50 protein-coding genes (1 of these 50 only partly in view) are annotated in these 56616 nt (G+C 66.3%); 13 read left to right on the forward strand and 37 right to left on the reverse strand.

The features are described 5' to 3' along the window. The 5 genes from GGR36_RS21030 to GGR36_RS21050 form a co-directional block, all read right to left on the reverse strand. The coding region (locus tag GGR36_RS21030) for a retention module-containing protein (RefSeq protein ID WP_183638332.1) at positions 1-4112 on the reverse strand (4112 nt) is incomplete at its 3' end. Positions 4113-4236: 124 nt separating this feature from the next. Further along, entirely contained in the window at positions 4237-4848 is a 612-nt protein-coding gene (locus GGR36_RS21035; protein WP_183638335.1) for a response regulator transcription factor, read from the reverse strand. Continuing rightward, on the reverse strand, positions 4845-6254 hold the full coding sequence (locus GGR36_RS21040; protein WP_183638339.1) for an HlyD family type I secretion periplasmic adaptor subunit: 1410 nt from the start codon (positions 6252-6254) through the stop codon (positions 4845-4847). Before GGR36_RS21040 ends, GGR36_RS21035 begins: the two co-directional genes overlap by 4 nt. Then, positions 6254-8419 carry a type I secretion system permease/ATPase gene (locus GGR36_RS21045; protein WP_183638342.1) on the reverse strand — a complete coding sequence of 722 codons (2166 nt, stop codon included), beginning with the start codon at positions 8417-8419 and terminating at the stop codon, positions 6254-6256. Before GGR36_RS21045 ends, GGR36_RS21040 begins: the two co-directional genes overlap by 1 nt. A 37-nt stretch (positions 8420-8456) precedes the next feature. Beyond that, positions 8457-8777, reverse strand: a complete 321-nt coding sequence (locus GGR36_RS21050; RefSeq protein WP_183638344.1) for a hypothetical protein — start codon at positions 8775-8777, stop codon at positions 8457-8459. 116 nt (positions 8778-8893) lie between these two features. Between GGR36_RS21050 and GGR36_RS22190 the strand changes: the two genes are divergently transcribed. Together GGR36_RS22190 and GGR36_RS21060 are read left to right on the forward strand one after the other, a co-directional pair. Then, positions 8894-9250 (forward strand): TfoX/Sxy family protein, encoded by a 357-nt coding sequence (locus GGR36_RS22190; RefSeq protein WP_207064572.1) that lies wholly within the window; start codon positions 8894-8896, stop codon positions 9248-9250. Positions 9251-9310: 60 nt separating this feature from the next. Then, entirely contained in the window at positions 9311-9706 is a 396-nt protein-coding gene (locus tag GGR36_RS21060) for a group II truncated hemoglobin (RefSeq protein ID WP_183638351.1), read from the forward strand. Positions 9707-9739: 33 nt separating this feature from the next. Here GGR36_RS21060 and GGR36_RS22195 read toward each other — a convergent pair whose 3' ends face one another. The 14 genes from GGR36_RS22195 to GGR36_RS21125 all read right to left on the reverse strand — a co-directional run bounded on the left by GGR36_RS22195 (position 9740) and on the right by GGR36_RS21125 (position 26129). After that, a complete protein-coding gene (locus GGR36_RS22195) occupies positions 9740-9862 on the reverse strand; it encodes a hypothetical protein (RefSeq protein WP_276510063.1) in 123 nt (40 codons plus the stop codon). A gap of 172 nt (positions 9863-10034) precedes the next feature. Further along, a complete protein-coding gene (ispH, locus tag GGR36_RS21065; protein ID WP_183638354.1) occupies positions 10035-10964 on the reverse strand; it encodes a 4-hydroxy-3-methylbut-2-enyl diphosphate reductase in 930 nt (309 codons plus the stop codon). Between the two features lie 47 nt (positions 10965-11011). Further along, entirely contained in the window at positions 11012-11440 is a 429-nt protein-coding gene (locus tag GGR36_RS21070; protein WP_183638357.1) for an FKBP-type peptidyl-prolyl cis-trans isomerase, read from the reverse strand. Further along, on the reverse strand, positions 11437-11928 hold the full coding sequence (gene lspA, locus GGR36_RS21075; protein ID WP_183638360.1) for a signal peptidase II: 492 nt from the start codon (positions 11926-11928) through the stop codon (positions 11437-11439). Before lspA ends, GGR36_RS21070 begins: the two co-directional genes overlap by 4 nt. Further along, on the reverse strand, positions 11921-14728 hold the full coding sequence (gene ileS / locus GGR36_RS21080; RefSeq protein WP_183638363.1) for an isoleucine--tRNA ligase: 2808 nt from the start codon (positions 14726-14728) through the stop codon (positions 11921-11923). Before ileS ends, lspA begins: the two co-directional genes overlap by 8 nt. Positions 14729-14839: 111 nt before the next feature. Next, positions 14840-15787: a bifunctional riboflavin kinase/FAD synthetase gene (locus GGR36_RS21085; RefSeq protein WP_183638366.1), complete on the reverse strand. Its 948-nt coding sequence runs from the start codon at positions 15785-15787 to the stop codon at positions 14840-14842. A 228-nt stretch (positions 15788-16015) separates the two neighbouring features. Then, a complete protein-coding gene (gene rpsD / locus GGR36_RS21090; protein ID WP_183638379.1) occupies positions 16016-16627 on the reverse strand; it encodes a 30S ribosomal protein S4 in 612 nt (203 codons plus the stop codon). A gap of 24 nt (positions 16628-16651) precedes the next feature. Beyond that, positions 16652-17503 carry a ChaN family lipoprotein gene (locus tag GGR36_RS21095; protein WP_183638382.1) on the reverse strand — a complete coding sequence of 284 codons (852 nt, stop codon included), beginning with the start codon at positions 17501-17503 and terminating at the stop codon, positions 16652-16654. 2 nt (positions 17504-17505) lie between these two features. Continuing rightward, positions 17506-17772 carry a hypothetical protein gene (locus tag GGR36_RS21100; protein ID WP_183638384.1) on the reverse strand — a complete coding sequence of 89 codons (267 nt, stop codon included), beginning with the start codon at positions 17770-17772 and terminating at the stop codon, positions 17506-17508. Then, complete coding sequence (locus tag GGR36_RS21105) at positions 17769-18086, reverse strand: DUF2149 domain-containing protein (RefSeq protein ID WP_183638386.1); 318 nt, start codon at positions 18084-18086, stop codon at positions 17769-17771. The genes GGR36_RS21100 and GGR36_RS21105 overlap by 4 nt, the downstream gene beginning before the upstream one ends. Then, positions 18083-18625 carry a MotA/TolQ/ExbB proton channel family protein gene (locus GGR36_RS21110; RefSeq protein ID WP_207064573.1) on the reverse strand — a complete coding sequence of 181 codons (543 nt, stop codon included), beginning with the start codon at positions 18623-18625 and terminating at the stop codon, positions 18083-18085. Before GGR36_RS21110 ends, GGR36_RS21105 begins: the two co-directional genes overlap by 4 nt. 800 nt (positions 18626-19425) lie before the next feature. Continuing rightward, positions 19426-23484: a cobaltochelatase subunit CobN gene (gene cobN, locus GGR36_RS21115; protein WP_207064574.1), complete on the reverse strand. Its 4059-nt coding sequence runs from the start codon at positions 23482-23484 to the stop codon at positions 19426-19428. After that, positions 23484-25742 carry a TonB-dependent hemoglobin/transferrin/lactoferrin family receptor gene (locus GGR36_RS21120; protein WP_183638389.1) on the reverse strand — a complete coding sequence of 753 codons (2259 nt, stop codon included), beginning with the start codon at positions 25740-25742 and terminating at the stop codon, positions 23484-23486. Before GGR36_RS21120 ends, cobN begins: the two co-directional genes overlap by 1 nt. A 171-nt stretch (positions 25743-25913) precedes the next feature. Further along, positions 25914-26129, reverse strand: coding sequence for a VF530 family protein (locus tag GGR36_RS21125; protein WP_183638393.1), 216 nt, complete (start codon positions 26127-26129; stop codon positions 25914-25916). 214 nt (positions 26130-26343) lie between these two features. Between GGR36_RS21125 and GGR36_RS21130 the strand changes: the two genes are divergently transcribed. Next, positions 26344-26574 (forward strand): hypothetical protein, encoded by a 231-nt coding sequence (locus GGR36_RS21130; protein WP_183638396.1) that lies wholly within the window; start codon positions 26344-26346, stop codon positions 26572-26574. 75 nt (positions 26575-26649) lie between these two features. On the opposite strand, the gene GGR36_RS21135 is transcribed toward GGR36_RS21130, so the two are convergent. After that, positions 26650-29115: a glycoside hydrolase family 94 protein gene (locus tag GGR36_RS21135; protein ID WP_183638399.1), complete on the reverse strand. Its 2466-nt coding sequence runs from the start codon at positions 29113-29115 to the stop codon at positions 26650-26652. A 271-nt stretch (positions 29116-29386) separates the two neighbouring features. Between GGR36_RS21135 and GGR36_RS21140 the strand changes: the two genes are divergently transcribed. After that, positions 29387-30241: a hypothetical protein gene (locus GGR36_RS21140; protein WP_183638402.1), complete on the forward strand. Its 855-nt coding sequence runs from the start codon at positions 29387-29389 to the stop codon at positions 30239-30241. Between the two features lie 77 nt (positions 30242-30318). Here the strand turns inward: GGR36_RS21140 and GGR36_RS21145 are convergent, their stop codons facing one another. From GGR36_RS21145 to tsaE, 3 genes are all read right to left on the reverse strand, one after another. Then, positions 30319-31092, reverse strand: coding sequence for a substrate-binding periplasmic protein (locus tag GGR36_RS21145; protein WP_183638405.1), 774 nt, complete (start codon positions 31090-31092; stop codon positions 30319-30321). Positions 31093-31310: 218 nt separating this feature from the next. Next, complete coding sequence (locus GGR36_RS21150; RefSeq protein ID WP_183638408.1) at positions 31311-32714, reverse strand: N-acetylmuramoyl-L-alanine amidase; 1404 nt, start codon at positions 32712-32714, stop codon at positions 31311-31313. Beyond that, positions 32681-33187, reverse strand: a complete 507-nt coding sequence (gene tsaE / locus GGR36_RS21155) for a tRNA (adenosine(37)-N6)-threonylcarbamoyltransferase complex ATPase subunit type 1 TsaE (RefSeq protein WP_338086734.1) — start codon at positions 33185-33187, stop codon at positions 32681-32683. The genes GGR36_RS21150 and tsaE overlap by 34 nt, the downstream gene beginning before the upstream one ends. Between tsaE and queG the strand changes: the two genes are divergently transcribed. Both queG and GGR36_RS21165 read left to right on the forward strand, forming a co-directional pair. Beyond that, the gene (gene queG, locus GGR36_RS21160; RefSeq protein WP_183638411.1) at positions 33170-34288 is read left to right on the forward strand and encodes a tRNA epoxyqueuosine(34) reductase QueG; all 1119 of its coding nucleotides are present in this window, start codon (positions 33170-33172) and stop codon (positions 34286-34288) included. The two genes, tsaE and queG, sit on opposite strands and share 18 nt — an antisense overlap. After that, positions 34288-34803: a hypothetical protein gene (locus GGR36_RS21165; protein ID WP_207064575.1), complete on the forward strand. Its 516-nt coding sequence runs from the start codon at positions 34288-34290 to the stop codon at positions 34801-34803. The genes queG and GGR36_RS21165 overlap by 1 nt, the downstream gene beginning before the upstream one ends. Before the next feature lie 37 nt (positions 34804-34840). Here GGR36_RS21165 and GGR36_RS21170 read toward each other — a convergent pair whose 3' ends face one another. Further along, the gene (locus GGR36_RS21170; RefSeq protein WP_338086735.1) at positions 34841-35740 is read right to left on the reverse strand and encodes an aldo/keto reductase; all 900 of its coding nucleotides are present in this window, start codon (positions 35738-35740) and stop codon (positions 34841-34843) included. Continuing rightward, entirely contained in the window at positions 35737-36165 is a 429-nt protein-coding gene (locus GGR36_RS21175) for a GlcG/HbpS family heme-binding protein (protein ID WP_183638414.1), read from the reverse strand. Before GGR36_RS21175 ends, GGR36_RS21170 begins: the two co-directional genes overlap by 4 nt. An 83-nt stretch (positions 36166-36248) precedes the next feature. On the opposite strand from GGR36_RS21175, the gene GGR36_RS21180 reads away from it, so the two are divergent. Together GGR36_RS21180 and murI are read left to right on the forward strand one after the other, a co-directional pair. Beyond that, a complete protein-coding gene (locus tag GGR36_RS21180) occupies positions 36249-36707 on the forward strand; it encodes a helix-turn-helix domain-containing protein (RefSeq protein ID WP_183638417.1) in 459 nt (152 codons plus the stop codon). A gap of 50 nt (positions 36708-36757) precedes the next feature. After that, entirely contained in the window at positions 36758-37591 is an 834-nt protein-coding gene (murI, locus tag GGR36_RS21185; protein ID WP_207064576.1) for a glutamate racemase, read from the forward strand. Here the strand turns inward: murI and GGR36_RS21190 are convergent. Beyond that, positions 37572-37865 (reverse strand): DUF2917 domain-containing protein, encoded by a 294-nt coding sequence (locus GGR36_RS21190; RefSeq protein WP_183638419.1) that lies wholly within the window; start codon positions 37863-37865, stop codon positions 37572-37574. The genes murI and GGR36_RS21190 overlap by 20 nt on opposite strands. 99 nt (positions 37866-37964) lie before the next feature. Between GGR36_RS21190 and gcvA the strand changes: the two genes are divergently transcribed. Then, the gene (gene gcvA / locus GGR36_RS21195) at positions 37965-38852 is read left to right on the forward strand and encodes a transcriptional regulator GcvA (RefSeq protein WP_183638422.1); all 888 of its coding nucleotides are present in this window, start codon (positions 37965-37967) and stop codon (positions 38850-38852) included. 58 nt (positions 38853-38910) lie between these two features. Here gcvA and GGR36_RS21200 read toward each other — a convergent pair whose 3' ends face one another. From GGR36_RS21200 to lysA, 3 genes are all read right to left on the reverse strand, one after another. Next, positions 38911-40626, reverse strand: a complete 1716-nt coding sequence (locus GGR36_RS21200; RefSeq protein ID WP_183638425.1) for an ABC transporter substrate-binding protein — start codon at positions 40624-40626, stop codon at positions 38911-38913. Positions 40627-40636: 10 nt separating this feature from the next. Continuing rightward, on the reverse strand, positions 40637-41413 hold the full coding sequence (locus GGR36_RS21205; RefSeq protein ID WP_183638428.1) for a transporter substrate-binding domain-containing protein: 777 nt from the start codon (positions 41411-41413) through the stop codon (positions 40637-40639). A gap of 85 nt (positions 41414-41498) precedes the next feature. Continuing rightward, positions 41499-42740, reverse strand: coding sequence for a diaminopimelate decarboxylase (lysA, locus tag GGR36_RS21210; RefSeq protein ID WP_183638431.1), 1242 nt, complete (start codon positions 42738-42740; stop codon positions 41499-41501). A 108-nt stretch (positions 42741-42848) separates the two neighbouring features. Here lysA and GGR36_RS21215 point away from each other — a divergent pair, with 108 nt between their 5' ends. After that, complete coding sequence (locus GGR36_RS21215) at positions 42849-43763, forward strand: LysR family transcriptional regulator (RefSeq protein ID WP_183638434.1); 915 nt, start codon at positions 42849-42851, stop codon at positions 43761-43763. Positions 43764-43839: 76 nt separating this feature from the next. Continuing rightward, a complete protein-coding gene (locus GGR36_RS21220) occupies positions 43840-44574 on the forward strand; it encodes a substrate-binding periplasmic protein (protein ID WP_207064577.1) in 735 nt (244 codons plus the stop codon). A 27-nt stretch (positions 44575-44601) separates the two neighbouring features. Here the strand turns inward: GGR36_RS21220 and GGR36_RS21225 are convergent, their stop codons facing one another. The 4 genes from GGR36_RS21225 to GGR36_RS21240 all read right to left on the reverse strand — a co-directional run bounded on the left by GGR36_RS21225 (position 44602) and on the right by GGR36_RS21240 (position 48387). Then, positions 44602-45522, reverse strand: coding sequence for a branched-chain amino acid transaminase (locus tag GGR36_RS21225; protein ID WP_183638437.1), 921 nt, complete (start codon positions 45520-45522; stop codon positions 44602-44604). A 263-nt stretch (positions 45523-45785) separates the two neighbouring features. Then, entirely contained in the window at positions 45786-47342 is a 1557-nt protein-coding gene (locus GGR36_RS21230; protein WP_183638440.1) for a peptidoglycan-binding domain-containing protein, read from the reverse strand. 27 nt (positions 47343-47369) lie between these two features. After that, positions 47370-47708 carry a hypothetical protein gene (locus GGR36_RS21235; protein WP_183638443.1) on the reverse strand — a complete coding sequence of 113 codons (339 nt, stop codon included), beginning with the start codon at positions 47706-47708 and terminating at the stop codon, positions 47370-47372. A gap of 205 nt (positions 47709-47913) precedes the next feature. Continuing rightward, positions 47914-48387 carry a single stranded DNA-binding domain-containing protein gene (locus GGR36_RS21240; RefSeq protein WP_183638446.1) on the reverse strand — a complete coding sequence of 158 codons (474 nt, stop codon included), beginning with the start codon at positions 48385-48387 and terminating at the stop codon, positions 47914-47916. Positions 48388-48654: 267 nt separating this feature from the next. On the opposite strand from GGR36_RS21240, the gene GGR36_RS21245 reads away from it, so the two are divergent. Continuing rightward, the gene (locus GGR36_RS21245) at positions 48655-49638 is read left to right on the forward strand and encodes a bile acid:sodium symporter family protein (protein ID WP_183638449.1); all 984 of its coding nucleotides are present in this window, start codon (positions 48655-48657) and stop codon (positions 49636-49638) included. Positions 49639-49784: 146 nt separating this feature from the next. Next, positions 49785-50036: a hypothetical protein gene (locus GGR36_RS21250; protein ID WP_183638454.1), complete on the forward strand. Its 252-nt coding sequence runs from the start codon at positions 49785-49787 to the stop codon at positions 50034-50036. 41 nt (positions 50037-50077) lie between these two features. Here GGR36_RS21250 and GGR36_RS21255 read toward each other — a convergent pair whose 3' ends face one another. The 4 genes in view from GGR36_RS21255 to gltA are tightly spaced (at most 13 nt apart) and all read right to left on the reverse strand, a layout consistent with a single transcriptional unit that may run on beyond the window. Beyond that, on the reverse strand, positions 50078-52246 hold the full coding sequence (locus GGR36_RS21255) for a ferredoxin (protein WP_183638457.1): 2169 nt from the start codon (positions 52244-52246) through the stop codon (positions 50078-50080). 13 nt (positions 52247-52259) lie between these two features. Next, positions 52260-53243, reverse strand: coding sequence for a thiamine pyrophosphate-dependent enzyme (locus GGR36_RS21260; protein ID WP_172205102.1), 984 nt, complete (start codon positions 53241-53243; stop codon positions 52260-52262). After that, positions 53240-55141, reverse strand: a complete 1902-nt coding sequence (locus GGR36_RS21265; protein WP_183638474.1) for a 2-oxoacid:acceptor oxidoreductase subunit alpha — start codon at positions 55139-55141, stop codon at positions 53240-53242. The genes GGR36_RS21260 and GGR36_RS21265 overlap by 4 nt, the downstream gene beginning before the upstream one ends. Further along, positions 55138-56616: the 3' portion of an NADPH-dependent glutamate synthase gene (gene gltA / locus GGR36_RS21270; protein WP_183638477.1), read on the reverse strand. The gene runs 39 nt beyond the window's last position; only the last 1479 of its 1518 coding nucleotides appear in the window; the start codon falls outside the window, past its right edge; its stop codon occupies positions 55138-55140. Before gltA ends, GGR36_RS21265 begins: the two co-directional genes overlap by 4 nt.

Consider the following 56616-nt stretch of genomic DNA (forward strand, 5'->3'; position numbering starts at 1 on the left):
GTCGCGGCGTTGAAGGTGAAGGTACCGTAGGTGCCGTTGAGCGAAGCGGGCGCGACGGCCTGGAAGCCGGACTGGCCTGCATCGGCATCCGACACTGTCACCGTGCCGGAGGCGTTCGGCGTACCGGCAATCGCATTCGCCACACCGCCGGCTTCCACCACTGTGCCGGTGGCGGTGCCACCGATGGTGGCGCCGTCGTTGGCGCCGTTGATGGTGACGCTGATGACTTGCGACGCGGTGCCGTCAGCGGACTTCACCGTGATCGAATCGGTCAGCGACTGACCTGCGCCCAGCGACTGGATGGCCGATTGGCTGTTGTTCGCGGCGTAGGTCCAGGCACCGGTGGTGGTGTTGAAGGTGAAGGTGCCGTAGGTGCCGGCGAGCGTCGCAGGCGTTGCGAAGACCGCTTCGCCCGAATCCACGTCGCTCACTGCCAAGCTGCCCGACGTCGTGAGGTTGCCACCGGAAACCGCGACATCCTCGGTCACCGTGCCGGTGGTGTTGCCGGTAATTGCGGCAGCATCGTTGGTACCGAGCACGGTGATGTCGACCGAGGTAGTGGTGCCGTCGGAGACGCCCACGGTGAAGTGCTCGGTCTGCGAGCTTCCGCCGGCGAGCGCCTGCACGGCCGCATCGCCGTTGTGCAGCGTGTAGGTCCACTTGCCGTCGGCGGCAACGACCAGATCGCCCCAGGTGCCGTTGAGGGTGGTGGGCACGAAGGTGTTCACGCCGGTGGTGGTCAGCGTGCCGGCGCTGGTCAGCACCAGGTCTTCCTGCACGGAGCCCGAACCAGCGGTGGTGGTCTCGTCGGTGCCATGCACGCTCACGACGATCGCGTGGGAGGTGCCGTCGGCGCTGGTGACAGTGATGGTGTCGGTGACGGTCTCACCGGTCTTGAGCTGCTGGACGTTGGCGGCTGCGTTGTCGAGCGCGTAGGTCCAGTTGCCGGCCGCATCAATGGTAAGCGAGCCGTAGGTGCCGGCATGGCTGCCGGCGACGAAGCTCGACTGGCCGGCATCGACGTCGGTGACGTCGAGCTTGCCCGCGGCGGTCAGCGTGGTGTCTTCGGTGACCGAGCCGGTGTCGGTGCCGGTGATGACCGCACCGTCGTTGGTGCCCAGCACGGTGATGTCGACCGAGGTAGTGGTGCCGTCGGAGACGCCCACGGTGAAATGCTCGGTCTGCGAGCTGCCGCCGGCGAGCGCCTGCACGGCCGCATCGCCGTTGTGCAGCGTGTAGGTCCACTTGCCGTCGGCGGCAACGACCAGATCGCCCCAGGTGCCGTTGAGGGTGGTGGGCACGAAGGTGTTCACGCCGGTGGTGGTCAGCGTGCCGGCGCTGGTCAGCACCAGATCTTCCTGCACGGTGCCCGAGCCGGTGGTGGTGGTCTCGTCGGTGCCATGCACGCTCACGACGATCGCGTGGGAGGTGCCGTCGGCGCTGGTGACAGTGATGGTGTCGGTGACGGTCTCACCGGTCTTGAGCTGCTGGACGTTGGCGGCTGCGTTGTCGAGCGCGTAGGTCCAGTTGCCGGCCGCATCAATGGTGAGCGAACCATAGGTGCCGGTGTGGCTGCCGGCGACGAAGCTCGACTGGCCGGCATCGACGTCGGTGACATCGAGCTTGCCCGCGGCGGTCAGCGTGGTGTCTTCGGTGACCGAGCCAGTGTCGGCACCGGTGATGATGGCCGGGTGATTCGGGGCCTGGATGCCGATGAAGACCGTGGCACTCGTCGTGCCGCCATGGCCGTCCGAGACGCTCACCTTGAAGCTGTCACTTCCGGTGTAGCTGGCCGACGGGGTGTACGTAAACGTGCCGTCGGCGTGCATGACCACCGAACCATGCGCCGGATTCGACGCCTTCGCGAAACTGAGTGCGTCACCATCAACGTCGGTCGCGATCACCTTGCCGTTGATTGGCGTGTTTTCCTGCGTCGTCAGGTTGAGGTTGTTTGCAACAGGTGCGTCATTGACCGGGGTGACGCCGACCGTCACGGTCGCGGTGGTGGTGCCACCATTGCCGTCGGAGACGGTGACCGTGAAGGTATCGGCGCCGTGGTAGTCCTTGCCCGGGGTGTAGGTGAAGGTGCCGTCGGCATTGACGACAACGGTGCCGTGGGCCGGATCCGAACCCTTGGTGTAGCTCAAGGTGTCGCCATCGACATCCGAGCCGGTGACCTGGCCGCTGACCGGGGTGTCTTCCGGCGTGGTGAGCGCCAGGTTGCTGGTGACTGGCGCGTCATTGACGGGCGTGACGCCGACCGTCACGGTCGCGGTAGTAGTGCCACCGTTGCCGTCGGAGACGGTGACCGTGAAGCTGTCGGCCCCGTGGTAGTCCTTGCCCGGCGTGTAGGTGAAGGTGCCGTCGGCATTGACGACAACGGTGCCGTGGGCCGGATCCGAACCCTTGGTGTAGCTCAAGGTGTCACCATCGACATCCGAGCCGGTGACCTGGCCGCTGACCGGGGTGTCCTCTGGCGTTGTGAGCGCCAGATCGGTGGTGACCGGTGCGTCATTGACGGGCGTGACGCCGACCGTCACGGTCGCGGTAGTAGCGCCACCGTTGCCGTCGGAGACGGTGACCGTGAAGGTATCGGCGCCGTGGTAGTCCTTGCCCGGGGTGTAGGTGAAGGTGCCGTCGGCATTGACGACAACGGTGCCGTGGGCCGGATCCGAACCCTTGGTGTAGCTCAAGGTGTCACCATCGACATCCGAGCCGGTGACCTGGCCGCTGACCGGGGTGTCTTCCGGCGTGGTGAGCGCCAGGTTGCTGGTGACTGGCGCGTCATTGACGGGCGTGACGCCGACCGTCACGGTCGCGGTGGTCGTGCCACCGTTGCCGTCGGAGACGGTGACGGTGAAGCTGTCGGCGCCGTGGTAGTCCTTGCCCGGGGTGTAGGTGAAGGTGCCGTCGGCATTGACGACAACGGTGCCGTGGGCCGGATCCGAACCCTTGGTGTAGCTCAAGGTGTCACCATCGACATCCGAGCCGGTGACCTGGCCGCTGACCGGGGTGTCCTCCGGCGTGGTGAGCGCCAGATCGGTGGTGACCGGCGCGTCATTGACCGGCGTAACGCCGACGTTCACGGTCGCGGTTGTCACCCCGCCATGGCCGTCGGATACCGTCACGGTGAAGCTGTCGGCGCCGTTGTAGTTCTTGCCGGGCGTGTAGACCCAGGTGCCGTCGGTGTTAACGGTAACCGTACCGTGCGCCGGGTCGGTGCCCTTGCTGAAGCTCAGCGGGTCACCATCAACGTCTGATCCCGGGGTGCGGCCAGCGACCGGGGTATCTTCCAGCGTCGTGACCGACACGTCGGTCGCCTTCGGGGCATCGTTGACCGGCGTGACCTCGACCGAGATCGTGCCGGTGGTGACGCCGCCGCGACCGTCGCTGACGGTGTAGGTGATCGTGGCGGGGCCGTTGAAGTCGGCCGGCGGGGTGTAGGTGAAAGTCCCGTCCGGGTTGCGCGTCACTACGCCGACGCTGGCGGTCGGTTCGCCGACCAGGGTGACCGTGTCACCGTTCGGGTCGCGGATCAGGCCGTCGAGCGTGAAGCCCGTACTGCCATCTTCGGGCAGGGTGAGCGTGGCGGGCGTGGTTTCCGGCGCTTGGTTCAGTATCGGGTCGCCGAGGCCGATGCGGGTGTCGTCGGACGTCGCGGCGGCTGTGTTGGTTGGCAGAGCGAGCGGGTCGACACCTTCGGTGATGCGCAGCAGGCGGACGAAACCATGACCTTCGCCCTGCGCGCCGGCGCCGAGGCCCGCAGCGGTTGCGTCGAGTTCTGCCAGCGGATCGGTTCCGGCGTTGAGCGATGCGATGACCTTGTCGATATCACCGTCGGCCGGCGCGACCGCCGCCTCTTGTGCCGGAGGCGCCTCCTGCGTCAGCAGCGTGGCGTCGGCGAGCACTTCGCGACCACCGCCCAGCGTTACCGGGTCGCCATGCACACCGCGCAGTTCCACCACCGCGCCGTTCTCGGTCACGATGACCTGACCTTCGGCGATGCGGTCGCCGACGTGAATCGCATGCTGACTGCCGTCTGCGTTGCGAATCCAGGCTTTGCCTTCGAGTCGGGCAACAAGACCTTCGGCGCGGATCGTGGTGGTGGCCATCAGAGTTCTCCGGAACGGATTGATTCAGAATGCCCCAGAAAATACGCCGCCTCGGTGGGGCGGCGCATCGTACTCAAGGACAGTCGCCGGCGGGCGAGTTGTGAAACGGTGTTACACGGCGGCGTTATTTGATGCCGTGCACCCGCAGCGCGAGCTGCAGGCGGTCGCTGACGCCGAGTTTCTCGAAGATCGACGACAGGTGCGCCTTGACCGTGCGCTCGGTGATCGACAGCGCGATGGCGATATCGGCATTGGCCTCGCCCAGCGCGGCGCGACGCGCGACTTCGATTTCGCGTTCGGTGAGTCCGGCCGCCCAGCCCGGCGCGGCGGTCGGCGCGGCGCGCGTGCCGACTGCCTTGAGCAGCCGGTTGAGGATGGATTTCCCGACCCAAAGCTCGCCGGCTTCGACGACGTCCAGCACCTGCGTCAGTTGTTCGAGCGACGCAAAGGCGTGGCAGTAACCGGTGCAACCGGCGTCGATTGCGCCCAGCCCCTCTGCATCGTTCGGCTGACTGCTTGCAAACACCATGCGCAGGCTGTGGGAAAGCTGCTGCCAGCGCGGGTCTTCGAAGGGTGGCAGGTCGGGCAGGGTGGCGTCGATCAGCGCCAGCCGGGCGCCCGCGGGTAGCGCATCGAAGCGGTTTGCGCGCACGATCGGCCAGCGCCCGCCCAGCGCGTGCCAGCGGCGGGCGAGGTGATCGTCATGGGTGGCGAGGACGAGCGTCGGTGCGGTCATCGTTCGGTGAGCGCCGCCGCCTTGGCGCGAATCACGGGCTTGAGCAGGTAAGTCAGGATCGACTTCTTGCCGGTCAGGATGTCGACCTCCGCCACCATGCCGGGAATGATCGGCAACTTCTTCGGCCCGATGGTGCTGGTGGTGGTGCGTACCCGCACCTCGTAGAAGGCGTTGCCCTTTTCGTCGACGACGGTGTCGGCGCCAATCTGCTCCAGCGTGCCTTCAAGGCCGCCATAGATCGAGAAGTCGTAGGCGGTGAACTTCACCTGCGCCTTCTGGCCCGGCCGCAGGAAGGCAATGTCGCGGGGCTGGACGCGGGCTTCGAGCAGCAGTGCGTCGTCGGTCGGAACGATCGCGATCACTTCCTTGCCGGGTTGCACCACGCCGCCCACGGTGTGGACGAACAACTGCTTGACGGTGCCGCGCATCGGCGCGCGTACCTCGGATTGCTTGACCCGGTCTGCGAGCGCGACGCTGCCTTCCGACAAGGTGCCCAGCTTGGCATTGGTGTCGGAAAGCTCGGAGCGCGCCTGGTTCTTCATCTGCAGTTCGACTTCCTGGATCTTGCGCTGCGCTTCACCGATCGCTGCCTGGATGCGCGGGATCTGCGCACTGGCCGCATCGCGCTCACCGCGGAAGCGGGCTACATCGCGTTCGAGCCGCAGCAACTCCACATCCGACACGGCGCCGGTCTTGGTCAGCGGGCGCGTCACCTCCAGCTCGCGTGCAGTCAGGTCGTAGCTTTGCGAGGCCTGCTCCCGACGCGCGCGCACCTCGTTGAGTTCCTGGGTGCGCTGCGTGAGCTGCTGGCGGGCAATACCGACCGTCGCTTCAACTTCCTGGCGCTTGGATTCGTAGGCCGCGCTCTCTTGCGCGACCACCTCGGGAACTTCCTGCAGCGCTTGCGGTGGCGGCACGAAGGGTTTGCCCTCGGCGATGGCTTCCAGGCGCGCGGCCTTGGCGAGCAGCGACAGGTACTGCGAGCGGTTCTCGCGCAGCGACGAGACGAAGCGGGTCGGGTCGATCTTCAGCAGCAACTGGCCCTTCTCTACCGTCTGGCCTTCGCGCACCAGGATCTGCTGCACGATGCCGCCGTCCAGGCTCTGGATGATCTGGTTCTCGGAGAAGGGCACGACCTTGCCATCGCCACGCGTGACTTCGTCGATCTTGGCAAACGCGGCCCACAGGATCAGCACCAGCACCGCGGCGAGCGAGATCCAAACTGCGAGGCGTGCGCCGCGCGGCGTCTGTTCGGCGATTGCCCAGTCGGCGTCGGCGAGGAAGTCCGCTTCGTCGTGCAGATCGCCGCGACTGGCAATGCGCAGCAGGTTGTCGAGCGCGCCGGTGGTCTTGCGGAAAGACCAGTCACCGATGCGCCGGATGAAGGCGGGCGGGTGCAGTGCCATCAGTGCGCCCTCCCGATTCGACCTTGCTGCAGGGCTTCGACCACTTGCGCCTTGGGCCCGTCAGCGACGATCTGACCGTTGTCGATGACGATCAGGCGCTCGACCAGGTCGAGCAGTGCGGTACGGTGGGTCACGACCAGCAGCGTCTTGGCCCTGGCGTATTCGCGCAACTGGCGTTTGAAGCGTTCCTCGCTCTGGTGGTCCATATTGCTGGTGGGTTCGTCGAGCAAGAGCATCGGTGGGTCGTTGAGCAGGGCGCGGGCGATTGCCACTGCCTGACGCTGGCCACCCGACAGCGATTCGCCGCGCTCGCCGATCGGCATGTCAAAACCGCGCGGATGGGCGTTGGCGAATTCGGTGACGCCGGCGACATCCGCCGCCGCCAGAATCGCCGCATCGTCAGCGAAGGGGGCGCCGAGCGCGATGTTCTGGCGCAGGCTGCCGTAGAAGAGGGTACCGTCCTGTGGCACGAAGCCGATCGAACGCCGCAATTCCGCAGGGTCGATCTGGCGCGCGTCGATGCCATCGATCAGCACCGCGCCATCGCTCGGCTGGTAGAGGCCAAGAATGAGTTTTTCTAGCGTCGTCTTGCCCGACCCCACGCGCCCGATGATGCCAACCTTTTCCCCCGGGCTGACGCGGAAGCTGGCGCGCCGCAGTGCGTATTGATCGCGTCCCGGGTAGTTGAAGCTGACGTCGCGGAATTCGATCTCGCCGCGGAAGGCCGCGCGGTGCAGGAAGGGCGCGTCGTCCGGTCGTTCCACCGGCAGCTTCATCTGTGACTCGACACCGGCCAGCGCCGTGCGCGCGTTGTGATACTGCAGCAACAGCCCGACCACCTGCCCGAGCGGCGCGAGCATCCGTCCGGTCAGCATGCTTGCAGCGATGATGCCGCCCATCGACAGCTTGGCGTCCAGCAGCAGGTAGACGCCGACGATGACGACGACGATCGACACGGCCTGCTGAACGGTCTGCGAGAAATTGACGATCAGCGACGAGAGCAGCTTCATCTTGCTGCCCACCTGCGCGAGGAACAGCGTCGTGCGTTCCCAGCGCCGCTGGATCCAGCCTTCGGCGCCCGAGGTCTTGATCGATTCGATGCCGACCAGGCTCTCGATCAGCGTGGCATTGCGCTGGGCGGTTGCGCGGTAGCTGGTCTCGGTCAGTTCGTGGATCTTGTCCTGCACCACGAAGGCGGTGAAGAGCACGATCACCGCGCCGAAGAAGGCGGGCAGCAGCAGCCAGGGCGACAGCCACGCCACGACGAAGGCAAACACGAATACGAAGGGCAGATCGACCAGTGCGGTGATGGTGGCCGACGCAATGAAGTCCCGCACGCTCTCGAAGGCGCGCAGGTTGGCCGAAAACGAACCGACCGATTCCGGGCGCGAGGCCATGCGCATGCCCAGCACCCGTTCCAGGATCTTCGACGACAGCGAAACGTCCACCCGCTTGGCCGCGGTATCGATGATGTAGGCACGCAAGGTGCGCAGCGCCAGATCGAATCCGAGTACCAGCAGCGCACCGAGCGCCAGCACCCAGAGCGTTTCCTCGGCGCGGTTCGGCACGACGCGGTCGTACACGTTCATCGAGAACAGCGGCAAGGCGAGCGCGAAGATGTTCACCAGGACTGACGCGAGCACCGCGTCGCGATAGAGCCGCCAGTTCGCGAAAATGGCGCCCCAGAACCAGTGCCGGGCGCGCACCTTGCCCACTTCCGGCACCCGCGCCTCGAAGCGGAAACGCGGCCGCACATACCCGACCACCCCGGCGTGCAGTGCAGCAAGTTCGTCCTGCGGCATCTCGACCGCGGTTTCTCCGGCTTCCGGGAAGCGGACGCGCGCCGTGCCGGTGTCCGTCAGTTCCAGCAACAGGCAGGCACGGCCGTCATTGAGCAGCAGGATCACCGGCAGCAGGGCTGCGCGAACGGCTGGCAGGGTTTGCCGTACAAGCCGGGCCGACAGGCCGGCGCGGGCAGCAGCACGTGCCAGCAGGGATGGCGTCAGGCGGTTGTCGACCAGCGGCAGACCTGCCGCCAGGGCCTCGTGCGTCCACGGGTTGCCATGGATGCGGGTGAGCGCAGCGAGGCTGTCGAGCAGCGGATCGTCATGCGCGCTGTGTTCGTTGACTTCCCAAGCCTTGGCCTGAGACTGGGCTTCGCTCATTCAGGTGTTCCGGTTGTGTCGGGTGACGATCGCGGGTTCAGATGACATCCTTGTCGCCGAGCAGATCCAGCGCGCCGATCACCTTGCGGCGGAAGCCCTTGCGCGCACTGAGCTTGCGCTGGGCGCCGTGGGGCAGGTCGGTGACGCGCAGCACGCCCTTGTCGATCAGGGCATCGATCAGGTCTTCCAGCACGCGGATGAAGTCGGCATCGAGTGTTGCAAAGCTCTCGGAAGGATCGCGGCCGATGAAGCTGAGTAGGTCCGGGTGATCGCCGGAAAGTTCCTCGTCGGCATCCGCCTCGCGGTCGCGCAGAACAGCGACGATGTCTCCCTGAGGATTGCGGCGAACGAACGGCATGTTAGCTCCCGGCCACGACCAAGCCTAGTAAAGTCTTGTCACCTGAGGCGCCGCGATGGCGCTCTATCATTGGATTTCGGCGAGATTGGCCGAAACTTGAGCGGAGGCGTGCCGTGGTGGCAAGACGCAATGAATACGTCGACTGGCTGTGCGAGCGCCTGGCACCGCTGGGTAGCATCCGCGCGCGGCGCATGTTCGGCGCCTGGGGGCTCTACAGCGGCGAGTTCTTCTTCGCCATCGTCAGCGACGATGTGTTCTATGTGAAGGCCGATGCGGTCAGCGAAGCGGACTTCCTGCGCGAAGGGCTGACGCCCTTTACCTACGCGATGAAGGACGGCACGCCGCAGTCGCTGCGCTACTACCCGCTACCTGAAAGTGCGATCGACGACGATGGCGAATTCTTGCGCTGGGCGAGGAAGGGCGTTGAGGCGGCATTGCGCGCGCCGCGCAAGTTGCGGCGGCCCGAAGCCTGAGAAGCTAAGGGCCTGAGAGCCTCGTGGCACAATCGGGCATCTCGGTACAAACGTTCAGCGATGCATCCAAGCCCCGAAAACACGCCCTATGACCTGCTCGGCGGCGATTCCGCCGTGCGCGCGCTGGTCGACCGCTTCTACGACCTGATGGATCTGGAGCCGGAATTCGCACACCTGCGAGCCTTGCACCCTGCAAGCCTCGACGAATCGCGCGACAAGCTCTACTGGTTCCTGTCAGGCTGGCTCGGCGGGCCGGACATGTTCGTGGAGCGCAAGGGCCACCCGATGCTGCGCGCACGCCACATGCCCTTCCCGATTGGCGTGCAGGAACGCGACCAGTGGCTCGCCTGCATGCACCGTGCAATGGATGCGCAGCCGATGTCGCCGGCCTTGCGGCAACATCTTGAAGGCGCGTTGTTCAAGACCGCTGACTGGATGCGTAACCAGCCTGGCTGACTGGCGGGGCGACCCGACGGCGGACTGAAAGGATCAGACGTAATAGTTCGGGCGGCGATGAACCGGCTGGTCGAACTTGCCGGCCTTGGCGTCCTGAAAGGCTTTCCAGGTCGGGTAGGCGGCGGCGACGGTCAACAGGGCGAGAATCGTGAACATGATGCGTCCTTGCGCTCCGGTGATTGGGGGACTGCCGGGGTGGAGCGCAGAAATCACTGTCAGATTAGATACTTGCCTGTCAGGGCCGCTTGCTTTGCCTCAAGCTTTGTCATCAAGGTGACAATGAAAACGCCCGGACTTGCCGGGCGTGAAGTCGGGTCTGTGCGCCAGCTCAGGCGACGGGGCGCAATTCCTGAGGAATCGGGAAATTCACGTTCTCTGCCGCGCCGTCGAGCGTTCGGACGCTGGCAGCGCCGAGTGCCTTAAGACGCTCGATCACTTCATTGACGAGGATTTCCGGCGCCGATGCACCGGCCGTCACACCGATGCGGCGCTTGCCCTCAAGGCTGGCGGGGTCGATGCCGGCCGCGTTGTCGATCAGGTAGGCCGGCACGCCGCGCAGCGCGGCCACTTCGCGCAGGCGGTTCGAGTTCGAACTGTTCTTCGAGCCGACGACGAACACCACATCGACCTGCGGCGTCATGAACTTCACCGCATCCTGCCGGTTTTGCGTGGCGTAGCAGATGTCGTCGCGCTTCGGCCCGACGATGGCCGGGAAGCGTGCGCGCAAGGCATCCACCACCGTCTGCGCATCATCGACCGAGAGGGTGGTCTGCGTGACGTAGGCCAGCAGGGTGGGGTCGGAGACCTGCAGCTGCGCGACATCCTCGACGGTTTCGACGAGGTACATGCCGCCCAGGCTCTGACCCATGGTGCCTTCGACTTCCGGGTGACCCTTGTGGCCGATCATGATGATTTCGCGGCCCTGGTCGCGCATTTTCTGCACTTCGACATGCACCTTGGTCACCAGCGGGCAGGTGGCGTCGAAGACCTTGAGGCCGCGCGATTCGGCTTCCGCCCGCACTGCCTGCGAGACACCGTGGGCCGAGAAAATCACCGTATTGCCGGCTGGCACGTCGGCGAGGTCTTCGATGAAGACCGCGCCCTTGTTGCGCAGGTCGTCGACGACGAACTTGTTGTGCACCACTTCGTGCCGTACGTAGATCGGCGCACCGTAGAGTTCGAGTGCGCGCTCGACGATGGTGATGGCGCGCTCCACGCCGGCGCAGAAGCCGCGGGGGTTGGCGAGAAGGACTTCCATGGCTCGGTCTCTGTGTTCGGGTCTTGGTTCTGGTTTGGGGGGGCGCGTCAGCTGACGCCGACGACTTCGACTTCGAAGGTCACCGCGCGCCCGGCGAGCGGGTGGTTGAAGTCGATCTGCACGGCGTCGTCATTGACATCGAGCACCTGGCCGGAGAACGCATTGCCATCCGGCGCGGTAAAGGTCAGCACTGCCCGCGGTTCGACGTCGACATCGGCCGGGAGTTCGTGCCGCGGAATCCATTCCACCAGTGCGTCGTGGAACTGGCCGAAGGCCTCGCCCTCGGCCAACTCGAACGTGCGGTGAGTGCCCACGGCGAGACCGATCAGGCATTCCTCGATCCGTGTGCCGAGTTCGCCGCGTCCGATCTGCAGCGTTGCCGGCGTCGATTCGAAGGTCGACAAGACCACGGTGCCGTCGCCCAGCGTGAAGCGGAAGTTGAGCGTGACAAGGCTCTGCGCGCCGATCAGATTCATGGCTTCGATGCTCCGGCCGCCTGACGGCCCGCAAAAAGTTGGGCCGAGACCATCAGCACCGCGCCGACGGTGATGGCCGAGTCGGCCACGTTGAAGGCCGGCCAGCCGTAACGGCCGACGTGGAAATACAGGAAGTCGACCACCGCGCCGTAGGCGAAGCGGTCGATCACGTTACCCAGCGCGCCACCGATGATCAGCGCGAAGGCCAGCGGCTGCAGGCGCTCCTCGGCATGTTTGCGCAGCAGCACCAGCAGCCAGCCCGAAATCACGAAGGCCAGCGAGACGAAGAACCACTTCTGCCATCCGGGCTGGTTGGCGAGAAAACTGAACGCCGCGCCCGGGTTGTAAACCAGCACGAGCTGGAAGAAGTCGGTGTAGGGAATCGCCTCGCCGAACTTCAGGTTGCGCAGCACCGCGAGCTTGGTGATCTGATCGAGCACGATCACCAGGCCCGAGAGTCCCAGCCAGGCCAAAAAGCGCTTAGGCATGCGTGCGCACCTCACCGTCGCCGTGCAGGTTGCTGTCGCAGCGGCCGCACAGCGTGGGGTGTTCGGCGTTCACGCCGACGTCCGCGCGCCAGTGCCAGCAGCGCTCGCATTTCTGCTGCGCGGTCGGCGTGACGACGATCGCCTCGTCGGCCTCAGTCGCCACCTTCACCAGGGTCGCGGCCGAGGTGATCAGCACGAACTTGAGGTCGTCGCCGAGTGAGGCCAGCGCATCGAACTTGTCGCTGCCTGCGCGGATCTCGACTTCGGCTTGCAGCGAGGCACCGATCTTGCCTTCGGTGCGCACCGCTTCAACCGCCTTGGAGACTTCGCCACGCACTGCGCGGATCGTCTCCCAACGGGCGATCAGCCCGGCTTCGCCTTCCTGCGCCGGCAGGGCGTGGAAGGTGTGCAGCATCACCGATTCGTCCGGGTTGTTGCCGTTCAGCACCGCCCAGATTTCCTCTGCCGTGAAGGAGAGGATCGGCGCCATCAGCTTCACCACCGTCTGCACGATGTGCCACAGCGCGGTCTGCGCGGCGCGGCGTGCCACGGAATCCGGCGCGGTGGTGTAGAGGCGGTCCTTGAGGATGTCGAGGTAGAAGGCGCCGAGGTCTTCCGAGCAGAAGATCTGCAGCGCCTGCACCACGCGGTGGAATTCGAACTTCGCGTAGTCGGCCTCGGCCTGCGTCGCGAGCTTGCGGGTGAAGGCCAGCGCGTAGCGGTCGATATCCAGCCACTGTTCGACCGGCACGGCGTTCTTCGTGATGTCGAAGTCGGCGGTGTTGGCGAGCAGGAAGCGCAGCGTGTTGCGGATGCGGCGGTAGGTTTCGACGACGCGGTCGAGGATCTCCTTCGACACCGCGAGTTCGCCCGAGTAGTCGGTGGCTGCGACCCACAGGCGCAGGATCTCCGCGCCCATCTTGTCGCTGATCTCCTGCGGCAGGATCACGTTGCCGAGCGACTTGCTCATCTTGCGACCCTGCTGGTCCACGGTGAAGCCGTGCGTCAGCAGCGCCTTGTAGGGCGCGTGGCCGTCGATCGCGGCGCCGGTCAGCAGCGAGGAATGGAACCAGCCGCGGTGCTGGTCCGAGCCTTCGAGGTACAGGTCGGCGCGCGGGCCGCTGGTGTGGCCATCGTTGTGCGAGCCGCGCAGCACATGCCAGTGCGTGGTGCCGGAGTCGAACCACACATCCAGCGTGTCGCTGATCTTGGTGTACTGCTCAGCCTCGGCGCCCAGCAGCTCGGCGGCGTCGAGCTTGGACCAGGCTTCGATGCCGGAGACTTCAACGCGCTTCGCGACTTCTTCCATCAGCTCGACGGTGCGCGGGTGCAGTTCGCCGGTTTCCTTGTGCAGGAAGAACGGGATCGGCACACCCCAGGTGCGCTGGCGCGAGATGCACCAGTCCGGGCGGTTGGCGATCATCGCGTGCAGGCGCGGCTTGCCCCAGGCGGGGTAGAAGGCGGTCGCCTCGACCGCGCCCAGTGCCTTGTCGCGCAGACTCTTTCCATCCTTCGGCAGCTTGTCCATGCCGACGAACCACTGAGCGGTAGCGCGGTAGATCACGGGCGTCTTATGGCGCCAGCAGTGCATGTAGCTGTGGCTGACGGTGCCGTGCGAGAGCAGGGCGCCGACTTCGGTGAGCTTCTCGACGATGACCGGGTTGGCCTTCCAGATCATCTGGCCACCGAAGAAGGGCAGGTCTTCAACGTAGACGCCGTTGCCCTTGACGATGGAGATGATCTCGTCGTTGCGGCGGCCGTAGGCGAGCCAGGAATTGAAGTCGTCCACGCCGTGTGCGGGTGCCGAGTGCACCACGCCGGTACCGGCATCCAGCCCCACGTAGTCGGCCAGATACACCGGCGAGACGCGGTCGAAGAAGGGGTGGCGGAACTCGATGCGATCGAGCGCCTGGCCCTTGGTGGTGGCGAGCACGGCGCCTTCGAGGCCGTAGCGCTTGAGCGAATCCTCGACCAGGTCCTTGGCCAGCACCAGCAGCTTCTCGCCGGTGTCGACCAGCGCGTACTCGAACTCCGGGTGCATGTTGAGCGCCTGGTTGGCGGGGATCGTCCAGGGCGTGGTGGTCCAGATCACCGCGTAGGCGGTCTTGGGCAGCGCAGCGAGGCCGAAGGCGGCGGCGAGCTTGCCGACGTCGGCATCCGACACCGCGAAGGCCACGTCGATCGTCGGCGACTTCTTGTCGGCGTATTCGACTTCCGCTTCAGCCAGTGCCGAGCCGCAGTCGAAGCACCAGTTCACGGGCTTGAGGCCCTTGAACACATAACCCTGCTTGACCATCTCGGCCAGCGCGCGGATCTCGCCCGCCTCGTTGGCGAAGGCCATCGTCAGGTAGGGCTTGTCCCAGTCGCCCAGCACGCCGAGGCGGATGAATTCCTTCTTCTGGATCTCGACCTGTTCGGCGGCGTAGGCGCGGCACAGCTCGCGCACCTTGTCGGCGGGCAGGTTCTTGCCGTGGGTGACTTCGATCTTGTGTTCGATCGGCAGGCCGTGGCAGTCCCAGCCCGGCACATAGGGGGCGTCGAAACCGGCCAGGGTCTTCGAGCGGACGATGATGTCCTTGAGGATCTTGTTCAGCGCGTGGCCCAGGTGCAGGTTGCCGTTCGCGTAGGGCGGGCCGTCGTGCAGGATGAACTTCGGGCGGCCGGCGCTGGCCTTGCGGATCTTCTGGTACAGCTGGCCCTTCTGCCAGCCCGCCACCCAACCCGGCTCGCGCTTGGGCAGGTCACCGCGCATCGGGAAGGCGGTGTCGGGCAGGTTCATCGTTTTCCGGTAATCAGCCATGGCTTGCTATCTCTTCAATCTTTGCGTGAATGCAGGGGATTCGGTTCAGGGCGGGCGCCGCGGGGGACTCACGCAGGGCTGCCGCCGACAAGGCGGGGCGCCGACGACCGCTCAGGTCGCCGGCACCGGAATTCGATGCTGCGCGAGCACTTCCTTCGCGATCTCGCAGTCGCGGTTGATCGCCGCGGTCAACTCTTCCAGTGAGCCGTACTTCTGCTCGTCGCGCTGCTTGTGCAGGAAGTGCACCTGCAGGTGCTTGCCGTACAGATCGCCGTCGAAACCGAACAGGAAGACTTCCAGCCGCGCTGCGCCGTTCTTGGTGATCGTCGGCCGGTTGCCAAGACTCGCAACGCCCGGCCAGGGGCTGTCGCCGATGCCATCCACGGTCACCGTGTAGATGCCATGCAACGCCGCGCGGTTGCGCTTGATCTGGATGTTCGCGGTCGGGAAGCCGATCGTGCGGCCGATCTTGTCGCCGTGCATGACGCGGCCGCTCATCGTGTAGGGCCGGCCGATCAGGCGCTCGGCGCGTTCGATGTCGCCGGAGACCAGCGCATCGCGCACCGCCGAACTCGACACGCGTTCGCCGTCGAAGTCGAGCGTCGGCATCGATTCGACGCGGAAGCCCCAGGTTTCGCCGGCCTGCTGCAGCGACGCGAAATCGCCACCCCGGCCGCGGCCGAAGCGGAAATCGTCGCCGATCAACAGATGCCGCACGCCCAGGCCGCGCACAAGCACGTTCTCGACGAAGGCCTCGGCATCGAGCGAGGCGAGCGCCTTGTTGAAGCGCAGCACATAGACGCGATCGACACCGCATTCGGCCATGTATTCGAGCTTCTCGCGCAGGCGAGACAGACGCGGCGGGGCGGATTCCGGGGCGAAGAACTCGCGCGGATGCGGCTCGAAGGTCAGTACCGTGGCCGGCAGCGCGCGCTCGCGCGCTTCGCGCACGAGCAATTGCAGCAGGGCCTGATGGCCGCGGTGCACGCCGTCGAAGTTGCCGATCGTGAGCACCGAACCGTGTTCAGCGCGATCGGGAAGGCCGCGGAAGACCAGCATAAGCGTCTGACAAAAAACGCGAATTATAGCCTGCGGCAGTGCCGCATTGGTCTGCCAAGCCAGGGCGGCGGGGAATGGAGGGCGCGAAAAAGATCGCGCGGCCACCGGCCCTTGAGAGGGATAAGGCTCGATGGCCGCGCGGGGGAAGACCCGCGGGCAGGATCCGCAGGCGCTCGGGAAGCGTCCGGATCCGGGTTGAGGCTGCCGCGCCCGCGGGCCGCTGCTCGCTTACAGGCGCTGGGCGTAGTACTCGACGACCAGCTGCATCTCGATCGGGAAGGGGATGTCGCTCAGCGCCGGCAGGTGTGCCACGGTGGCGGTGCGGGCGGCCTCATCGCAGCTGAGCCATTCGGGGCGGGTGAGCGCGGGCTCGCCGAAGCTTTCCTGCACCACGGGGTGCTTGCGGCTTTTCTCGCGCAGCGCGATCACGTCGCCAATCCGCAGGCGGTACGAGGGGATGTTCACCGCGCGGCCGTTGACCAGGCAATGCGAGTGATTTACCAGCTGGCGCGCCGCCGGAATCGTGGGCGCGAAACCGGCGCGGAACACCGCGTTGTCGAGCCGGCATTCGAGCAATTCGGCGAGCTTGTCGCCGGCCGAACCTTGCGCACGCTTGGCATCGCTCATCATGCGGCGCATCTGCCGTTCCGAGAGGCCGTAGTTCAGGCGCAGCTTCTGTTTTTCCTGCAACTGCAGGCCGAAGCCGGATTTCTTGCGCAGGCGGTTGCCGTGCTGGCCGGGCGGATGCGGGCGATCGGCGATCGATTTGCGCGACAGGCCGGGCAGTTCGACGCCAAGGGCACGCATGGCTTTGAGGCGGGGGCCGGTAAAACGGGACATGGATACTCCGTAACAGGGTGAACGTCAGCGGCCCGCGGGCTTGGCGAGTGCGGCGCAGGGGTCGTCGCGCTCGATGGCGGGCAGCGTGAGGTTGAGGTCGAACCGGGCGGCGTCGGAATCGTCTTCGCCAAGGCTCACGGCGAACACGCCGGGCAAGTCGGTGAGCCAGAGCGGCACGCCGATATCGCGCCGCACATGGCCGTTGCCGGCCAGCAGCACCGCGCCGCGGCTGGCGTGGGCGCGCAGCTGGGCGGCCATGAACAGATCGCGCGCCAGCTGCGCCTGCACCAATCCGGGCAGCATCTCGGGCGGCGTGTGGCCGCAGTGGCCGGCGTCGATGGCCTGCTTCTGACCGGTGATGAGCGAATCCGTGAGCGGTGGCCGTGCGCCTTGCGGCAGGCCTGCACTTGCAAGCACCTCGGCGGGCAGCACCGCGCCCAGGCCTTCGCGCATCGCGCGGGCGGCGTCGGCGCGCGAAACGTTGGCGGCGATGATCGGCAAGTCGTGATCGAGCGCCAGCGCCACTACCGGCTTGAGCAGGGGCCAGGGCCAGCGCGGGCCACCGGCCTGCGCGATCAGGTGATCGGCGTCGCGTGGGTGCTCGCGACGTGCGCGGTCGATGTCGGCCTGGCGTTCGCGGTCGAAGTGCTCCATCACCAGCGCCGGGCGCCAGCCAGCAGCCACGCGCAGCCGCAGCGCATCAAGCCGTAGCTGGTGCACCTGCGGGTTGTCGTGTACCTCGCCCAGCAGCACCAGCGGGTAGGGCGCGATGGCCTGGGCGAGCGTCGCCGGATCGGGCTGCGCGGCGTGTGTCGGCGCGATCGGGCTACCGGCGAGCACAGCGGCGAGCAATGCAGTCAGCAGGGTGCGTGTCATGTTTAGCGATAGGTGGCGTGCTGCGCGCAGCCGGCGCAGTGCGTGGTCAGCGAGCCGGCCCATTGCGCGCGCAGGTCGGCGCAGGCCTGGCGCAGCGTGGCGTCGATTGAGTCGTCGTTCGCCAGGCGCTGCAGGTGCTGCACCAGCGCCTGCGTCTTCGCAGCGGTGATGCCGCGCGCCACCGAGGATGAAAGCAGATGCAGCGCGGCGGCCAATGCCAGTTCCGGCCGGCTGCGCTCTGCCTCGGTGGTGTCGGACGTCGGCATCATGGTTTTTCGCCCTCCGGCACGTAGACCATTGAACCGTCTTTCATCTTGTAGGCGACGCCGGCCTTTTCGCCGTCGCCGCCGCCGATCTTGCCGCTGGCTTCGTAGCGGGTGAGCTTCTCGCCCTGTTTCATGACGATCTCCATGTCCGGCTTGCCGGGGTTCTTGATCACGGTGACGTCCTGCAGCGTGAAGGGGTTGAGCGGGTGCTGCGCCACCGTGATCAGCAGCGCGGCGATGATCACGAGGAACACGTCGATCAGGTTCACGACCGAGAGGATCGGGTCGTCGCTGTCGTGGTCGGCGAGGAACTTCATGCCGCCGCTCCGACGGCAGCCGATGCGGGCGCAACGACGTGGATCGCCGCGTGCGGATGCGCCGCCAGCCATTGCAGTTCCTCGGCCAGCCAGCGCTTGCGCACGTTGACGATCCAGAAGGTGATGCTCGCCGCGATCAGCGCCAGGATCACCGCCGAGAACGCGATCATCAGGTTCTGGCTCACCGCTGCGAGCTGCCCGTCAGAGAGCGACTTGAGCGCCGGCCCCATCGGAATCATCGTCGCCACCAGCCCGAGCATCGGGCACACGCGGGTGACGATGCGGTCGGTTTCCATCAGCTTGTGGGCGGCCAGTTCTTGGTCGTCGCGCAGGTGCAGGTGGTGCGCATGCACTTGCGCGATCAGCGGATAGCCGGCGCCTTCGCCGGGGAGCTTGCGGGCGCGCTGCACCGCTTGCACCGCGAAGCTGCCGAGCGCCCAGAAGGCGTAGAGGAAGGCTGCGGCGACGAGGATCAGGACGGGCAGCATGAAGAGCTGCGCGATGTCGTACATCAGGGTTTCGAGGGCGGTGGATTGCATGAGCTTCGGTCTTGGGTTTCTTAGGGTGATGAGTGGGTTTGGGGTTTAACGCTGGGCGTTGAATGGGTGGGGTGTTGCGCGGCCCGGCGCTGGGCGAGTCTGCAGGCGCGCGTTGGCCGGGAGTCCGTCCCGGCGGCCGGGTTCCTTTCTCTTGCTTGCCCAAGAGAAAGGAACCAAAGAGAAGGGCACCCGAAGTAGTGCAGTGTTTGCACACACTGCCCGCTCCAGCGGCGCGGAGCAGTGCTCCGCGAAACCCCGCTTCCGCCGTTCGCGGTCAGACGCTGCGCGCCTGACTTCCCTGCGCTGCTCGCGAAGTCGGGCGGCTGCGGAACTCGCGCCGGGCTGCGCCCGCCGCTCAGACAGTCCTCGCCGTCGGCGCTGAGCGCCGATCCCCCGACCCCGCTGCGCGGCTCGGCGCTCTCGACGGGACCCAAGGTCAAAACCGTCGCGGTTTCACGGCTTGCCGTCAGTATCCGAGCGACGAAGATCCGGTCGCGATTGCACATCGACGCTTTTACCTCCCCCTCTGAAACGCCGAGCAGCACAGAAGCATCGGGTTCCGACGCGTAGCGGCGGTGGCGAGGACTGTTTGAGGCCCACAGGGCCGAGTTCCGCAGCCACCCGGTGCTTCGAGCAGCGCAGGGGATCCCTTGCGCAGCAAGGGGCGTTGAAGCGGGGCGACTTTCTTTGGTTTCTTTCTTTGTTCGCACAAAGAAAGAAACCCGCCCGCCGGGGCTGGACCCGGCTTGAGGGCGACGACAGCCAAACGCGCGCAGCGGTTCTGAAGGCAATGCCATCTCTCACGCAGCCTTCCTGAGCGTGCCCGCGTTCCCGCCAGCAAGCGCATCCACCAGCCGCTTGCCCGGCCGTGCCAGTTCGCGGACGGCCCCGCCCAGCAGCGCCAACAGCATCAGCGCGCCGCCGATCAACCAGCTCAGCGCCACCGGCGCGGCTTCGACGCGGGGCTTCTTCTGTTCCAGCACCATGCCCTGCACCTTGGGCTTTACCGCTTCCATCGGCGGCTGCACGGTCTGCGCAGGGCTTGGCGCGGGGGAGGGGGCGGGCGCCGAAGCGGCCGGCGCGGCGGCCGGGCGTGCCACGCCGAAGCCGGCCGGCATGGCGCTGGTAGCCTGCTCGGCCACGTAGGCGCTGAACTTTGCGTTGTCGCTGCGCAGCTCGTGTTTGCTGGCGAGTTGCTGCCAGCGCTGCGCGAGTTCGCGCACGGTCTTCTCGTCAGTCTTCCAGTAGCCCTTGCGGGCGGCTTCGAGCATGCGTTCGATGATCTGCGCCTGGGCTTGCGGGGCCTCGCGTTCGAACCATTCGTTCACGCCCAGCTTGTACTTGTCGCGCACATACACCTCGGCGAATTCCTGCCACTGGTCGTCGCGCACGATTTCCGGCGCCACCGCGGTCCAGCCCCAGAAGTTGTTCACCGCGTCGAGCACGTTGAGCGCGCCGCTGTAGCCTTCGGCCTGCATGGCCTGGATCCAGCCGGGGTGGAACTGGCGCGTGCGCAGTTCGGTGGAAAGGAAGCCGGCGGCGGTTTCGGTGCGGGCCTCGCGCGGGTCGCGCAGGTTGGAGATCAGCAGCTCGGGCGACTTGCCGGTGAGGTGGCGCACCGCGAGTCCGAGGCCGCCGAGGTACTGGAAGGGGTCGTCGGTGGTGAGCATGCCGTAGAGGTTGCTCGATCGCGCCAGCAGCGCGGCCTGCACGCCCTTGAGGTTTTCGGCGTAGAGGTTGCCGCCTTCGAGCTTGCTGCCCCATTCGGCTTCGTCCGGGCCGTAGCCGAATTGCATCTTGGCAAGGTAGAGCTGCGCCATCTTCGCTTCGCCGGCGCGCCGGTCGCCGCGCGCTTCACCTGCGTCGTTGCCCCAGGTGTCGCTGGCGAGCGTGGCTTCGTCCAGGCCGGTGCCGTAGCCGCCCGATTCGCTGGAGAAGATGCGGGTCAGCGCAAGGTTGTCGAGCTTCGCGGCGGGCAAGCCCTTGGCGGCGAGCGCGGTGCGGATCTCGCGGGTGCTGGCGGCGACGGCGTTGTCCGGCTCGTCGGCGGCAGCGGCGAGCTTCACCGCCTGGGCGAGCCACTTCATCACGTTGGGGAAGTGGTCGCGGTACAGCCCGGTGGCCGAGAGCACCACGTCGACGCGCGGGCGGCCCAGTTCCTTCGCCGGGATCAGTTCGACACCGACGAGGCGGCCGCCTTCGTCCCACTTCGGCCGCACGCCGAGCGCGGCCATCGCCTGTGCTTCGAGGATGCCGGCATGGCGCATCGTCTCGACGCTCCACAGGCTGAAGGCGAGCTTGCTCGGGTAGCTGCCCTTGCGCGCGCGGTGATCCTTGAGCAGGGCTTCGGTGGCCGCACGGCCGGCTTCCCAGGCCGCCTTGCTCGGAACCTTCGAGGGGTCGAAGCCGTAAAGGTTGCGGCCGGTGGTGAGCGAATCCGGGTTGCGGATCGGGTCGCCGCCGGTGCCGGTGGCGAGGTGCTTGCCGTCGAGCGCGGCGAGCAGGCCGGTGAGTTCCGGCGCGGGGTCGAGCGCGGCGAAGTAGCGCTGGGCGCGCTCGGCATCCTCGCGCAGCTTCGCATCGCGGATCTCGCTGCTCGGGCGGCCTTCCAGCACGTAAGGCTTGAGGAAGGTGAAGGGTTTCGATTCGGTGATGCGCGAGAAATCCTGCGCAAACAGCTCTTCGGGTTCCTCGGGGAAGACGCGGGCGAGGAAGTCCTTGCCCAGCATCGCCATGGTGCTGAACAGGCGCACCTCGTCGCGCTGCGCGCGGCCGAAGGTGTGCAGGCCGATCGGTTGCAACTGGCTGGCAAGCGCGTGCAGGTGGTCGTGCAGCTGGTTCAGCCAGGCGGGCAGATTGGCCTGCGCGGCGGCGCGGGTGGTGCCCAGATCGGCGAAGAGGTGCAGCTTTTCAGTGCCGTCCAGCAGTTGCGTCACCAGTCGCTCGCGCACGCTGCCGGTTTCCTGCCCGATCACCTGGTGCAGCAGGTCGTGCAAGTCGTTCAGCTCGGTGTGCAGGCCGGCGGGGCGGAAGGCCGGCGTCTGGTGGCTGACGATGGTGGCGCGGCCGCGGCGCTTGGCCTGGATCGCCTCGCCGACGTCGTCGACGATGTAGGGATAGATCACCGGCACATCGCCCAGCACGACGAAGGGCTGGTCGCTGACCGCGAGGCCGCGTTCCTTGCCGGGTGTCCACTCCTGCGTGCCGTGGGTGCCGTAGTGCACCAGGGCGTTGCGCCCCTCGCGTGCCCACAGGTAGGCGGCGAGGTAGAAGTGGTTCAGCGGCTCCTTGGTGTTGTGGTAGATCGCCTTTTCCTTCGCTTCGTCGCGTTCGCCACGCGGCGGCACCGGCATCAGCACGACATTGCCGAGCGCCAGGCGCGGGATCACGAAACCGGCCTCGCCCTTGTGGGTGGTGGCCATCGCGCTGGCTTCCGGCTTGCCCCAGCGGGCGGCCACTTCCGCGCGCAGTTCGGGCGATTGCGCATCGAACCAGCGGCGGTAGTCGCGCATCGGCAGCCAGGCGGCGAGGCCGGCGTCAAGCAGGGTTTCGAGCTGGCCGTCACGGTAGAACGGGGCGAGCAGGCGGCCGAGTTGCTCGATCAGCGTCTTCTCGTCCGGCGCGTCGGTGCTGTAGCCGTGCTGTTTCATCGCGGCGAGCGTGTTGTGCAGGCTCGCCGGCAGGTTCATGAAGCTGGCCGAGAGGTTCCGCTCGCCGGGCGGGTAGTTGTAGAACAGGATCGCGACGCGCTTGTCGGCCGCAGGGGTGGTTTGCAAGCGCGCGAGATTGATCGCCTTGCCGACCACGCTGCGCACCTGCGCGGCGATGGGTTCGGTGCGGCCGCTGGGCTTGGCGACGGCGGCGGCGACCATCGGATCGATCGTGCCGGCGATTTCCGGTTGCGCGAGATAGAAGGGCACGTCCATCAGGCTCACGCCTTCGCGGTCGCGCGCCCAGTCGGCGGCATCGCCCTTGCGGTAAGCCATGGTCTGCAGCACCGGGATGCCGAGCTTCTCGAACTCCGCCTTGCGCGCCTGCGCGTCGAGCACGATCTGGGTGTTGATCAATACCTGTGCGACCGGCTTGCCGGCGGGCGCGAGCAGGCGGGTGAAGGCGTCCGGCTCCATCATCGGGGTGTAGAAGGGCAGGGCGCGGCCGCCGGCGGCCTCGATGTCGCGGATCAGGGCGTCGATGAAGGCGGTTTCGCCGCTGCTGACATAGGCCTGGTGCAGCGCGATCGCGATCTGCGGCACGTCGCGGCGGCCGGGCAGATCGCTCATGCGCGGGCTCACGCCCTGCGGCAGCTTCGGGTGGTACCAGGCCGCCTTGGGGAAGACGATCGGCGGCGGGATCGTCGCGTCTTCGCGCAGCTTGAGCTGGCGCGCGGCGATCAGGCGCATGGCGGCATCGAAGTTGGCGACGCCGCCGTTCTGGTAGTAGCTGTTGAGGGTGCTGGCGAAAGCCGCGTCGGTACCGAAGGCGCGTGCGCCTTCGGTCATCAGCAGCACGCGCGGGGTGCGGGCCTCGGCCCAGGCCGGGCCGAGCTTGCTCATGACGAAATCGACGATGTGCGCACGCGGCGCATCGACGATCACGAACGCCGCGCCGGCCAGCCAGCCGGCTGCCTCGTCGGGCGAGAACTGCTCGGCGTAGCGGTGCTCGATGACGAGACCCGCCTTGCGGCCCGCCTCGGCGAGCAGTGCGAACTTGGCGGCCGGCACCGGCGCTGCGGTGAGGATGCGCACGGTGGGGGTGGCTGCGGCGGCGGGCGTGATCATCCACCACAGCAGCAAACCCACCATGCAGATCCCCAGCACCAGGCGTGGTGCCGCGAAGGGCACGCGCTGCTGCAGGCGCATCAGAAGCTCACCGCAAGGCTGGCCGACACGGCACGGCCGGTGGCGGTGTAGAAGTCGAGGCCGGGGTCGCTGGCCGCCAGGCCGACCTGGCGCACATCGCTCCACAGCCAGTACTTGCGATCGGCCAGGTTGGTCAGCGCCAGGTTAAGGCGGGTGTGGGCGAGTGGCTTCCACCAGGCGTACACGTCGAAGGTGGTCCAGCCGCCCGGCTTGTACAGTTCGCCACTGCTTTCATCGACACGGCTCACCCCGGCGGCCGCGCGCATCCGCAGGCTGCTGCCCAGCGTGGCCTGCGCGTCGCGCTGCCAGCTCAGGCCGAGCGTGGCGCGCAACGGTTCAACCGTGTTGAGTGGTTGATCGGTCGTGTCGTTGGTGCCGTGCGCCCAGGCGGTGGCGCCGTCAAGCTTCCATTGCGGCGCGAACTGCCAGGCGCCGCGCAGCTCGGTGCCGTAGATCGTGACCTTGTTCTGGTTGCGGTACTGGTAGGTGGTCTTCAGGCCGGCAATGCAGGCCGGGTCAGCCGGGCAGTTGAGGACGACCTGCTCGATGAAGTTCTCGTAGCGGTTGTGGTAGGCCGCCCAGCTCAGTGCGAGGCTTTGCGTCGTCCAGCGGGTGCCGATTTCGATGCCCTGGCTGCTTTCGGCCTCCAGATCGGGGTTGGGGCTGGAACCGTAGCCCTGGGCAAGGTTCATGAAGCTGCCATTCACCTCTTCGTAGCTCGGGGCGCGGAAGCCGGTGACCCACTGCGCGTAGAGCGTGAGCGGATCGGTCGGCCGCCACAGGGCCGAGATGCGCGGCGATACGGCCGAATCGGATTTGGATACCGCGGGCTTGGAGGTGTGCGTGTCGTAGAGCGGATCGGCTTCGGGCGAGAGATCGTAGCTATCCCAGCGCAGTCCGGGGGTGATGATGATGCTGTCTTTCGCAAGGCGGATTTCGTCTTGCAGGAACACGCCGATCTGTTGCGTGCTGCCGGGCGGGAAGTCGCGCAGCGGGAAGGTTTCGCCGGCCAGTGCGTTTGCCACGGTACCGGTGGTGAGGTTCGTGCGGGTGGCGGTGCGCAGCTCTTCGCTGTGCGTGTCGAGCCAGTCGAGGCCGCCGATCAGCAGGTGCGTGCTACTGCCCCAAGTGAGGGTGCGCTCGCCCTGCACCGAAGCCGCCCACTGTTCCTGCCCGAACTCAAAACCCAGGGCGACGTCGCATTCATTCTTGCCGGCGAGCGTGGCGGAGCAGGTGGCGGTCGTGCCGCTGCGGCGCTGCAGGGTATCGGTCAGGATGTCGCTCTTCTGCCATGAGGCGCTGGCCACCAGGCGATCGAGCACGCCGCTGGTGGGCGTCCACGTGTAGCCGAGCGTGGCGCGCTGGCGCTCGTTGTCTTCGGTGCCGCTGGCGGTGGTGACGCGCGGCAGCGAGGTGGAGAGGCGCTTGAGTTCGGTGTCGGATTCGGACTTGCGCGTCTCGTGCGACAGCGTGAAGCGGTGTTCGGCACTCGGCGTCCAGCCCAGTTTGGCCAGCGTTTCCGTGGCGTTGTTGTCTTGCGGGTTCGGCGCGGTGCGGCTGACCGATACCGTATCCACATCGCCCTGGTTACCCAGTTCGTGGCCTTCGCGGCGGCTCACCATCAGCAGGGCTTCGACGTTTTCGCCCTTGGCGGCGACGCTGCCGGTGGTGCCCCAGCTCTGGTCGGCGCTGGCGCCGTGCAGGACAAGTTCGCCGCCGACCGTCTTGCCCTGGGTGATGAAGTCGCTTGCGTCCTTGGTGACGAAGCTGACGACGCCGCCGATCGCATCCGAGCCATACAGGCTGGAAGCCGGCCCGCGCACGATCTCGACGCGCTTGAGGAAGTCCTGTTCCGGCATGTCGCGCGTGGCGGTGGAAATGTTCGAGGGGCCGCCGCGCGAGTAGTAGTCGGGCAGGCGCACGCCGTCGACCAGCATCAGCACGCGGTTGTCTTCGATGCCGCGGATGTTGAAGGAGGTGGCACCGAAGCGGCGGCGGTCGCGGCCGACAGCAACATCCGGTTCGTCGGCCACCAGCGCGGTGGCATCCACCGGTTGTTGGGTTTCGATATCGGCTGCGCTGCGCTGGGTGATCGTCAGCGAGGCATCGGCGGCATTGCTGTCGCGCCGGCTGGCGCTGACGACCACGTCGGCAAGCTGGGTTTCGGCGGCAAAGGCGGGGGCGGCAAAGATGGCAAGCAGCGCCAGAACCATCGGGCGCAAGCGTTTGGCGGGGGAGGCAGACAGGTTCGTGGGCATTTGATTGTTGTGGAGTGGTTCGTGTCGGCGTTTACAGTAATGCAAATGCGAACGATTCGCAATCGCAAAGCAAGCCGAAGCGACTGCGCGGCGCGCCGGGCCGGCGCGCGCAGCGGCGGTGTCAGCGGGGCGTCGTGGGTCTTGGCGCGGTGGGTTTGCCCGGAGGGCGGGTCAGGCTTGCGTGAGGTACAGGGCTTCGAGCTTGGCGCGCGCCCAAGGCGTGCGGCGCAGGAATTTGAGACTGGACTTGATGCTCGGCTCGAACACGAAGCAGCGCACCGGGATGCGCTCGGCGAGGCCGTCCCAACCGTGGCGGCTGACCAGCTCGGTCAGGATCGTTTCGAGCTTGTAGCCGTGCAGCGGGTTGTTCGGTTGTTCGGCAGACATCGGTGTGGCGTGCTTCCGTGGGTGGCGCCCGTGCGCGGACTGCATGGGTCGCGCCACGATACACCGGTCGCAGCGGATTCGCCGCAGCGCGGCGCGCAGTGTGAATGGGTCACATCTGCGCTGCGGCAAGGGTCATCGAAGTTGCAGCGGGCGGGGCGCACAGTGGCGTCACGGTGATCGCAGTGATCACCCCCGAAACACGAAGGAGTCCGCCATGAACACGAATCGTCTTGATGACCAGATGAACAGCATCCTCGTCGCCGTGTTTGCCGTGCTTACCCTCACGACCGCGCTGGGGGTCGGTGAAGGCATGAGCTTCGGACGTGCGGACCCTGTTGCGCCGGGCGTTGCGCAAGCGCCTGCACAGGCGCCCGACGCGCAGGACGTTCCCCGCATCACCGTGGTTGCGCATCATGAAGTGGCGCAAGTGGCCGCAGCGGATTGAACGTCGCCGCGCCGGGCCGATCGCCCGCGGCGAGCGACGTCGCGGGTCGATCAGGCCGCAATTGCCCGCCGCGCGTCAGCCGAGCACGACATCGACGCTGTGCGTGCTACCGTCGCCGACCACCGGAATCGGTTTTGTCGGGTCGATTTCAGTGCCATTGAGGCGTAGCGCCTTCACCCCCTTGCTGACGCCATCCGGGTTGCGCACGGTGATGGCGTAGGTGTCACCCCGGAAGCGGCGGGTGACGGTGAAGCCGGGCCAGTCCTTCGGGATGCAGGGGGCGACGCGCAGGCCGGCGTAGTCCGGCTTGATGCCGAGCAGCCCTTGGCTGACGACGACGAAGGTCCAGGCCGCGGTACCGGTGAGCCAGTTGTTCTTGGCTTCGCCAAAGCAGGGCGCATCCTTGCCGGCGATCATCTGGGCATAGACGTAGGGCTCGCCGCGGTAGGTGTCGATCTGGTCCTGCTTGGCCGAGGGGCAGATCGAGAGGTAGTACTCCAGCGCGCGGTCGCCTTCGCCGAGCTGGCACCAGGCGAGGTGAATCCAGGTGTTGTTGTGGCTGAAGATGCCGGCGTTTTCTTTCACGCCTGGCGGGTAGGAGGTCACCTCGCCTAGCCGCAGATCGTAGGCGGAGTAGGCCGGCTGCTGCAGCACCACGCCGTTCTTCGTGTAGAGGTGCTGGTGCACCGATTCCATCGCCTGCCGCGCACGGCCGTTGTTGGCGCCGGCGCCGCCGAGCACGCACCAGCCCTGGCTCTCGATGAAGATCTTGCCTTCGGCGTTGGTGTGCGAACCGACCACCGACCCATCCGCCGCGTAGGCGCGGGTGTACCAGGCGCCGTCCCAGCTCACGCGTTCCACCGTTTCCAGCATCTCGGCGTAGTGGCCGTGCATCCGCGCGGCGTCGGTGTTGCGATCCAGATGCTCATAGAGCCCAGCCATTTCGCGCGCGGCGTAGAGGAAGAGGCCGGCGATCATCACCGACTCGGCCTTCGAGTCGCGCACGTCGCCAGCGGTCTGGAAGGATTCGTTCGGCTCGGTCGAGAAGCAGTTCAGGTTGAGACAGTCGTTCCAGTCCGCGTGGCCGATCAGCGGCAGGCCGTTGGGGCCGCGCTTCTTCATCGTGTAGGCGATGGAGGTTTCGAGGTGATCGAGCAGCGTATCGGTGACAACGTTTTCATACGCCTTGTCGGCGTAAGCGCACGGCGCCTGCAGGATCGAGGTATCGCCCGATTCCTTGATGTACGCACAGGTTGAGAGCACCAGCCACAGGTGGTCGTCGTAGAAATCGCCGCCGATGTCGGCGTTGCCCTTCTTCGTCAGCGGCTGGTACTGGTGGTAGCAGGTGCCGTCCGAGAGTTGCGTCGCAGCGATGTCGAGAATGCGTTCGCGCGCGCGGCTCGGGATCATGTGCACGAAGCCGAGCAGATCCTGGTTCGAGTCGCGGAAGCCCATACCGCGGCCGATGCCGGTTTCGTACATCGAGGCCGAGCGGCTCATGTTGAAGGTGGCCATGCACTGGTACTGGTTCCAGGTGTTGGCCATGCGCTGGGCGTGCTCGTTCGGGCAGTCGACCTGGAAGTTGCCGAGCAGCGCGTCCCAGTAGGCCTTCAGGTTTGCCAGCGCAGCATCCACTGCACCGGGCGCCGAGTACTTCTCGACGATCGCGCGGCCGACCGACTTGTTCATCACGAAGGGCGCGTCGAACTTCGGCGCCTCGCCCTGTTCGACATAGGCGAGTACGAAGGCGAAGGATTCCTCGGCGCCGGGCGCCAGATCCAGATTGATCTGGTGCGAGCCGATCGGGTTCCAGCCGAAGGCGACCGAGTTGGTGGCCTGGCCGGCGAAGGGTACTTTTGCCTCGTGCAGCCCTTCATGGATGCCGACGAAGGCGTCGCGCGAGGTGTCGAAACCGGCGATCGGCCGGGTGCAGGCAAACAGCGTGTAGTGGTTGCGGCGCTCGCGGAATTCGGTCTTGTGATAGATCGCCGAACCCTCCACCTCGACCTCGCCGATCGAGTAGGTGCGCTGGTAGTTCGTCATGTCGTTGAGCGCTTCGAAGAAGCAGAACTCCTGGTAGGAGAACAGCTTCGGCGTCTTGCGCTGTGCCGACTTGTTGCGCACCGTCACCTTCCACACTTCAAGGTTCTCACCCGGCGGCACGAAGAACAGGGTTTCCACTTCCAGCCCGTCGCGTTCGCCGACGATGCGGGTGTAGCCCAGGCCGTGGCGGCATTCGTACTTCACGCCCTTGGCCTTGACCGGCTTCCAGCCCGGGTTCCAGACCTCGCCGCCATCATTCACATAGAAGTAGCGGCCACCCAGGTCGTAGGGCACGTTGTTGTAGCGGTAGCGGGTCAGGCGCCGCAGCTTGGCGTCCTTCCAGAAGCTGTAGCCGCCGGCTGTGTTGGTGCACAGGCCGAAGAACTCGTCCTGCCCGAGGTAGTTGAGCCAGGGCAGGGGTGTGTCGGGGCGGGTGATGACGTATTCGCGGGTGGCGTCGTCGAAGTGGCCGTAGGGGGAGGCGGTTTCGGGTTTCATGGTGGTTTCCGACGGGCTGGCCGATTGCTCTGGCGACCGGATCGGTCGCGGTACGCAAAGGGGGCGGCACGGCCCGAAAATCGAAGGAGCAGGCAGTGGGTAAGGGTTCAGTTGCTGCGCATTCTGGCGCATGAAAGCGCGTGGCAAACCGCTGCAACCCAGTAAATCCGGGGTTTGTGCAAGGAATGGAAAGGAAGGGCAATTCACGCGTCATCGCCGACGGCATCATCCGCTCGGTCGCCCGAAGGGGCGTTTAGACGGAGCTTTGACGGTGCCCGGTGCAATCCAGTTAGGGGTCGGCGATCGGCTGATCCAGCTGTGCAATGGAAACGCCAGCCTCGTGATCGACGCGGCGCAGGGTGGACGGATCGTCTCGCTGAGATGCGAGGGCGGCGAAGTGCTCGCTCAGCCAGCGGACCACCCCGAAAACTTCGGCTCGACCTTCTGGGATGCGCCTCAATCGATGTGGGGCTGGCCGCCGCGGGCGGTGCTCGATAGCGGGCCTTACCTGTCCGAAATCCTGCCGTGCGGCGTGTTGCTGACGAGCGCGCGCGACCCGGTTAGCGGCCTGCGCTTCTCGAAGCGGATCGAGCGCGGTGTGAACGGCGACGGTTTCATCATCGAATATGGCATCCGCAACGAAGGCGCTCTCGCCGTGCAGGTGGGGCCGTGGGAAGTGACACGGGTGCCGGGCGGGCTCAGCTTCTATGCTGCCGGACCCGATGCAAAGGTGCCGGTCTCGGCGCTGGACACGGTTCGAGATGAGGCCGGCGTCGTCTGGTACGAGTTCGACCGCAGCGCGCTCGAAACCGGGCGCAAGCATTTCGGTGCCGCCGCCCAAGGTTGGCTGGCGCATGTCACGCCCAGCCGCCGGCTCTTCGTCAAATCGTTCGATCGGCTCGATCTCGCCGCGTGCGCACCGACCCACGCTCCGATCGAGATCTGGGGGCAGGACGGGGGTGCCTACGTCGAACTCGAAAACCATGGACCTTACCAAACCTTGCAGACCGGAGAATCCTTGCGCTACCCCGTCATGTGGCGGGCCTGCGCGTTGCCCGAAGGTCTCGCGGTCGAATCCGGCTGCGGCGCGCTGGTCGCGCTGGCGCGCAGCATGGCTGCCTGCTAGCGCCGCGGCGCGCGCGCCACGATGGGTGTAGTCGGGATCCCGCAATCCTCTGCGGCTGTGCTCGTAAGGTCTACGGCTTACTTCGGTGGTTCAGGTGGGCGGCCGGGGAAGTACTGACGATGGATCGCGTCGTACCGGCCCGTCGTTCGCGCCGTCGCGAGTGCATTGCGCCAAGCTTCGACGACGCTATCGGTGGTTCGCGTTGAGAACCCGAAATACAACTCAGAAGTGTAGAGCTGAACTTCGGAACGTTCGAACAGGTCCGGATTGAGGCCCGCGTCCCGGGCCGCTGTCGGAAACACCGCCTCGCTCATCGGGGTGGCATCAACGCGTCCTGCGGCGAGCATCTTGAGTGTCTGCGTCTGAGTATCGCTGGCGTTCAGATTGGTGAAGCCCATGGCCTGCAGAACACTGTGATCGCGGTTGCCCCGATGCACACCGATCGCTACATCGTGCAAGTCGGCGAGCGTGTTCGCCTTTGGCCGCAGATCACGCCTGACGTAGAAGAACACCTGGCTCTTAAAGACGGGGCCGACCCATTTGAAATCGGCCTCCCGGTCTGGGCATCGCGCGAGCAACAAGAAGCTGTTCTGAGGGTTCTCCGCGCTGACAGTAAGCAGCGCACGTTTAAACGGAAACATTTCGATCTGCGCGCAAAGTCCGCGTCGATCGCAAATATCTCGAACAAGGGCGATTGCGAAGCCGTCTAGATGGCCACCTTCTTCATGGGCGAAGGGGGGAAGGTCATGCGCGTAATAAAAGAAGGAATCGCCCGCAATGCAGAGCGAGCAAAGGCAGACAAGTGCACCTACGGAGACAGCATGTGCCAGCGCCCGCAGGTAACGTTTCAATGGATGGTCGGTCGGGCGTGTTCTTGGTCCGAGAGCCGCACCTTGAAATCGGTCGATGCGAGCACGGGCTTGACGACGCCTAGACGCGAACGCGGCCTCCATAACGCTCTCCGAAGTACACAAGCGTCGACAGATTGTCCGGCGCTCATACTTAAGATAGGAACGTGGTTGGCCCTACGCCTTGACTCAGCGCAATACTGCGCAGCCGATGCGCTAAGTTAGCCGAAGTAGGCGACAGTGTTTCGCTGTGCCGGCGGATTCTTGGCGAAGTAGCGTTTGATGCCCCGCAGGATCGCTTCGGCCATCTTGTCCTGGTAGGCCTCATCCTTCAGCCGCAACTCTTCTTCCGGGTTTGAGATGAAGGCGGTTTCTACGAGGATGGACGGGATGTCCGGTGCCTTGAGCACGGCAAAACCGGCCTGCTCGATCTGGCCCTTGTGCAGCTGGTTGATGCCGCCCAGTTCGCCGAGCACCGCGCGGCCGAGCTTGGCACTGTCCTGCATCGTCGCGGTTTGCGACAGGTCGAGAAGCGTGCGGGCGAGCAGGGCGTCCTTGACGCCGATGTTCACGCCACCGACGAGGTCGGCCGCGTTTTCTTTCTGCGCCAGCCAGCGCGCCGCGGTGCTCGACGCGCCTTTGTCCGACAGCACGAAGACCGAGCTGCCGCGAGCGTCGGGCTTGATGAAGGCGTCGGCGTGGATCGACACGAAGAGATCGGCTTGTACCGCGCGGGCTTTCGCGACACGCTGACCGAGCGGCACGAAGAAATCGTCGTCACGGGTGAGCATGCCGCGCAGCAGCGGGTCGGCGTCGATCTTCGCCTTGAGGCGGCGGCCGATCGCCAGCGTTACATTCTTTTCGAAGGTGCCACCGCGCCCGACGGCCCCGGGGTCTTCGCCGCCGTGGCCCGGATCGATGGCGATCGTTGCCAGGCGGGTGACCTGTCCCTTGCCGCCGCGGTGTTTGCGGTCGGCCGGGCTGACCTCCTCCTTGTTATCGACCGGTGCCGGCTTGGCCGGATCGGTGCCCTGAACCGGCGCGGAGGACGCCGCTTCGGGTTGTACTGCGGGTTTGCCGGGATCGGTCACCGGGCGAGTCGGCGAGGCGCCGTTGCCACCCGCCGCGGCAATCGGATCGGGTTTTTCGATCAGCGCCAGCAGCGGGTCGACCGGTTCCGCCGGGTAGAGGTCCAGCACCAGCCGGTGGCCATACTGGCCGACGGGTTCGAGGGTGAAGACCTGCGGCTTGACCTCGTTCTTGAGTTCGATGACCAGCCGCACGACGCCGGGGCGGTTGCGACCGGCACGAATGAGTTTGATGTAGGGGTCGGTTTCGGTGATCTTGCCTGGCAGGCTCTGGATCACGCTGTTGAACTCGGCGCCTTCGAGGTCGATGACCAGGCGCTCCGGGTTCTTGACGATCTGGTGTGCGAACTTGAGCTTGTCGCGGCCTTCCAGCGTGACGCGGGTGTAGTCCTGCGACGGCCACACGCGCACCGCGAGGATGCTGGTTTCGGCGGCGAAACCGACGCGCGACACCAGCAAGGTCATCGCGGCGCCGCCCAGCTTCAGGAAGCGGCGTCGCGGCATCAGCTGCCCGGTAGCGTGATCCGGCTCAGACATGCGTCCCCCCGTTCGCTGCGTGCGCGAAGCCGCGCAAGTCGCCCATCGCCTTCGGGTTCGAGGCTGATTTCAAGATCGGCGGGCGGCACGAATGGTGCGCCTTTGTCTGGCCATTCGACCAGGCAAACGCCCTGCTCGCCGAAGTACTCCTCAAGCCCTGCATCGACAAATTCTTCCGGGTCCGTGAACCGATAAAAATCAAAGTGATACAAGTTTAAATTAGAAATAGCATAAGGTTCAATCAAGGTATAGGTCGGACTGCGTACCGCGCCACGGTGCCCCAGCGCTTCGAGCAGTCCGCGTACCAGCGTGGTCTTGCCCGCGCCGAGGTCGCCGAGCAGGTAGATCGTCAGCCCGGGTGCGAGGCCCGGCGCGATGGCCGCGCCCAGCGCGCGGGTCGCGGCCTCGTCGGCGAGCAGGCGGGCGGGATCATTGGAGCGGCTATCATCGGGGCCATGCAGGTGGTCAGACACGATTCTTCTCCGGACGCGGCGCAGCTGGCGGCGCAGATCAAGGAATGGGGGCGGGCGCTCGGGTTCTCGGCGGTCGGGATCGCGGGCGTCGATCTGGGCGATGCGGAGGGAGCGCTGGAAGCCTGGCTTGCGGCCGGCTACCACGGCGAGATGGATTATATGGCGCGCCACGGCGCCAAACGCGCACGTCCGGCCGAACTGGTGCCGGGCACCCTGTCGGTGATTTCGGTGCGCCTCGATTACTGGCCGCAAGCGGCCGACGCCAATGCGCAACTCGCGGACCCGGCCCGCGCCTATGTATCGCGTTACGCCCTCGGGCGCGATTACCACAAGGTGCTGCGCAATCGCCTGCAGAAGCTGGCCGAGCGGATCGAGGCCGAGGTCGGGCCGCGCGGCCATCGTGTCTTCGTCGATTCGGCGCCGGTACTGGAGGTTGAACTCGCGACGCGCGCCGGCAACGGCTGGCGCGGCAAACACACGCTGCTGCTTGACCGCGACGGCGGCTCCACCTTTTTCCTCGGCGAGTTGTTCATCGACATTGCCTTGCCGGCGGATACACCGACCGCGCCGCATTGCGGCAGTTGCAGCGCCTGCATCGACGCCTGCCCGACCGGCGCGATCGTGGCGCCCTACAAGGTCGACGCGCGGCGCTGCATTTCCTACCTGACGATCGAACTGAAGGGTGCGATTCCGGTCGCGCTGCGGCCGCAGATCGGCAACCGCATCTACGGCTGTGACGATTGTCAGCTCGTGTGCCCGTGGAACCGCTTCTCGCGCCCCACCGCCGAGCCGGATTTCACGCCGCGCAACGGCCTCGACGCTGCAAGCCTGGTCGAGCTGTTCGGCTGGAGCGAAGCGGATTTCGCGACCCGCATGGCGGGTAGCGCGATCCATCGGATCGGGCATGAGCGCTGGCTACGCAACATCGCGGTCGCCTTGGGCAATGCGCCGGGCACGCCAGATGTTTTGGCCGCGCTGCAATCCCGCGCCGACGACCCATCAGCGGTGGTGCGCGAGCATGTGTCATGGGCGCTGGCGCAGCACCGCGCGCGGCCGGCGGCGACAGCCGATGGCATGGTTCAGCAGCAGGAGGGGATTTGATGCGATCGTTCTCGGACAGTTTGCGGCGGCTGCTGCTATTGGCGTGCCTGCTCGCGGCGGGCAATTCGCCGTTGGCGTGGGCCGATACGCTCAAGCCATTTGAAACGGACGGCTGCTCGCGCTTTCCGGACGGCACTGCTGCGCAACAGACCTTGTGGCGCGATTGCTGCGTCAGGCACGACGTCGCCTACTGGATTGGCGGCACCGAGAGCGACCGGCTCGATGCCGACCGGGCACTCGAACAATGCGTTGCGGCAGTGGGGGAGCCCGCGATTGCCACGCTGATGCTGGCCGGCGTTCGCGTCGGCGGTGGCCCCTATTTTCCGACCTCTTACCGCTGGGGCTACGGCTGGTCCTATCCCTTCACGTACCACGCGCTCGACCGTGACGAGGCCGCGCAAGTGAACGCCGAACGCAGCAAGCTCGACGCCCTGCGCGGCGCAGGGGTCAAGTCCGTCCCGGTGCTGCACCGCCTGCTCGCAAAATACGATCTGCTGACGGAGCCTGAACGTTGACGTGAAGCCTTGCCCGCGGCGCTCTCGTCCGGGTACGTCAGGGCACTTCGTGGCCGGCGGCGGCTTCCCAGATTGCGAACCAGTCCTGCTCGTCCATGTTCAGTGTGGTCGCCGCGACGGCGGCGCGGATCGCGTCGATTCGCTGGCTGCCGGTGAGCGGCAGCGGGCGCGACGGGTGGCGCAGGATCCAGGCGTAGGCGGCGGTTTCAATCGCCACGCCGTGCTGCTGCGCATAGCTGCCGAGTGCGGCGCGCACGCGCTGGGCGTCCGGCGCGTCGCCGAACAGGCGCCCGCCACCGAGAGCAGACCAGATCATCGGCGGGGTGCCGAGCGCAATTGCCTGATCGAGCGTCCCGTCGTGCAGGGGGGCGCGATGCAGCGGCGAGAGTTCGATCTGGTTGGTGACCAGCGGGGTGCGGGCGTTGAGCATCGCGAACTGCGCCGGCGTGAAGTTGGAGACGCCGAAGGCGCGGACCTTGCCCGACTGGCGCAGGCGCTCGAAGGCTTCCGCGATCTCGTCCGGGTCCATCAGCGGGCTCGGCCGGTGGATCAGCAACAGGTCGATCCAGTCGCTGTGCAATTGCTTCAGAGACGCGTCGACCGAGGCGAAGATGTGCGCGCGGCTGGTGCGGTAGTGCTTGACCCGGTGTTCCGGGCGATTCGGCGTGGTCAGCGCGATGCCGGTCTTGGTGACCAGTTCGATGCGGTTGCGCAGGCCCGGTTGCAGCGCGAGCGCTTCGCCGAACAGGGCTTCGACGGTGTAGCCACCGTAGATGTCGGCGTGGTCGAAGGTCGTGACGCCCAGATCGAGGCAGCCGCGGATCCAGTCCAGGCGTTGCTGCGGCGACCACTGCCAGTCGGCCATGCGCCAGGCGCCTGCAACGATGCGCGAGAGTTCGGGGCCGTTCGGGTCGAGGTGGATGCGCGGGCTGATCACGATCTGTCTCCAGACTGGGTGTGGATGGCAGCGACACCGATTTCGGCGATCGCGATGTCTTCTTCTTGGGATAGACCACTGACAGCCACTCCGCCGACGACTGCGCCGCCAACGCGCACCGGCAGGCCGCCGCCCCAGCCGATGTAACGGGTGTCGTCGTAGTAGCAGAAGTCCCAGCCCTGTTGCTGCGCGGCGCGGCCGACGTCGCCGCTCGGGCTGTCGAGGCGCGCGGCCGTCCAGGCCTTGTTGGTCGCGACACGCACCGAGGTGGTCTGTACGCCGTCCATGCGTTCGAGGCAGATCAGTTCGCCGCGCATGTCGGCCACCGCCATCACGGCGGCGCGTCTGCGGTTTTCAAGTTCGCGGCGCATCGCGTCGATGGCGGCGCGTGCGTCGGCGTAGTCCAGCGTGGATTCGGTTCTCATTGGAGTTTTGTAATGAAGTACGAGATTGCGTACGATGGTGCGAGTCTAGTCGCGTTTCATGTGGCTCGCAACATGGTGCGTTAATGTCGAACCAAAGTACGAATTCGCCGGCGGACGAGGGTTTCTCCGCAAGGCTGCGCGAACTGATCGGCGATACGCCGGTGGCCGCCTTTGCGCGCCGCGTCGGCGTGTCCGAGGCGCTGATCCGCAAGTACCTCGCAGGCTCCGAACCTGGTTTGGCGAAGGCCAATCAGATTGCCCGCGCCGCAAACTGTTCGCTCGAATGGCTGGCGACGGGGGCGGGCTACCGTTACCGGCAGGCCGAAGTCGTGGACATGGCGGCGCTGGAGTGCGCGATCCGGCTCACTGTAAAGCAGTTGGGGGCGCGCGAAATTTCGGTGACCGACGAAGCTGCGATGAAGCTGATCGTGGCGCTCTACCAGTACCTGCGCACCACCAAGCAGGCCGACGGCAGTTTCGACATCGCCGCTGCCGAAAGCTTTGCCGGCTACCTCGGCGGCGTGTGCGGCGTTTCTGCCTGACTGCCGCGCGGCTATGATGCGCGCTTCGCGATTCTTCAGTCCCAGTCATCGTGGCCAATAACGACACTCGACCGATCGGTATCTTTGACTCTGGCGTGGGCGGGCTTTCCGTGTTGCGCGAGATCCGCGCGCTGTTGCCGGAAGAGTCCCTGATCTACTGCGCCGATTCGGGCCATGCGCCCTACGGTGACAAGTCGCAGCAGGTGATCCGGGAGCGCTCGCTGGAACTGGCCGAGTTCCTCGTCAGCCACGAGGTCAAGGCCATCGTGATTGCCTGCAACACCGCGACGGCCGCCGCCAGCCGTGCGCTACGCGAACGCTGGCCTTCGCTGCCGGTGATCGGCATGGAGCCGGCGGTCAAACCGGCGACGGCGGCCACGCGCAGCGGCACGGTGGGGGTGCTGGCAACCGTTGGCACCTTGTCGAGCGCGCAGTTCGCGGCCTTGCTCGACACCTTCGGTCAGGACGTTCGTGTCGTGACTCAGCCCGGTGTGGGTCTGGTCGAAGCGGTGGAGCGCGGCGAACTCGACAGCGACAGCACGCGCCACATGCTGTCCGCCCATTTGCAGCCCTTGCTGGCAGCGGGTGCCGATGTGATCGTGCTGGGCTGCACCCACTACGTCTTCCTGCGGCCGCTGGTCGAAACCATCGTCGGGCCGGGCGTCAAGGTGATCGATACCGGCGCGGCAGTGGCGCGTCAGCTGGAGCGACGGCTCGTCGAGGGCGGGCATCGTGTTGCCGCGGGCGCCGTGGCGCGCCCGGTGCGATTCTGGTGCAGCGGCAATCCCGGTACCGTGGCGCACGCGATCGACGTGCTGTGGGGCGAGCACATCTGGCCGGACGCGCTACCCCGCTCTCAGACGATCAAGCCGCACACGCACTGAAAGATTCGGTCGCGTCACGCGCCGGCGTTGCGGCGCGCTGGCGTCGTGTCACCAGGCGGATGTGGCTGTCCTGCAGGGCCTCCACGACCACGCGGCGCGATCCGTCGAGCTTGAGCGAGGTGCCGCCGTGCAAGAAATGATCGCCCGGCATGTCGGGGCTGGTGACCCAGACGCTACCGTCGCTGACTTGCAGCGACCAGCCTGCCGCGGCGTCCAGTGACAGCAGTTTTCCTTGCGCCAGATCAATTGCGCCGTGTGTTAGATTCACTTTCATTGCAAGCCTCCGCCCATAGATCCAACTTTGATTGAATTATTGGCTTGGCGTTGGAATCATGCGTCGATGTTTTCTGACCGCTTTGTGAGCTGAGCTAACATGCAAAAGCCGCCGCGTTTGCCGCCCCTGAGTGCGTTGCGCATGTTCGAAGCGGCGGCGCGCCATCCGACCTTCAGTGCCGCCGCCGACGAACTGGCGGTGACGCACGGTGCGGTGAGCCAGCAGGTGCGGGCGCTGGAGGAATGGCTCGGCGTGAGCCTGTTCCAGCGCAGCGGGCGTCGCGTCACGCTGACGCCGGAAGGCGTCAGTTTCGCGGCGACCGCGAACGAAGCCTTGTGCCGCATCGGCGATGCTGCGGCCATCCTGCGGCGACGTACCAACCCCAACCGGCTGACGATTACCACGATGCCGTCGTTTGCGGCGCGTTGGCTGGCGCCGCGCATCTCGCGTTTTCTCGACGTCGAGCCGGGCGTCGAATTCAGCATCGTCACCACGGCACAGGTGCTCGACTTCGCTCGCGACGGCGTCGATGTGGCGATCCGCGTGGGCTTCGGCCCCTATCCGGAAGCCAATGCGGTGCGGCTGATGGCTGACACGTTGCTGGTGGTCGCAAGTCCGAACTACGCGCGCGGCGAATTGCCGACCTCGCCCGAGGCGTTGGCGTCGCATCCGCTGATCCGCGAGGACTACCCGTTCTGGAACGACTGGTTTCGTGGCGCCGGGCTGTCGCTGAACGAGCCGCGCAACGGGCTGGTGTTCAACGATTCGTCACTGGCGCTGCAGGCGGCCATCGACGGCCGCGGCATCGCGGTCACCCGCCGCAGCATTGCGTCGGGCGAGCTCGCCGCAGGCAGGCTGGTCAAGGTTTTCCCGCTCGAAGTGCCGACCGAGCTTTCGTACTGGTACGTCACGGCAGACGGCGTGCGCGAGACGCCGCTGATGCAGCGTTTCCGGGCGTGGATCATGGCCGAGGTGGCGGCCGGCTGACGCTGCTGCCGATTTTGCGCAGAGGCGGTCTGCGCGTTGGGCCGTCTTGCGCAATGCGCTACTTGCTGTCGCCGCCCTCGCGCCAGATGCGCAGCAACTTGTCGTAGTCGATCGTCTTGCCGGGCGGCTTTTCGTTGGCCAGCGCACGGCGCGGGCCGTCGGCGGCCTTGAACCAGAACTCGGGATCGCGCGGCGGAGCGAGCTTGGGCGGGCAGGCGGCCATGCCCACGCGTTCAAGCTGGCCAAGGACTTCGTCCATCTGTGCCGCGAGGTCGTCCATCGCGCGCTGCGGTGTTTTCTCGCCCGCCGTGGCGGCGCCGACGTGTTTCCACCACAGTTCTGCGAGTGCCGGATAGTCGGGCACGTTGGGGCCGGTCGGCGTCCAGGAAACCCGTGCCGGACTGCGGTAGAACTCGATCAGCCCGCCGAGCTTCGGCGCCAGCTTCGCCATCGCCGGCGAGCGGATGTCGGAGTCGCGAATGAAGGTCAGGCCGACGATGGATTTCTTCAGCGATACCGTACCCGACACGGTGAATTGCGCATACAGCCAGGCCATCTTGCGGCGCTCGACCGGCGTGCTTTCGAGCAGCGTCCACGATCCGACGTCCTGGTAGCCGCGCTGCATGCCGGGCTCCCAGTAGGCGCCGTGGGGGGATGGGGCGACGCGCCACTTCGGCGTGCCGTCCGGGTTGTTGATCGGCAACCCCGGTTTCGACAGCGCGGCAGTGAAGCTGGTGTACCAGAAGATCTGCTGCGCGATCTGCCCCTTGGCCGGGACCGGCCCCGCGTCGGTGAAGTCCAGTTCAAGCGTGCCCGGTGGCGCATAGCGCTTCTGCCAGTCGAGATACTTGGTCAGTGCGTACACCGCGGCGGGGCTGTTGGCGGCGCCACCGCGCGCGACCGATGCGCCGACGGGGCGGCAGCCTTCCACCCGTATGCCCCATTCGTCGATGGGCAGGCCGTTGGGGTAGCCCCTGCTGGCAGCACCCGCCATCGACAGCCAGGCATCGGTGAAGCGCCAGCCCAGCGACGGATCCTTCTTGCCGTAATCCATGTGGCCGTAGATGCGCTGGCCATCGAGTTCCTTCACATCGTCGGTGAAGAATTCGGCGATGTCTTCGTAGGCAGACCAGTTCAGGGGCACGCCAAGCTCATAGCCGTACTTCTGTTTGAAACGTGCCTTCAGATCCGGCCGGCTGAACCAGTCGTAGCGGAACCAGTACAGGTTCGCGAATTGCTGGTCGGGCAGTTGGTAGAGCTTGCCGTCCGGGCTGGTGGTAAAGGCGAGGCCGATGAAGTCCTTGAGGTCGAGTGTCGGCAAGGTCACGTCGCGACCTTCGCCCTTCATCCACTCGCTCAGCACGACCGTCTTGCCATAGCGGAAATGCGTGCCGATCAGGTCGCTGTCATTGACGTAGGCGTCGTAGACACTCTTGCCGCTGAGCATCTGCTGCTTGATCGAGCGCACCAGATCGCCTTCCGGAATCGTGTCGTGCACGACGCGGATCCCGGTCAGCTCGGAAAACGCACGCGCCAGTACCGCCGATTCGTACTTGTGCGTGTCGATCATTTCCGAAACCACCCTGACCGTCTTTCCGCGGAACGGCTTGGCCGCTTCGATGAACCATTCGAGCTCGGCCTTCTGTGCTTCGCGGCTCAGCGTACTGGGCTGAAACTCCTTGAGCCAGCGATCGATGCCCGCTGACTGCGGGTTGCTTTTTGCCTGCGCGGCGCCGATGAGCAGGAGCAAGACGAGGGTAAGCGCGTGGCGCATGGCGGATCGCTCAGAATTCGGGCGGCGCAACGCTCGCCGGGTCGATACCGTAGCGCGCGAAGATTGCGCGGTACTCGGCGGTCTGCTTGAAGGCGCGCAGCGTCTTGCTGAACTCGCGCGCCAGTGCATCGAGCCCCCGCGACCTTGAGAACGCGATGTACAGCTTGCCGCCGGAAATCGTCACCGGCTCGTAAGCGATCTGATCTGCCACACCAAGCTGACGCGCGGTATAGACGCCCACCGCCGTATCGATCATCGCGAAGTCGATGTGGCCGCGCAGCAGCTTGCGCAGGTTCTGTTCATGCGTTTCCACCGGCTCGCGCTGGAAGTAGGGGGCGTTCGCAAAGTCCGGCGAATAGGCGTAGCCCGCCAGCGTGCCGACCGTCTTGCCGGCAAGGCTGAACAGCCCCTCGTATTTGAAAGCCTTGCTCTTCAGGTAGAAGAGCGTGACGCGGGTGCCCGACAGCGCCTCATCCGGAAACGCGAGAAAGTCCTCACGTTCGTTCTGATCGCCGCGCCCGATGTCCAGCAGCGCGTCGGTTTCACCCTTCTGCGCCATCAGCAGCGCGCGTTTCCAGGGCGCGAAGCTCAGCTTCAGCGTGTGACCCATGCGGGCCAGCACCGCCTTGCTGACGTCGTAATCAAAACCGGTTGCTTGGCCGCGCTCCTCGAACACATAGGGGGCGAAGGCTTCCGCGACGACGGACAATTCGCGAGCCTGAGCCGCCGCGCTGCCGAGGGCAGCGAGCAGGGCCAGACCGCCCATCAATGCCGTCCGAAAACGCACGCGTGTCGCTCCCGAAACTTCCTTCATCCCAATATATACGGCCTTCGTGGGGGCGGCCTGAAGGGCGGCGCGGCGTTGCGGAAGATCAAGCCTGCGCGTCGAGCTCCAGAGCGAGCAGTTCCTGCACCGTCTGGCGGCGGCGGATCAGGCGGGCGGTGTCACCGTCGATCATCACTTCCGGGATCAGCGGGCGCGAGTTGTAGTTCGACGACATCGATGCGCCATAGGCGCCGGCATCGTGGATCACCAGCAGGTCGCCGACGCGCGCTTCGGGCAGGTGACGCGTCTGCACCACGCCGCCTTCGCCCTGCGTGAATACGTCGCCCGATTCGCACAGCGGGCCGGCGATCACGGTGGCGTGCTCGGCGCGCGGGCTGTCGTCCTGCGGCAGCAGGCTGATGTGGTGGAAGCTGCCGTACATCGACGGCCGCATCAGGTCGTTGAAGCCGGCATCCACCAGCACGAAGCGGTTCTTGCCGGCTTGCTTCACCGCGCGCACTTCGGTCAGCAGCAGGCCGGATTCGGCCACCAGATAACGGCCCGGTTCGATTTCCAGGTGCGGCGTCACGCCGAGGATCTGGCCGACTTCGCGGCGCGCCGCGTCCCACAGGCCGAAGTAGTGTTCGGTGTCGATCTGCGGATCGTTCGTGCGGTAGGGAATCGACAGGCCGCCGCCGGCCGAGATTGCCTCCAGCGGGGCGTCGAGCTGGCGGGTGAGTTCGACCATCGCGCCGCACACCTGCTCCAGATGCTTGTAATCGACACCCGAGCCGATGTGCATGTGCAGGCCGACCAGCTTCAGGCCGTGCTGGCGGATCGCGGCCAGCGCGGCCGGCAGGTCGGTGTGCCAGATGCCGTGCTTGCTGTGCTCGCCGCCGGTGTTGGTCTTGTTGCTGTGGCCGTGGCCAAAGCCGGGGTTGATGCGCAGCCACACGCGGTGGCCCGGCGACACCGCACCGAGCTGATGCAGCATGTCGATCGAACCGGCATTCACCGGAATCTCTTCCTCTACCACGCGGGCCAGCGTGGCGCGGTCGATCAGGTCGGCGGTGAACACGATGCCCGATTCGCCATTGCGCGAGCTGTAGCCAGCCGCGAGGGCGCGCTCGATCTCGCCGAGCGACACCGCATCCACCTTCACGCCTTCTTCGCGCAGCAGGCGCAGCAGGTGGATGTTCGAGTTGGCCTTCTGCGCGAAGCGGATCGTGTCGAAGGCGCGCAGCGCGGCGACATGCGCGCGGATCACCGCGGCGTCGTACACCCACAGCGGCGTGCCGTGCTGGCGGGTCAGAGCAAGGAGCTGGGTGGGGTTCAGGCTGGGCTTCATCGCGTGTGTCCGGTTTGGATTCGGGAATGGCGACAGTGTGCCGCGCGCGGGGTATTTCGAAAAATGCGGATTTGTGCGTCAATCATGCGCCGCTGATATGGATAAGCCATGCTGCTGACCCACCGCCTGATTGATGTGTTCCGCGCCGTGATGAACACCGGCAATGTCACCCGCGCCGCCGAGTTGCTGCACACCTCGCAGCCCACGGTCAGTCGCGAGCTCGCGCGGCTCGAACAGGTGGTCGGCATGACGCTGTTCGACCGCGTGCGCGGCCGCCTGCAGCCCACTGCGCGCGCAGTACAGTTGTTCGACGAAGTGCAGCGCAGCTACGTCGGGCTGGAGCGGGTCGCCGCCACCGCCGAATCGCTGCGCCATTTCGCGCAGGGGCGTCTGAGCGTGGCGTGTCTGCCGGCCCTCTCGCACGGCTTGCTGCCGGCGGCCTGCGCCGAGTTTGTCGCGGCGCATCCGCAGGCCAGCCTGTCGATCACGCCGCAGGAATCGCCGCTGCTCGAAGAGTGGCTCAGCGCGCAGCGCTTCGATCTGGGCCTCACCGAACACGCCGAGCCGCCGCCCGGCACCACCGCGGAAGATCTCTTCGTTGGCGACGAAGTGGCGGTGCTGCCGGATGGCCACCGCCTGCTCGGCCAGAACGTGCTGCAAGCGACGGACTTCGCGGGGGAGTCCTTCGTCAGCCTCGCGCCGCAGGATGCCTACCGTCAGGCGATCGACGCGATGTTCGCCGCGCAGGGCGTGCAGCGCAGGCTGGTGATCGAGACCACCAGCGCGGTGTCGGTCTGCGCGCTGGTGCGGCAGGGGCTGGGTGTGTCGATCGTCAATCCGCTCACCGCGATCGAGCTTGAAGGCCTGGGCCTGCACTGGCGCCCGATCAGCGTGTCGATCCCGTTCCGCGTCACGCTGATCCGCCCGCTGCAGCGGCCCAGCACGCCGCTGGCCGATACCTTCGCTTCGGCGCTGCGCGATGTCGCGCGGCGCTTGCAGCGGCGCGCCGGCGCTGCGGGCTAGGGAAAGCCTGCGATAGCGCTGCCGGGTGCTTCCGGCGTAGAGTGCGTGCAGCAAGACTTCGACGGGGTCCATACCGATGCGCCGTTTGTTCGTCACCTGCCTGTTGCTGCTCGCAAGTCCCGCGCACGCAGTGGATGTGACGATGGCCTTCGGCGAGAAGATTCCACCCTTCTGCTTCCCCGAGACCAATTCCGGCATCGAGATCGAGGTGATCTCGGCGGCACTTGCCGTGGCCGGGCATCGCCTGGTTCCGCGCTACTACCCGTTTGCCCGCGTGCCGGTGGCCTTCAAAAGCGGCGAGGTCGACGCCGCGATGACCGATCTGGGCGAAGACCTGAGGCCCTTTGGCGCGCACTACGGTGATCCGGCGGTGTTCTACGACAACGTGTTCATCACCGTGCGGGCACGCGGCATCGATATCAAACGCCCTGAAGACCTTAAAGGCCTGTCGGTGATTGCCTTCCAGGGCGCCGACAAACGCTATCCGGAATGGTTGGGTCCGGTGAAGCTGGCGGGCAACTACCACGAGCAGAATGACCAGTCGATCCAGGTTCGCACCTTGAACGAGGGGCGTTACGACGTGGTGCTGAGCGACCGCAGCATCTTCCGCTACTTCACCCTGCAACTTTCGCGCGACAAAGGCTTCAAGCCGCAACCCGTGCAGGAGCATGCCTTTGCCGTGGTGAGGCCGGAGGACTACCGGCCGGTCTTCCGCAGCGCAAGAATCCGCGACGACTTCAACGCCGGGCTGGCCCAGATCAAGAAGAGCGGCCGCTACAAGGCGATCTACGACAAGTACCTGAAGGACTAGCCAGGTCGCCTTGCGCGGTGGGCTGTGTCAGATTGGGGTGAGCCAGTCGCGGTGGGCGGGCACTTCGCCCTTCACGCAGGCAAAGTAGCGTGCCTGCAGCGCACGGGTGATCGGGCCCGGCGTGCCGTCGCCGACACGGCGGCGATCCACTTCCACGATCGGCGTCACTTCGACCGCGGTGCCGCAGAAGAAGAGTTCATCCGCCAGCACCAGGTCGTCGCGCGTCACGCGCGCAGCGCGCACCGGGTAGCCCAGGTCAGCCGCCAGCGCATGCAACGTGCGGCGGGTGATGCCGTCGAGCGCGACGGTCACCTCCGGTTCCAGGATCTCGCCACCGCGCACCAGAAAGATGTTCTCGCCCGGCCCTTCGGCGACAAAGCCTTCGGTATCCAGCAGCACCGCTTCCTCGTAGCCATCCGCACGCGCTTCCCGTGCCGCCAGGATCGCCGTGGTGTAGCCGCCGATCGCCTTGGCGCGGCACGGGTAGGCGTTGGGGTGCTGCCGTGCCCAGGTCGACACCTTCACACGCACCCCGTGCGTCAGCGCATCGGCGCCGAGGTAGCGCCCCCAGGGCATCGCCATCACGCCAACGCGCACTGACAAGCCGGCCGGGTCCATGCCAAGGCGCTCGTCACCGAGGAACACCAGCGGGCGCAAATAGCCTTCGGTGAGGCCGTTGCGGCGCATTGCTTCAACGCAGGCTTCGCGCAGTGTTGCGCGGCTGAACGGGATTTCGATGCCGAGCAGGCGGGCGGAGCCTTCGAGGCGTGCCAGATGCTCGTCAAGGCGGAAAATCGCCGCGCCATCGGCACCTGCATAGCAGCGGATGCCTTCGAAGCACCCCAGGCCGTAATGCAGCGTGTGGGTGCCCAGATGCACCGAGGCATCGCCCCAGCGCAGCCATGCGCCATCGAGCCAGATCCAGCCCTCTCGTTCCGACAGTTTCATTTCCATCACTCCAAAGCAGTCCGGGAATCGCCCGCGCAACGGCGGGCCAGCTAGCCGGCCCGGATCGGGCGGCGGGCGGTGCGAATCAGCTCGGGGTAGGAGGGCTGTGGCGGCACCGGTGGGGGGGTGCGCTCACTGTGATGCGCGGCTGGTGCGGCGTCGAACGAATGCGGGCTCGCCAGACATGAAGGACTTTCATCTGACCGTGTGCCGCGGCCGTGAGCACCCGATGACTGAACCGCCGGTTGATGGTGTCCTGGCGCTCAGACAGTGGGGTTCAGATAGAGCGAACCCGGCCCCAGATCGTAGTCGTCGAACCCATCCACGATGTCACGGATCGCGTGGATCTCGCGCACGCTGCGCGAGAGCGCCAGCAGCAGCACGAACCAGCCCAGTCCGGCGCCGGCGACGACTACCCTCAGCACTTCGATCAAGGCGTCGGTGAGCGCCTGCAGGATCCGGCAAGCGGCGATGAAGTAGCGGGCCTCGTGCCGTTCGGCTTGAACAAGATCAAGGGCGGCGCCGGGTGGGGCTTGCGTGCTGACGAAGAGCATCGCATCGAAGTCGCGCTGGACCTGGAGCAGGGCGGTATCGGCGCGGCTGCCGGGAAAGCAGCGGCCGGTGCGGTAGGCGAGGCCGTGGTGCACGATGTCGATGGCCTTGAGCACGCCTTCATAGGCCTTGCGCGCCTCGCCGCCGATGAAGCGAGCGAGGTTCCACAACTCGTCTTCGATGTCGCCCCAGGCCTGCGTCAACGCACGCTTGAGCCAGCCCCACAGGCGTTTCACGCCGTCCCACAGCCGCGTGGCGAGCTTGCCGAGTTTGTCGACGATGCTGTCGCGGTGGGTTGCCGCACGGGCAAGGATTTCATTCTGGATGGTGGGGTCGTCGCTCCCGTCTGCGGCCGCCAGGGCATGGATCTGCGCGAAAAAGTCCGGGCCGAAATGCGCGGCGCTGCGCGACTTGCGTTCGAGTCCGAATTTCTCTTGAAAGTCCGCCAGCGCAATATCCACCGCGCTGACGTCTTTGAACGAGGGTTGGTCGCGCGGCCCGTGCGTGCCAGCGCGGATCCGCCTGGTCGGTTGTCGCCGAGCGATGCTCACGTCGTAGCCGAGCAGCCACAGCTCGACACAGCCGATGGCCTCAATGAAACGCTGGTGTTCGGGCGCGTCGTGAAAGCTCGGGTGGCTGGCCAGCGCGGCGATCAGGGCGTCATGCCCGAACAGCAGTTGCAGGCTCGCCGGCGTGAGTTGCGGCGGCAGACTCGCCTGGCTCAACCCGAGCGCCGCCGCGTCCAGCAGAAAGCGCTGCAGCCCCGCGCGAAAGCCCGGATTCTGATCAAGGTCCAAAGTTGTGGTGCGGCTGAGCGGCGCATCCCAATCCAGGTAGCCCAGCGTGTAGAGGCGTAAGTACACGGCGCGGCGGACGGCCGGGAATGAGTCGGGGTGTTGCCCAAGGGCGCCCCATTCGGCCGGGCTTTGTTCCTCTTCAAAGCTGACCAGCTGTTGCAGCCGATGCTTGGTTTTCGGGCCGGCCCAGCCATCGATGTCGTTACCGCTGAACCCGGCATCGCGCTGGAAGGCGACGATCGCCTCGCTAAGCGCGGGGGTGAGGTTATCGGTTTGCGCAGCATCGGGCGCGAGGTAGCCCAGGCTGGCAAGGCGCGATGCCATCGCCCGCAGGTAGAGCGCGCTGTTGGCCGCGTTGGTGGCGCTGGCGTCGCCGGTTGCCAGCATCGGGTCGGGCAGGTGGCGCCCGGCGCGCGCCTCGTCCAGCCAGCCGCCGAGCGCGTCGAGGTTGTTCGCGTCGGTCAGTGGCATGACTGCCGTGAAACGCCCGCGCGAGACTCAGGCAATGCGTTTGAGGATCTCGGATTCAAAGATCTGCACGACGGCTGCGCGTTTGGCCGAAGCGCTGTCCCACAGGGCGTTGTGGGCCGCGATGTCGCTGGCGGTTGCGTTGTCGTCGTAGAACGCGCGGGTGTCGCCGTCGAGACGTGACTTGGTGCTCGCGACGACCCGGAAGCCCGCCTGGGCCTTCGCGTTCTGCAGGATCTTGTCGAACGACAGCGCGGTGACGTCGGTCGCCTCGATCTTGATCGTGCCCCGGTAGGTCACGACTTCGAGCGACGAGAGGTCTTCCAGACCATCGGCGATTTTTTCAAATGCTTCCTTGAAGGAGGGCATGGCGGTACTCCTCGCTGCATTAAAGGGATATGGCCCTCTAAGGCTAGTCCAGATTTCGCGCCTGACGGTGACAATTCAATGAAACGATGCGCGGTCGGGCGGCAGGGCGCTTCCACCTCTGTGCGGCGTCACCGCAACGTGAATGGCGGCGCTTGTCCTGCCGGACGCGCCGTCCACCCCCCGCCGCTGACGCCGCGTGCGCCTGTTACTTGGCAGCAGCCGGGACCGGCGCGGCCTTGCATTCGACGTGCATCTCCTTGCACACGCGAAGCACGCCCGCCACCGCGACCGAGCTGCCGGACTGGGGCGACGGCGGCGTGTTGGAGACGATCAGCAACTGGCTGAGCTTTTCGTCGATCGGCGTGACCTGCATGCCTGCGAGCCATGTGCCATCAGTCAGTTCAAGCGTCAAGATCTTGTCGTTCTGGCGCGTCAGGCGGTAGTTGCTGTTGGCCTTCACGACCTCGAGGGCCTTGCGATAGACGTCATCTGCACGCGCCGCGAGCAGCACCGTTGCCGAATCGTATCCAGCGCCCCGGCCTTCGGCCGCTTCGCTGGCCATCTGTCGCACCGCGCCGACGGCTTTCCTGCCGATATACACCCACTGCGCCTGGGCGACGCTGGTGGCCGACACGAACAACACCAGCGCCGTTACTGCAGCACGAGAGATTCCGGGCATTCCGCACCTCACCAAAGGTTTCACGATGGGATCTGGCGGGCCTGCCTGTCAGCGGACAGCCGCAGCCTGCACAGTGTTGGCAAGTCTATACGAGCCCCGGCCGGACTCCTGCCTGCTGACGCGGCGGACCCGGCCCCCGGCGGCGATCCTTCGCCATCGCGGGGCGCGGGGGCGCGAACGTGGCGGGGCTTTCTTGCGACAATGCGGTTTTCGCTATGACACGGCAGGCGCGCGATCTCGGGCGCCTGCCAGGATGGTCCTTGTTCGATGCTCGCCCGATTGAAGCGTTTCGGTATTGACGGTTTCCTGCTCAGCCTGATCGGCGCGGTGCTGCTCGCCGCGCTGTGGCCATCGCTCCTGAAAACGGGCGGGCTGATCCGGATCGATGTGTTCACCACCTACGGCGTCGCACTGGTCTTCCTGCTCTACGGCCTCACGCTGTCGCCGCAGAAGATGCGCGAAGGGGTAGTGAACTGGCGCCTGCATGCGGTGGTGCAGGCGGCGACTTTCGTGCTTTTCCCGCTTTTGGGCGTGGCCTTCCAGAGGCTGTTCGGCCACCACCTCGACCCGGCGCTGGCCTTGGGCGTGTTCTACCTGTGTGCGCTGCCTTCGACTGTGTCGTCCTCGGTCGCAATGACGTCGATCGCGAAAGGCAATGTGCCGGGCGCGATCTTCAATGCCAGCCTGTCGAGCCTGATCGGTGTCTTCATCACACCGCTGTGGATCAACGCCTACCTGCATGCACAAGGGGGCGGCATGGCGCTGGGGCCGGTGATCCTGAAAATCGTGCTGCTGGTGCTGTTGCCGATCGTCATTGGCCAGGTGCTGCGGCCCTTTGTGCTGCGCTGGATCCAGGCGCACCTCGCGGCCGCGAAGTTCCTCGACCGCGCCACGATTCTCGCGATCGTTGCCAACTCCTTTGCCGATTCGGTGGCCGAAGGCGTGTGGGCGGCGCACGGCATTGCGACGCTGCTGCTGATCGCGCTGATCTCGGTGCTGCTGTTCTGGGCGATGTTTGCGCTGACCAGCCTGATCTGCCGTGCGCTGGGTTTCGATCGCAGCGACCGCATCGCGGCGATCTTCTGCGGCTCGAAGAAGTCGCTCGCCAGCGGCGTACCGATGGCCAAGATCATGTTCGGCGGCAACCCCGCGATCGGACTGATCATCGCGCCGATCATGCTGTTCCACCTGCTGCAACTGATCATGGTGAGCATCATTGCCCGGCGCATGGCGGCGAGCGCCCGGGACTGACCGGCGGCGTGCGGGCGATTGCGGCGCTGCGTGTTTCCGCCAGCGCCGCCGTTGACACAACTTGTCACGATTCAGGCGGAATCGCCGCAGCGGATGTGCGTCCAAACTGCGTCTACTTCCTCTGACCGCCAACGCCAACACTTCACATGCTTGCATTCGCCATCATCTTTGCCATTTCGGTCGCGCTGGCGGCCGGGATTGCGTTCCTGTTCCGCAGGAATCCACGCAAGTGGTATGGCCACATGCTTTGCCACGCTTGCGGATATCGCTGGAAGACAAGCAAACCCGCGCCGTCGCGCAAATGCGGCAAGTGCTGGGACGAGAATGTCGTCCCGGTCAGTGACGCCGAGCCGCGCGGGATGCAGGCGGTCGATCCGGCGAACATTCGCCGCGCCTAGCAGGCACGCCAGCCAGCACGTTACATGGGGCGCTACCAGGGCTAGCGGAAGGGCTCTGCCCTCGCGAGCAGCGCTTCCAGGTCAGGCTCGCTCGGGTCGCGTGGGGCGCCGGGATGGATGATCGCGACCTGGCAGCTCTCCGCCGCTTCAACCAGTTGCCGATAGGTGCCGGCAGTGATGTCCTTGATGTAGGCCTGCTTGTTGGCGTCGTAGGCGAACATGCGCGGATTGATGTTCTGGCACTCGTTGCAGCTGGGGCATCGGGCGGTTTCGATCCAGGCTTCGTCGCGGGAATGTTCGGATACCACCGGCGCTTCCGGTTCCGGGGCTTCGGGCGTTGCGGCCGGCGATGTCGCGGCTGCTTCAGCTGATGGCACCGGTTCCGGAACTGCACCGGCGAGGATGCGTTCGGCATAGGAGTCATGCACGCCGGCGTGTTCCTGCAAACGGCGCCACAGCAGCAGGCAACGGCGGGTTGCCTGCATCAAGCGTGCGTCAACGATCACCCTTTGCAGGGTGTCGGTTTCGTCGACGGCCAGCAGATAGGGCACGTGCTGGCTGGCGTCGGCTTCATCGAGCGCGAGCCAGTCGGCCACCGGCAGCATGCCGTCGTGCCAGTCGCCGGGTCGGACCAGGGCGAAGTGCGCGGCGTGGCGTGGGTCGCACAGCACGAAGTCCGCAAAGGTGAACGCGTGTCGCACTGATTGGCGCTGAAGGGTGTTGTCGGCGTAGTCGATGGTTTCGATCGACCAGTCGTCTTCGGCTCGCGGGTTGTTATCGAGCGAGAAGCGGGTTGCCCAGTTGCTGCCCGCCGCGGCGTCGTAGCTGAAGGCGGGAAAGGCGCGCGACTGCATCGCCGCAGCGGCCGCGAGGTAAGGCGGCAGGCTGCCTTGACCCGCAGGGCTGGCGAACACGCTGAACAGTGCCGGCCCGGCGCAGGAGACGCCGCGCATCATGCGATCGCGCAAGGCGTACAAGTTGGCCTCCGCGGTTTGCAGCACGAACATGCCGCCCAGCCCCATGGCGGTGGTGGCGAGACGCGCACCGCGTACGCCGAAGGCGAAATGGCCGGTGCCGATCGAGGCGTCGTCGAGCAGATCGGCGGATTCCACCAGCACCTTCAAGGGCATGCCGGCCGAGAGCAGGTCGATCAGCATGGCGTTGACTGCCGCGTCGTTCTGCGCCGGTGGAATGCAGACGAGGTAGTCCGGGAAGCGGGCAAGGTCTTCGGCGGTCAGCGCGTGTTCGTCTAGTGCCGCGAAGATCAGGTCGTGCTCGGCCTCGTTGTAGGCGCCGGTGATTTCAAGCTCGGCGATGCCTATCGCGCGTACCACTTCGGCCAGCGCGGGCAGGCGCTCACGGTAGGCGAGCGCGGCGGCAGCACAGTTGTCGAAGGCAAATTCGTAACGGCTCGGCGCGCCATCTTCCTCCCCTGGGGGGGCGAAGAAACGCTGGGTTTCGAGTGTCTTCAAGGCGCGCTCGATGCGGGCGCGGCGCGGCGCCGGCAGTTCGTCGCGTGGCACACCCTTGCCGATCACGCGCGAGAGCGCCTCGAAGTCGAACTGCGCCTGGTGCGGCGCACCGAGGGCGGCCATCAGGCTTTGCGGCGTGCGGCCGGATTGGGAGTGGCTGTGCGCCGCGCGCAGGATGTCGGACAGTTTCTGCACCAGGCGGCTGGCGGTAGCGTGGAACTGGCGCGACTTGGCGCGGGTGGCGATGCGCCAGGCGTGGGTGAGGAGCTGTGCCGGCGCGTCCTGGGTGCAGCCGATCACCTCGCCATCACAGGCGACTGCGCTGCCGGCGTGCATCAGCACTTGTTCCAGCGTGTCGTCCTCGGCGGCGCCGAGTTGTGCGGCGGCGGCGTCCCACACATCGCTCAGGGTGCCACGGGCGCCGCCGGACACTGCGCGGCGGATCGCGGTTTCCAGCTGCAGCGCATGGCGACGCAGGCGTTCGCCTTCGAAGCCGCGCGGTGCCACCTTCTGCAACATGTCGTCGACCAGCGCGGCGAGCGTGTGCACGCAATCGCCGCCTTCGCCCTGCGGATCGAGCACCAGCGGAAAGTCGTGACGCAGGGCGTCGAGGTCGCGGTAGGGCGCGAGCAGGGCGGGGCGCAGATCCTTGCCTGCGACGCTGGCGAGCGCATCGCCCTGGACGCGGCCGGTGAGGTGGAAGACCAGTTGATCCTGATGCTTGGCATGCATGTCCATCACAGGCTCCGGGTCAGGTGGCGGGCGCGGTTTCGCTGTCGGGCCACACGGTGTATTTGTCCATCTCGCGTTCCAGCCCGGCCTGTATCGCCGCGGGGGATCGCAGTTGGCCGGCGTGGCGCAGGTTCTCGTAGCGCGGGGCGTCCGGGTTGCAGTACAGGATGCCGACCGGGATCGGGTCTTCCAGCGAGGCAAGTTGCCGCGCGCGGTCGAGGTTGATCGGGTCGTGCTCGCAGTGGTTGCGGTACACCTTCGCGAGCGATGCGCTCAGCTGAATGCCTTTTGCGTGCGTCAGCATCATCGTGCGCATCGGGTCGTGCAGCCACGGGTCGAAGGACTTGGGCATGAATTCCGGGCAGCGCTGCAGCACCCGCACCAGCGAGAAGCCCTCATGCCGGTAGGCGGCATGCAGGATGTCGTAGAGCACTTCCGGCACCCAATCCACCGCCTGCGCTACGAACGACGCGCCCTGCACGCCGAGGGATACGGTCAGCGGGTTCATCGGCTCCAGCGTGGCGCCGAAGGGCGTGGTGTTGGTCTTCAGGCCGCGCGGCGAGGTCGGCGAGGCCTGCTTCTTCGTCAGCCCATAGACATGGTTGTCGTGCAGCACCACGGTGATGTTCATGTTGTAGCGCAGCGCGTGGATCCAGTGCGCCGCGCCGATGCTGCAGCAGTCGCCGTCGCCGGTGCTGACGAACACGTTCAGGTCCGGCCGCGCCATCTTGATGCCCTCGGCTACCGGGAAAGCGCGGCCGTGGATGCCGTGGAAGCCGTAGGTCTTCATGTAGTGCGGCAGCCGGCTGGAGCAGCCGATGCCGGAGACGAACACCGTGTTTTCCGGCGCCAGATCCTCTTCGCTGCACAGGCGCTGCATCGCGGTAAGGATCGCGTTGTCGCCGCAACCGTTGCACCAGCGCGGCACGCCGCCCTGGTAGTCCTCCAGCGCATGGTGCGCCTCATGCAGCTTGATCACGCACTGGCTCAAGAGTCCGCTCATGATTCGCGCTCCTTGCGTTGCATCGCTTCCCGCACCACGCGGCAGATGTCGCCGGGTTTGATCGGCTGGCCGCGGGCCTCGCTCCAGCAATCGACATCGACCAAGAAGCGCGCGCGCAGCATCATTGCCAGCGCCGAGTAACGGCGGTTGTCTTCGTCGATCAGTTCGTCGGTGGGCTTGTCCGACCAGTTGCCCTCGATCGTCATCACATGCCTGAAGCGTTTGAAGATCTCGCGGATGCCCGAGGGCATCGGCTGGATGAAGCGCAGGTGCATCGCCGACACCGCGAGGCCTTCCTTGCGCAGGCGGGTGACTGCTTCCTCGATCGCGCCCATCGTGCTACCCCAGCCTACGAGCAGCATGTCGCCCGAATCACCGCCAAAGACGGTGGGCGCCTTCAAGGTCTTTTGCAGCGCCGCGAGTTTGAGGCTGCGCGCGCGCAGGCCCTCTTCATTGATCGCCGGGTCGTAGGCGACACGGCTGTTGCGGTCGTGCGCGAGCCCGGTCAGCGTGTGCATGCCACCCGGCTGGCCCGGCTGGAAGCGGCGCGAGAGGCCGGTGACCGGATCCCAGTCGTAGGGCTTGGCACCGGGTGGGACGGGTGTCTGATCCACCGGCGGCGCGAGCCAGTCTTCGCTGAACTGAGGCCGCGGGAAGGGTTGCTGTGCGGTGGCGAGGCTGGCGTCGGAGAGCACCACCACGACCATGCCGAAGGTCTCCGCGATCTTGCGCGCGGTGATGATCGAGTAGAAGCAGTCCTCGATCGAGCAGGGTGCCATCACCACTTTTGGCGCGTCGCCATGGCTGCCGTAGATGGCGGTAAGCAGGTCACCCTGTTCCACCTTGGTCGGTTGCCCGGTGCTGGGGCCGCCGCGCTGCACGTTCACCACCACCAGCGGAATTTCCGCCATCACCGCAAGGCCCATCGCCTCCTGCTTGAGCGAGAAGCCGGGGCCGGAGGTGATCGTCACCGCGCATTTGCCGGCGTAGCTCGCGCCAATCGCGAAGGCGCAGGCGGCGATCTCGTCTTCCGCCTGGTGCACCAGCCCGCCAACTTTCTCGAAGATCTCGCTCAGGTAGTGCGAGGCCGAGGTCGCCGGCGTGATCGGGTACATCGCGCAGATGTCCATGCCCGAGGCGATCACGCCCAGTGCGATGGCGGTGTTGCCGTTCACCACGATCTGCGGCACCTCGGATCGCTGCGCCGGGATGCGGTAGCGCAAGGGCAGGTTGGCCTCGCCCCAGGCGGCGCCGGCTTCGTAGAGCATCACGTTGCTCTCGATCACCTTTGCATCCTTCTTGCCGAAGATGCGGGCGATCTGCTCGCGCGCGAGCCGTGCATCGAAGCCGTACAGGTTGCACAGGATGCCCAGCACGAACATGTTCTTGCCCTTGCGCGGATCGCTCACCAGTTCGCGGCAGCGTTCTTCCAGCGGCACTTCGTGCACATCGAAGCCGTCACGCCGCAGCGCCTCCACCGTTTCGGTGTAGGAGGCGACGATCGCCGGATCGCGGTGGCTGCGCCACATCGATTCGAGCAGGATCGTCGCGCCCGGCTTGAGCTCGCCGGCACGTACCCGGCCGATCAGCACCTGCTCGTTGAAAGCGACCACCAGTTCGGTCTGGTCGCCGCCGTTGGTGACGCGCTGCGCGCCGATGCGGATGCGGATGCCGCTGGCGCCCGCCACGCTGCGCGCCGGCGGCTGGATCTCGGCGGGGATGATCTCGGTCGTCCAGATGCCGTTACCCATGCGGGCGGCGATGGCGGCCAGCGATTGCCCGCAGCGCTGCGCGCCCTCGCCGGAATCGCTGATCACTTCGATGATGTGCTCGGCGAGCGGCACGGCGGCGCGCGCTGCGGTGCTCGACGGACGATCCAGGGTGGCGGTGGCGCTCATGAGGCGGTCTCCGGCAAGTGCACCCGTGCGAAGCCGCGTTCGCGGCGCGGGATGCCGAACAGGCGTTCGGCGGGGTCGGTTGGGGCGGCGAGGTACACCGCATCGGTGTCGCGCAGGCCCAGATAGGCCTTCATCGCGCGTGCGGCGCGGCGGCCGGCGCCCATGGCCTGGATCACCGTTGCCGCGCCGGTGACGATGTCGCCGCCGGCGAACACCCCGGCGATCGAGGTGGCGAGTGTGTCGTCGGTCCAGATGTAGCCGCGCTTGTCGAGCTTGAGGCCGGAGGTCTGGCCGAGGATCGGGTTGGCGTTGGTGCCGATCGCGAACACCACCATGTCGCACTCGATCTCGAAAGCGCTGCCTGCAACCGGTACCGGACGGCGACGGCCGGAGGCATCCGGCTCGCCCAGTTCCATGCGCTCGCAGCGCATCGCGCGCACCCGGTGCTGCTCATCGCCGATCAGTTCAACCGGGCTCGTCAGCCACTGGAAGTCGATGCCTTCCTGCTGCGCATGGTGGATCTCTTCGGCGCGGGCTGGCGCTTCGGCGGCGCTGCGGCGATACACGCAGGTGACCTTTTCGGCGCCCACCCGCAGCGCGACGCGCATTGCGTCCATCGCGGTGTTGCCGGCGCCGATCACCGCCACATGCTTGCCCGGCTGCAGCGGCGTGTCGTAGGCGGGGAAGTCGCGGCCGTGCATCAGGTTGCAGCGGGTCAGCCATTCGTTGGCCGACAGCACGCCGCCCAGTGATTCGCCGGGGATGCCCATGAAGCTGGGGTAACCCGCACCGGTGCCGACGAACACCGCCGAGAAGCCCATCTCGCCCATCATCTGTTCCAGCGTGAACAGGCGGCCGACCAGGGTGTTGCACTCGAAGCGGATGCCCAGCTGACGCAGCTTTTCGATCTCCGCATCGACCACGCTGTTGGGCAGGCGGAAATCCGGGATGCCGTACTTGAGCACGCCGCCCGGTTCCTGGAAGGCTTCGAACACCGTGACCTCGCAGCCCGCCTTGGCCATGTCGGCGGCGCAGGCCATGCCGGCCGGCCCCGAGCCAACGACGCCCACCTTGTGCCGGTTGCGCTCGATGTAGGGCAGGTTGGTCCAGCCTTCGGCGATCGCCCTGTCGCCGATGAAGCGTTCCAGCCGACCGATCGCCACCGGCTCCAGTCGTTCGCCCACGGTGCACACGCCTTCGCACTGGCTTTCCTGCGGGCACACCCGGCCGCAGACGCTGGGCAGCAGGTTGGTGTCGGTGATCACGTCGTAGGCGCCGTGGAAGTTCTTCTCGGCGATCTTGCGGATGAAGCCGGGGATGTCGATGCCGACCGGGCAGCCGCGCACGCAAGGCTGGTCGGGGCAGTCGAGGCAGCGCTCGGCTTCGAGCAGCGCGTCCTCCAGCCGGTAGCCGCAGGCGACCTCCTCGAAATTGGTGATGCGGATCTCCGGCGCCTGTTCCGGCATCGGCGTGCG

The organism is Niveibacterium umoris (assembly GCF_014197015.1).
Taxonomy (GTDB): domain Bacteria; phylum Pseudomonadota; class Gammaproteobacteria; order Burkholderiales; family Rhodocyclaceae; genus Niveibacterium; species Niveibacterium umoris.

Coding starts and splice junctions, on each gene's coding strand:
- GGR36_RS21035 (WP_183638335.1), bottom strand. CDS start 4,848: ATGACCGCACCGACGCTCGTCCTCGCCACCCATGACGATCACCTCGCC.
- GGR36_RS21040 (WP_183638339.1), bottom strand. CDS start 6,254: ATGGCACTGCACCCGCCCGCCTTCATCCGGCGCATCGGTGACTGGTCT.
- GGR36_RS21045 (WP_183638342.1), bottom strand. CDS start 8,419: ATGAGCGAAGCCCAGTCTCAGGCCAAGGCTTGGGAAGTCAACGAACAC.
- GGR36_RS21050 (WP_183638344.1), bottom strand. CDS start 8,777: ATGCCGTTCGTTCGCCGCAATCCTCAGGGAGACATCGTCGCTGTTCTG.
- GGR36_RS21060 (WP_183638351.1), top strand. CDS start 9,311: ATGCATCCAAGCCCCGAAAACACGCCCTATGACCTGCTCGGCGGCGAT.
- GGR36_RS22195 (WP_276510063.1), bottom strand. CDS start 9,862: ATGTTCACGATTCTCGCCCTGTTGACCGTCGCCGCCGCCTACCCGACC.
- ispH (WP_183638354.1), bottom strand. CDS start 10,964: ATGGAAGTCCTTCTCGCCAACCCCCGCGGCTTCTGCGCCGGCGTGGAG.
- GGR36_RS21070 (WP_183638357.1), bottom strand. CDS start 11,440: ATGAATCTGATCGGCGCGCAGAGCCTTGTCACGCTCAACTTCCGCTTC.
- lspA (WP_183638360.1), bottom strand. CDS start 11,928: ATGCCTAAGCGCTTTTTGGCCTGGCTGGGACTCTCGGGCCTGGTGATC.
- ileS (WP_183638363.1), bottom strand. CDS start 14,728: ATGGCTGATTACCGGAAAACGATGAACCTGCCCGACACCGCCTTCCCG.
- GGR36_RS21085 (WP_183638366.1), bottom strand. CDS start 15,787: ATGCTGGTCTTCCGCGGCCTTCCCGATCGCGCTGAACACGGTTCGGTG.
- rpsD (WP_183638379.1), bottom strand. CDS start 16,627: ATGTCCCGTTTTACCGGCCCCCGCCTCAAAGCCATGCGTGCCCTTGGC.
- GGR36_RS21095 (WP_183638382.1), bottom strand. CDS start 17,503: ATGACACGCACCCTGCTGACTGCATTGCTCGCCGCTGTGCTCGCCGGT.
- GGR36_RS21100 (WP_183638384.1), bottom strand. CDS start 17,772: ATGATGCCGACGTCCGACACCACCGAGGCAGAGCGCAGCCGGCCGGAA.
- GGR36_RS21105 (WP_183638386.1), bottom strand. CDS start 18,086: ATGAAGTTCCTCGCCGACCACGACAGCGACGACCCGATCCTCTCGGTC.
- GGR36_RS21110 (WP_207064573.1), bottom strand. CDS start 18,625: ATGCAATCCACCGCCCTCGAAACCCTGATGTACGACATCGCGCAGCTC.
- cobN (WP_207064574.1), bottom strand. CDS start 23,484: ATGCGCCTGCAGCAGCGCGTGCCCTTCGCGGCACCACGCCTGGTGCTG.
- GGR36_RS21120 (WP_183638389.1), bottom strand. CDS start 25,742: ATGCCCACGAACCTGTCTGCCTCCCCCGCCAAACGCTTGCGCCCGATG.
- GGR36_RS21125 (WP_183638393.1), bottom strand. CDS start 26,129: ATGTCTGCCGAACAACCGAACAACCCGCTGCACGGCTACAAGCTCGAA.
- GGR36_RS21130 (WP_183638396.1), top strand. CDS start 26,344: ATGAACACGAATCGTCTTGATGACCAGATGAACAGCATCCTCGTCGCC.
- GGR36_RS21135 (WP_183638399.1), bottom strand. CDS start 29,115: ATGAAACCCGAAACCGCCTCCCCCTACGGCCACTTCGACGACGCCACC.
- GGR36_RS21150 (WP_183638408.1), bottom strand. CDS start 32,714: ATGTCTGAGCCGGATCACGCTACCGGGCAGCTGATGCCGCGACGCCGC.
- queG (WP_183638411.1), top strand. CDS start 33,170: ATGCAGGTGGTCAGACACGATTCTTCTCCGGACGCGGCGCAGCTGGCG.
- GGR36_RS21165 (WP_207064575.1), top strand. CDS start 34,288: ATGCGATCGTTCTCGGACAGTTTGCGGCGGCTGCTGCTATTGGCGTGC.
- GGR36_RS21175 (WP_183638414.1), bottom strand. CDS start 36,165: ATGAGAACCGAATCCACGCTGGACTACGCCGACGCACGCGCCGCCATC.
- GGR36_RS21180 (WP_183638417.1), top strand. CDS start 36,249: ATGTCGAACCAAAGTACGAATTCGCCGGCGGACGAGGGTTTCTCCGCA.
- GGR36_RS21190 (WP_183638419.1), bottom strand. CDS start 37,865: ATGAAAGTGAATCTAACACACGGCGCAATTGATCTGGCGCAAGGAAAA.
- gcvA (WP_183638422.1), top strand. CDS start 37,965: ATGCAAAAGCCGCCGCGTTTGCCGCCCCTGAGTGCGTTGCGCATGTTC.
- GGR36_RS21200 (WP_183638425.1), bottom strand. CDS start 40,626: ATGCGCCACGCGCTTACCCTCGTCTTGCTCCTGCTCATCGGCGCCGCG.
- lysA (WP_183638431.1), bottom strand. CDS start 42,740: ATGAAGCCCAGCCTGAACCCCACCCAGCTCCTTGCTCTGACCCGCCAG.
- GGR36_RS21215 (WP_183638434.1), top strand. CDS start 42,849: ATGCTGCTGACCCACCGCCTGATTGATGTGTTCCGCGCCGTGATGAAC.
- GGR36_RS21220 (WP_207064577.1), top strand. CDS start 43,840: ATGCGCCGTTTGTTCGTCACCTGCCTGTTGCTGCTCGCAAGTCCCGCG.
- GGR36_RS21225 (WP_183638437.1), bottom strand. CDS start 45,522: ATGAAACTGTCGGAACGAGAGGGCTGGATCTGGCTCGATGGCGCATGG.
- GGR36_RS21230 (WP_183638440.1), bottom strand. CDS start 47,342: ATGCCACTGACCGACGCGAACAACCTCGACGCGCTCGGCGGCTGGCTG.
- GGR36_RS21235 (WP_183638443.1), bottom strand. CDS start 47,708: ATGCCCTCCTTCAAGGAAGCATTTGAAAAAATCGCCGATGGTCTGGAA.
- GGR36_RS21240 (WP_183638446.1), bottom strand. CDS start 48,387: ATGCCCGGAATCTCTCGTGCTGCAGTAACGGCGCTGGTGTTGTTCGTG.
- GGR36_RS21245 (WP_183638449.1), top strand. CDS start 48,655: ATGCTCGCCCGATTGAAGCGTTTCGGTATTGACGGTTTCCTGCTCAGC.
- GGR36_RS21250 (WP_183638454.1), top strand. CDS start 49,785: ATGCTTGCATTCGCCATCATCTTTGCCATTTCGGTCGCGCTGGCGGCC.
- GGR36_RS21255 (WP_183638457.1), bottom strand. CDS start 52,246: ATGGACATGCATGCCAAGCATCAGGATCAACTGGTCTTCCACCTCACC.
- GGR36_RS21260 (WP_172205102.1), bottom strand. CDS start 53,243: ATGAGCGGACTCTTGAGCCAGTGCGTGATCAAGCTGCATGAGGCGCAC.
- GGR36_RS21265 (WP_183638474.1), bottom strand. CDS start 55,141: ATGAGCGCCACCGCCACCCTGGATCGTCCGTCGAGCACCGCAGCGCGC.